Consider the following 57671-nt stretch of genomic DNA (forward strand, 5'->3'; position numbering starts at 1 on the left):
CGTTCATGTCCTGCGCGAGGTGCCGGTAGTAGACGTGCGCGGCGGGCAGCGAGAACATGAACGAGAGCACGCGGGTCCGCTCGCAGGCGAGCGCGAGCGCCGAGAGCTCGACCATGGCGGCGTTCACCGCAGGGGGCGCCTCGCTCTGCGAGTCCTTGCCGGCGGTGGGCGCCGTCGGGCTCTTGCACGCCGCCGTCGCGCCGCCGCCGGACGGCATGGTCTCGAGGCGCTGCTCGATGGCGCGGATCGACTCGAGGTGCTCCTCGATACGATGCCTGTCGGCCGCCCCGAGCCGCTGCTTCAGGCTCGCGCCGTCCTGCAGGACGGAGTCGAGCACGCTCTTCCGGACGTTCGCGAGCTTCGCGGCCTGCTCCGCGCCGTCGTCGCTGGGCTCGGGCAAGCCGTTCATGAACAATCGATTGAACACGGCCTTCGGATCGAACTCCGGGTTGTTGCGCGCGTTCGGCCCCCTGTGCGAGACCGTATGCAGCGAGTCCTGAGGGCCGCCCGGCGTCGCCGGCGTCAATCCCACCTCGAGAGAGCGGTACGGCGCCCCCTCCGAGATGGCGTTCGCGACGACCTGGTCGATGGAAGCGGCCCGCACGGCGTTCCCGCTGAGCGGCGCGCCGGTCGTGGCCCCCGCCGACCCCGTGGGGTGCTCGACGCCGGATACGACGAGCTTGTTTTCGAGGCCGCTGATCACCGTGAGGTACGACTTGAGGTCCGCGAGCGGCTGGAGCTCGGGGCTGAGCTCCCAGGCCTGACCGGAGCCCGTGCGCGTCGGCTTCCAGCGACCGGGAAGCGTGCCGTTCCCGAAGAACCACGTGACGTAGAGCGGCGACACCGGCGTCTTCGTCTGCGCGTGCGCCGTGCCGCTCTCGTTCAGCATGATCTCCAGCAAGGGGAGCGGGATGGTGACGGCGGCGCCCGTCGCCAGCATGCCCCGGAGAACAGTTCGTCGGTTCAAAGCTTTGTTCGTCATTGGGGGTACCTGCGATCAGGGTTGGGGGGCGACGGACGAGAAAGCGTCGTTGGTCACGACGTCGAGGACCAGCTCGCGCAGCTTGTACCCCGACCCTTCGAACGAGGCGGTCAGCGCGTCCAGCACGCGCTCATCCACGTCTCTCTCCTCGTGACCCGCTGCATACGTGTAGTACTTGCGGACGAGGCACTCCGCGACCGAGGCGTCCGAGCTGAGGGTCACGCCGAGCGCGCGCGCGTCGGCGACCGGCACCCCGTCGAACTCGCCGCTCGGGTCGATCGGCAGGCCGTGGTCGGTCGTGCGGAAGCGGCCGATCGCGTCGAAGGTCTCGAGCGGCAGGCCCAGCGGGTCCATGTACGAATGGCAGCCGGCGCAGGCCGGCTCGGTCCGGTGGATCTCCAGGCGCTGACGCTTCGTGAGGGGCTTGTCCGCAGGCGGCTCCGGGAGCTCGAGGGCGACGTCGCCGGGGGGCGGCGGGATGGGCGTGCACATGAGGGCGTCGCGCATGAACTTGCCGCGCAAGGTGGGAGAGCCCTCCTTCTGGTTCGCGAACTGCGAGAGGAAGCCCGCTTTGCTGAGGATCCCGACGCGCGGGCCGTCCGCGGGCAACGAGCGGACCTCGAAGGCGTCCGAGCCGAGGCCGGCCGTTTCGAGACCGTAGAGCTGGGCGAGCTCGGTGTTGACGACGACCTTCGTGGTCGAGAACAGGTCGAGCGCGCTCGTTCGATCGTCGAACGCGAGGACCTCCCAGGTGCCTCGCATGTCGCGGACCATCGCCGCTCGCAGCGCGGGGCTATACTCAGGAAAGAGCGCCGTGTCTTTTGCCTGCGTGCTGATCCGATCGAGCCGCATGTACTCCTCGGCGAAGGCGCCGACCGCCTCGCGCCCGGCGGGCGCCTCGAGCAGCCGCGTCGCCGCCGCGCGGATCCCCTCCACCGTTCCGAGCGCCCCGCTCGCGGCCTGGTCGAGCAGCTCCTGGTCTGGCAGGCTGTTCCACACAAGGAACGCGAGCCGGGACGCCATCTCGTAGCCCGTCAAGCGCAGCGACCCGTCGGCGCTCGGAGCGCCGAGCTCCGGGCGATACAGGAAGTTCGGAGACGTGAAGAGGGCCACCGTCGCCCAGCGGGCCCCCTCGACGGCGCTCTCGAGCTCGGCCGCGGCCTTCGTGGCGACGGCCGCGAGCCGGTCGACCTCGGCGGCCTCGAGCGGGCGGCGCCACGCGCGAAGCCCCAGCGCCTCGATGAAGCCACGCACGCAAGCGTCGTTCTCCGCGCCGCTGGGCGCGCAGCCGATGAACCGGTCTCGCCTCGCGGGATCCGAGAACACCGCGTCGACGGCGCCCTCGATGGCCGCGTGGTACTGCTCGACGCCTCGCTCCGAGGTCACGACGGTCGCGGCGCCGACGACAGCAAAGTTCCCGTTCCAGCTGTCGGCGTCGAGCTGATGGATATCGACCTCGACGCCCAACATGTCGCGCACGGCGTTGCGGAACTGCGTTCTCGTCAAACGGCGCAGCATCCCGGCCGCGGGCTGGAACGGCGGCGGGTCCGAGCCCGTCGACGCTCCATCTCCCCCGGTAGAGGAAGAGGACTCTCCAGGGCCCTCCGTCGTGTCACCCAGCGCGCCCGTGCACGCGGCAGCGAACGCGAGCGCGCAAACTGCGGCCACTTCTCTCGAGAAACGGAGCTCGTGCCATGACGGCTTCTTCATCTTGCTCTCCGATAATGCAAGGGGGGTGACGACGCGCGGGGACCCACATCTCGCGACCATGCCTCAGAGCAGGCGCTCGCATCACGGAGCCCATCTCGCCCGGCGTGATGGAGCCTGGAGCACCAGAACCAGGACGGGGCCTGTGTGATGGCACTGCTGCGTCCGAGGAGGGGCTGAGCATAGCCCGCCGCAACATAGGTCACGCCGCCCCCGAAGTTGCCATCCGGCCGTTTCGCCGGACTCCCAAGAAAATTCCAGCGAACAGCACCTAGGGGTTCACGACAGCCATCGAATCAACAAGGCTTGTCGTGGCCTCTGGTGATCACCTCTGGCGAGACACCAAGCACCATCGATCGGCAATCGCTTCAGCGACGGCCGAGCGAACGGAATCGGCACCGGGACCGATCAAGAAGACGAAGATCTCGGCGCGCAGGATGCCCCACCGAGGGCGAAGCAAAAGGACGCCCCTGAGCGCAATGTGAACGATCACATCCGAGGAGTCAACGCCAATCGACGGGCGCGCTGGCCCCCTCGAGCCCGAGGGAGGACGACGCTGGCGGGGAGCTCCAGAGCCGCGCGCATCCGGCTCGAGGCCGAGCCGGTGCAGCGCAAGAGCCCCCTCCGGGCTCCCCGGAACCCACGATCTCGCACAAGCCAAGCTCGTGTGACAGCTCACGCGGGCGCCGCGGCCGGCCGCCGCCACGTATCGCCGGCCGCCGCCACGTATCGCCGGCCGCCGCCACGTATCGATCGAGGCCGAGGATGGCTGCGCACCGGTCAATTTTGATTGACCCCCATCATGTGAACGATCACAATCCGTCTCCGAGCTGCGATCATGCGGCTGAGCTTGCCCCTTCCCTGATCAGGAGACATCGGATGTGGATGAGCGTGAAGCTGATGGGTGCCGTGATGATGAGCGTCGGCATTGGCTTTGCCTTCGGGTTTGCAGGCGGCTTTGCGGGCGCAGCATGGGCCGCGGGCGGGACGGCAAACGTCCGCGCATCGGTTGCCGAAGGGAAGGATTTCAGCTGCGGCGACAAAGGACAGAGTGCCTGTCCGATACAGGGGCTGGATCAAGACGGCTCTGTACAGGGTGGAGCACGAGGCGAAGCACCGTGACGACGCCTTCTGAGGCGCCGCGCCCTGCTCTCGCCCTCTCCGCTCCTCGCGCAGGGCGGGCGCTCTCCTTCCGGCCCCTGGCCTGACCCGCCGGGTCGATTCACGTCGAGCGTTCTCAGACGCGCCGTCGGCCGCCAGCGTCGCGCGCTGCAAGGTATCCATGTCCACATCCGCGCAAGATCCGAAGTCGAGCGAATCCATCACCCCCGTGCGCTGGGGCGTCCTCGGGGCGAGCAACTTCGCGTTGAAGGTCAGCCTGCCCAGCATGAGGCTGGGGCCCCTGACCCAGGTCGCCGCGCTGGCGTCGCGCGACATCGACAAGGCGCGCGCCGCCGCGGAGCCGCTCGGGATCCCGAAGGCGTACGGAAGCTATGATGAGCTGCTCGACGACCCGGAGATCGAGGCCGTCTACATCCCGCTGCCCAACCACCTGCACGTGAAGTGGTCGGCGCGCGCGGCCCGCGCCGGCAAGCACGTCCTGTGCGAGAAGCCGATCGCGCTCAGCGCCAAGGACGCCGCGGCGCTGGTCGACGTCGAGCACGAGACGGGCAAGCGGATCGCCGAAGCGTTCATGGTCCGCTATCACCCGCAGTGGCAGCAGGCCAGGGACTGGGTGCGAAGCGGCCGGATCGGCGAGCTGGTCAGCGTCCAGGCGGCGTTCTCGTATTTCAACCGGGACGCGACCAACATCCGCAACAGGGAGCAGGTCGGGGGCGGCGCGCTCTACGACATCGGGTGTTACGCGGTGAACACGTCGCGCTTGCTGTTCGGACGCGAGCCCGTGCGGGCGATGGTGCTCGTCGAGCGCGATCCCGAGTTCGGCACCGATCGCTTGACCTCGGGCCTGCTCGATTACGGCGGCGCGCACCTGACGTTCACGTGCAGCACGCAGGCGGTGGCCTACCAGCGCGTGAACGCGCTCGGCACCAAGGGCCGCATCGAGATCGAGATCCCGTTCAACGCGCCCGCCGACCGGCCGTGCAAGATCTTCCTCGATGACGGCTCGACGCTGAACTGCAGCTCGGCCAAGGTCACCTCGTTCCCCGTCGTCGACCAGTACCACCTGCAGAGCGAGGCGTTCTCGCGCGCCATCCGCACGGGCGGCCCGGTCGAGAATTCGATCGAGGTCGCGGTCGGCAACATGCGGGTCATCGACGCGCTGTTCCGGTCCGCCGAGAGCAGGCGCTGGGAGAAGATCTAGCGGCGCCCCGCGGCGCCGCCCTCGTCACGGCCGCGGCGGCGAGGGCGCCCTCCCCGCCCGCGGCGCCTTCGAGCCTCCTGATGGGGTCAGCCGCGGGGCCGGCGCCGCCGCATCGCCAGGGCGGAGAGCCCCACGGCGAGCGCCGCGGCCCACGAGCTCGTCGTGGAGCTGGCTCCGGCGACGACGCACCCGCAACCGCCGTCGGAGGCCTCCTCGTCCGGCAGGGGTCCGCCGGCCCCACCTCCCTCGCCCGACGCGTCGCCGCTGCCTGAGGAGCTGGCAGCCGTCCCTGCCGCGCCCACGCCGTTGCCGGAGGAGCTGGCCGCCGTCGCCGCCCCGCCCTCGCCGCTGCCGGAGGAGCTGGCCGCCGTCGCCGCCCCGCCCTCACCGCTGCCAGAGGAGGTCGCCGTCTCCGCCCCGCCCGCGCCGCTGGCGGAGGAGCTGGCCGCCGTCGCCGCCCCACCCGCGCCGGCGCCGGACCCGGTGTCCTCATCGCGGGGCACATTTCCGGTGAACCCGGTCTGCCCCTCCCGTGTCAACGACAGCACCAGCGTGCCGTCCTTCACCGTCACGTTCTGCGGGTCGAAGTCCACGCGGTTCCCGTCGAACGTCCAGTCCGCTTTGCTCCATCGCGCGCTGTCCAGGGAGTTGAAGTCGTCCTGCCACGCGAGCTCGAAGCCCCCGTTGTTGTAGCGATAATACTTGATCCAGTTGACGAACTGGTGCTGCGGGAGGACGGAATCGTCGAACGGCCCGACCCACTCGGTGGCATCCGAGGACCACGTGTTGAAGCGGAAAGACTGGGGATTCTTCAGGGCGGTCACCTGCGCCCCCGTCGACCTCTTGATCTCTCGCCCGTCGATGCTCCAGGCCACGTAGTCCGGCGTCCACTCCAGCGCGTAGGTGTGATAGCCGTCCGCGAGGGAGACGCCCGCGTCGTGCACCCCCTCCGACGTCACCCTCGTGCCCATCCCGGTGATGATGTTGGACTGCCAGCTCCGGGCGTTGTCCTTCCCGAAGACCTCGATGTCGATCTCCTCCCAGAACGCGCCGGACATCTCTGAGCCGTTCTTGTAGGTGAAGAAGGTCGACAGGATGCCGCTCCCGCGCACCATGCGCATGCGCATCTCGATGCGACCGTGAAGATAGCTCTGGGCCGAGTAAAGCTCTGCGCCCTTGTACGGCTTCGCTGCCGCGGTCGAGCTGACCGCGAGCGCCAGCGAGGCAGCGGCGAGCATCAGACCTGCGCGGACTCTCGTGAACATGATCAAACCTCCAATGATTGCACCAACCGTCAATTCGCGGCGGATCCGCTCCGCCCGGCTCCTCGGGCACGACGCCGCCGCGCGGCGACCGCGCCCAGCGCGATCAAGGCGGCGAGCGCGCCCGCGGGGGAGCTGGGCCCCGAGTGGACCCGGAAGGCGCACCCGCCCTCGTCGCCGCTGGCGCCGTCAGCGGGGGTACCGCCAGCGCCGCCCGTGCCGCTCCCCGCCGTCGCTCCGCTGCCCGCCGTCGCTCCGCTGCCGGTCGTCGCTGCGCTGCTGCTGCTCGCCCCCTCGCCCGACCCGCCGCTGCCCGCCGCTCCCCCTTCACCCACGTCCGGAGCGCCCCCCGCGCCAGCGCCCCCCGCGCCGGTCGGATCCGGGGCGTCGAGCGGAGTGAACTTCCACCAGTTGACATTGAACAGGAAACCGCTCCCACCGGTGAACTTCAGGTACAGATCGTGGTTCCCTGTCGCGCCGTCGACAGCACAGGACGTGGTGGCCCAGGTCTGCCAGCCGCCGGTCCCCTGAACCATGCAGGTCCCCACCAGCGTGCCCGTCGCGCCGTCGAGGCGCAGCTCGATGCTGCCGCCGCTGGTCGCCGAGGCCACTCTCGCGTCGAAGGACACCGCGCCGGTGCCAAAATCGACGCCCTTCACCTTGATGTAGTCCCCGTTCTCGATCGACCCGACGTTCATTCCCCCCTCGCCGCATACCTCGGTCTCGACCCCGGATCCCCAGGCGATGGTCTCGGCCTCCGTCATGACATACGGATTCAGGCTGCCGACGCCAGGCGGGCCCTCCTTGGTCATCTTGATCGTCGGGAATGTACCGTCGGCGTTGAACGTGAACCGCTCGACGGCCGCCGACCGGTGATAACCGCCGCCGCCCGGCAAGGCGCCGTTGTGATAGAAGAAGTAGGAGTTCCCCTTGAAGTCGATGACGCCCGCGTGATTGGTGAAGCTGCTGCCCTCCGTGGGCATGATCACCCCCCGGTAAGTCCACGGGCCGGTGGGTTTGCTGCTCGTCGAGTAGGCGATGTATTCGGAGATAGGGCCACCCGCGTACACCAGGTAGTACAGCCCATCGCGCTTGTAGAGCCACGGGCCTTCTTCGTACTTGGTCTTATGGCGACCATCGTCATTCCCGGTGCGCTGTCCGAAGCTCTCCGCCGTCATGGGCACGCGCACGACGTCTCCCTGGTAGGAGATCATGTCCTGGTTCAGCTTCACGTAGCACACGCTCGGGTTTCCCCAGTACAGATAAGCCTGGCCGTCGTCGTCGATGAACGGCGTCGGGTCGATGTCGCCGCAATCGGCCGTGATCAACGGCTTTCCCAGGGCGTCCTTGAAGGGACCGGTGGGGCTGTCCGACACGGCCACGCCGATGGTCATCCTGTTCAGCGAGCGGCTCGTGACAGGAACGTAATAGTAGAATTTCCCGTTCCTGGGGATGGCCTGGCCTGCCCACGCGTCTCCCTTTGCCCAGCTGAAATCGCTGAATTTCAGCGGTGACCCGTGATCCGTCCAGTTCACCATATCCTTGGAGGAGTACACCCTCCATTCGTTCATCGTGAACCAGTCCGTGGCGCTGTCCTCGTCATGCCCGGTATAGAGGTATACCGTGTCATCGTGGACCATGGGGGCAGGGTCAGGTGTGTAAATGGTCTGTACGACGGGATTGTCTGCCAGGGAGACCGACGGGAACGCGGTCACGCCACAGAGCAACAACGCCGCCCCGAGGAGCTCACGTTGGAGGGAGTTCGTGCTCGTCGACATTCTTAAATCCTTGCTGCTCTCCTGAAGCTCGGTCAGGCATTGTCCATGTCGCGGGTCGCTCGGCTCATGGCGCTCCGGCGCCTCTCGCCGGGGTGCTTCGCCGTGAAGGCAGCCCGCTGGGCGAGCTCGCGGACATCGCCTAGCGCGGAAGGTGGGCATCGGCGGCAGACGACGTTCGAGCTCCCCGGCCCGGCGACTCTCCGGCGAAGCGCGCCGAGCGCCGCCGCTCAACCCTCATCTCAGAGCTGCGTGAAGAAACCCCAGACCTCGCGAGGATCCCGGGTCGTCGGCTGGCCGTTGTCCTTCGGCGAGGGGGTGTGATCCCCGTCGAACGCACGCCAGCGCGTGGGGTGCCCGCTCGAGCAGCCCGTGTACGAAACGCAGCTGTGCGCGCCGCTGCCCTTGCCCGGCTCGGGCGGACCTTGCGCCGCCCAGCCGCTGTCCTTCAGCGCGACATCGATCACTGGCGATCCAGGAACTCCATCAGCCACTGCATGGCCGGCCGCATCCTGTTGTCATCATACTGGATGCCGGTGTTGTCCCGCCAGGTGGTGCCGACGATGTAGCCCCACAAGGTGATGCCCTGGACCGAGGGGTGGTTCCAGTACATCGTGAACTGCTCCTCCATGATCTGCTTCTGCCTGTTGTCGTTCGCCTCGCCGATGTCGTACTCGGTGATGTACACAGGCTTGCCCAGCGAGGCGAGCCCGTCGACGAAGCCCTTCACGGTGTTGGTGTTGATCTTGTACGCGTCGTGGGCCTGCGCGCCGATGGCGTCGACCGGGGCGCCCGCTGCGATCACCGCCCGCGCGATCTTCATGAAGTTGTTGTGGTCGTTCTGGTACTCGATGTTGTTGTAGTCATTGAGGATCAGGACCGCGTTCGGGCAGAACTCGCGGGCCCACTTGAAGGAGTTGACGATCCAGTCCCAGCCGCTGGCGCCGTCGCCGCCGATGCCGTTCTTGTACGAGGGCGTGGTGTGGGGCGGCGGCTCGTTGACCACGTCGATGTACTTCGTCTTGGGGTAGCGCTCGCAGAACGACTTCATCCAGTCCCGCACGGCCGCCTGCTGCTCGTTGCCGGGGAGGCTCCCGACCCAGCTGGGCTGCTGGGAGCCCCACACGAAGACGTGGTGCTTGAAGATGATGTTGTTGTCCTGCGCGTACTTGTAGATCCTGTCGAGCTTGCTCCAGTCCTTGTTCCCGCGGCTCTTCTCGACCTCGCCCCACTTCCCCTCGTTCTCGGGCGTGATCTGGTTCCAGTAGTTCGCGAAGCCGTCGCGCACGGCGCCGCGCGTCGTGATGTTGCCGACGAACTTCCCCGTGGGCTCCGAGCCGCCGGCTCCGGTGGACGTGCTGCTCGAGGCGTCCGAACCGCCGCCGCCCTCGTTCGATCCGCCGCTGCTGGCGCTCGTCGTGCCGGCGCTCGTCGTGCCAGGGCCCGTCGTGCCGGCGCTCGTCGTGCCGGCGCTCGTCGTGCCAGGGCCCGTCGTGCCGGCGCTCGTCGTGCCGGCGCCCGTCGTGCCGGCGCCCGTCGTGGCGCTGCCGGCTCCCCCCGAGCCGCCCTCGCCACCGCTGTCGCCCCCGTCGCCGCATGCAGCGAGAGTCGCGACCCCGAGCGCGATCCACGTCGTACCGCGCAGCCATCGAGAAGAACGGTTCTTGTTCATGTTGAATTTCCGCAAGTTGAGCGATTGAAGATCGAGGTGCTTTGAGCGGCGAGCCGACAGGCGGCGGCTCGACCTCCGGAACGTCTGGACTCTTTGCTTCTTCAGGCGATGATCGGGTCGACGAGCCCGCCTTCGAGGCTCTCGTCGCCGAAGTCGTCGAGCGGGCCTCCCTGGCTGTTGGTGCATCCGACCGCCGCGCCGATCGTGTTGAGCAGCTTGTTGTTGGTGATCTTGACGTCGACGAACTGGCCGGTCTTCAGGTAGTCCGCGGCGCCGCCGGCGAGGATGTAGGGGACCTTCCGGAACCCGTGGTACTTGTCGGCGTTGTCATTGAGCCACACCGCCACGCCCTGATCGAGGAGCGTCCCCGAGCCGAGCTCGTAAGACGAGAGCCTGTCGAGCAGGTGCTTGAAGAGCCGCGCGTGGATCCGGTCGATCTGGTGGTGCAGCTCCTGCGCGCCCTCGATCGGCGGGCCCGAGGTGCCGTCGCTGTCGATGCGGTGGGAGATCTTGTGGTAGCTCTTCTGCCGCACGCCGTTGATCGTGTACTCGGTCCCGTCGTTGCCGTCGCCCACCTGGAGCGTCGCCACGCGCGTGACGCCGCACGCCATGGCGAGCGCGATGATATCCATCTGCATCCGCGTGACGGCCTCCACGTTCTCGGATCTGCCGACGTTCGGCGAGATCGCCTCCATCTCGGCGACCTGCACCTCCGGGAGCTTGCACGCGAGCGCGACCTCGATATCGCGGATGCTGTCGAAGTGGAGCTGTAGCCGCTCGCGATCGCTCTTGCTGATGTCCTTCCGGCTCATGAGCGCCTTCATCTCCCCGCGCACCAGGTCGTTGATGCTGGTGCGGCGCTCGGCCAGCGACTGCTGGACCTCGGTGTCCACGTCGGCGAGCCCGAAGAGCTTCTTGTACGCGTTGGCCGGGTTGCGCTCGGCTGCGCGCAGCTGCTTCGGCCCGCGGTACGAGAGCACCTCGTTGATGTAGCCGGACATCCTGCCCGCGTAGAGCGTCAGCGGCTCGACGCCCGCCGGGTTGAGCTCGGTCGCGATGCGGTTGTCGATCGACTCGCCCATCGCGAGCGACTCGTTGCCCGCCGGCTGGTCCGACACGCGCGCGGCCGTGAGGCACTGGTTGCCGCCGCCGGAGTGGCCGCATCCGTTGGCCTTGAACGCGAAATCCACGCCGCGCAGCAGGATGAGCTTGCTCGCGTAGTCCTTGAGCTCGCTGACCGCGCGGTCGCTGTCCCGCTCCATCGACGCGGCGGTCAGCGCGCCTGTCTCGCTGGGCCAGAACATCTCGGGCTCGTCGCCGGCCGCCTGCGCCACGCCGTTCGCCTGGCGCATGAAGATCGCGAAGGGCGGCACGTCCCCCGTGCCGGCCGAGGCGCGCCGCGGCGCGAAGGTCTCCAGGAACGGGAGCGCGACCGTGACGCCGAACAGGCCTCGAAGCACACGTCGTCGGGTGATCATGGCGCCTCCGCGGGAACGCGAGCGAGGAACGGAGTGGAGGAGACGATCTCGAGGAGGAGCTCCTTGGTCGAGGAGCCGCCGCGCGACGCCTCGCCGAGCTGCTTGACGAACGCCTTGTCCTTCACGTCCGCGTCGCGGCCGTGGGCGAACTCGAGCCAGCGCTCCGCGTAGCACGCGTGCGCCTCGCTGCTCTCGGCGAGCAGCTGGCTGAACTCGATGGCATCCGCGTACTTCCGCGGCTGGCCGCCGAGCGTGTAGACGTCGGCGGAGTTGACCGGCACCCCGTTGTCGGTCGTGCGGTATTTGCCGATCGCGTCGTAGTGCTCGAAGGCGAACCCGGCGGGGTTGATGAGCAGCCCATGGCACGACGAGCCGCACGTCCCCTTGCCCGTGTGCGCCTCGACGCGCTCGCGGTTGGTCGCCTGCTCGCCCGGCGGCAGCGAGGTCGCGTCGTCGGGCGGCGGCGGCAGCGCGGCGCAGAGGATCCTGAGGTTCACGAAGACGCCGCGGTGGATCGAGTCCGGCTGCCGCGCCGTCGCCTTCGCCGCGAGGAAGCCGAGGCGCGTGAGCAGCCCCGATCGCTCGACCTCGTCGAGCTCCACCTGCTCGAGCTCGTCCGAGAAGTCGCCCTCGACGCCGTAGACCGCCGCGAGGTGGTCGTTCACGAACGCCGTGCGCGAGGTGAGCAGCTCGGTGAGGCCCCCCTCCCTTTCGAAGACGACATGATCCACGAAGCGCTCCGCCTCGCGCTGCATGTCGTCGCCCATCTCGGGGACGAACTCGGGGTAGAGCGCCTTGTCCTTGTTGAGGTCGTGGTACTGCTCGTAATCGTAGAGCTGCCGGTGGAACGCGCGGACGACCTCGCGGGCGCGCGGATCCTCGAGCATCCTGTCCGTGAAGGCGCGGACGGCCTCGGGGCTCGAGAGCTCGCCCGCCTTCGCCGCCTCGAGGAGCTCGTCGGAGGGCATCGAGTTCCAGAAGAGGTACGAGAGCTTGGCCGCGATCTCGTGGCCGCTCAGCGGGATGAGCCCGCCCTTCGCCGGCCCGGCGCCGCGCTCGACCCGGTAGACGAAATGGGGTGACTGCAGGAACGCCTCGAGCGCCGCGCGCACGCCGGCCGCGAACGGCTCCTCGCCCTCGAAGAGCTCCTCGCCGCGACGGAACAGCGCGACATACGTGTCCCGCTCCTCGGCCGTGAGCGGGCGCCGGAACGCCCGCTCGCCGAACCGCTCGATGAACGCCTGCGCCCGCGCCTCCGGCTCGACCGGCAGGTCGGCGGGCACGATCCGGCCGAGCTTGTCCTCGTCGGCGGTCACCATCGCCGCGAGCTCCTCCGCGGCGCGCTGGTAATCGCTCCAGAGGCCCGGCGTCACCAGGAGCGCAGCTTCGTTGTTGTCGAACACGCCGCCGAGCGGATCGCTCGTGAAGGACGCCGAGAGGCCAGGGCGGTCGTCGAGGCGCAGGAGGTCGCGCACGGTGTTCTCCCACTGCGCGTGGCTCAGCCGCGGGAACATGCTGCGCTCGGCGACCTGCGGCGCCGCCGCGCCGCCCGGCAAGGGGCCGTCGCCCTCCTCGTGGGCGCCCAGAGAGCCCGTACACCCCGCGAGCAGGAGCGCCGCGGCGCAGAGCGGCGCGCCCAGCGCGCGTCTCCAGCGTGGCAGGAGGATCATCGAAATAGACGGTGGGGTCATCGTCTCTCTCTCCTGGTGAAGCGCTGGCGACCGGGCGGCCAGTTCAGCGTGGCTCTCAACGCGACTACCATCCACAGAAGCCGTGGTGTTCACTCCGTCATCGAGCGCGGCGTCGATCTTGCCTGTCGCATGGGACCCGCAGCCGTTCAACACTGGACGATTCAAACACGATCGAAACTCGTGAGCTCGCGAACGAACGCGATCACGAGAGATCGCGCGGTCTCGAGAGGGCGACCCAACGGCCTGCGGGGCGCCGATCCGCTGCCCGCGGCGCGCACCGCCGAGCGAACGGGGCCGGTGCCGACATCCATCGAAGGACGGAGGTCTCGGTCCGCGTGACGACCCACCCAAGACGAAGCAAAAGGATACCGCTCCGAAGCAATGTGAACGATCACAAGATCGATGTCAAACCCAATCGACCCACCCGCATGGTCGCTCCGGCCCGAGCGAGGACGCTGGCATGGCCGTGGGACCGTGAGGACTGGAACTTTCCGCCAGCGACACGCATGCTGAGAGCGCCGTTGCGTACGCCGAGCGACGCCAAGACGCGCGACGAGCGCGGAGGCTGCTAGCGGTCGAAGAAGTCGAAAACGTCGGGCAGCACGAGCGGAACCATGCCTGCATGGTCCGCATCGACTTCCTTGTATGTGATCGTGTAGCCGCCAGCCATCATCCAGTCGCGCAGCGCCCGGCTGCCGGTCAGGGAAGGGGTGCCGCGGGTCCCTTCCGTCACGAAGATGGGCACGTCGAGCAGCCGGTCCCACGGATAGCCCGACTCCTGGACGAAGGGGCCGGACATGGGCGCCAGAGCCGTCCAGTAGTCCGCGTATTTGCCGCCGATGTACCAGGTGCCGCCGCTCCCCATCGAGTGTCCGGTGAGGAACATCGCGCTCCGATCGATGGGGTACTCGTGCAGCACCAGCTCCAGGACGTTGATGACGTCCTTCTCGCTGAGCTCCTGGTCGCGTTCTCGCTCGGGCGTACGCATGGCCAGGAGCTTCTCCGCCTCCGCGGGTTGCCCGAACACGGCCGGCAACCGCAGGAAGTTGCCGTAGGCGCCCTGGTAGCCGAGCGGCGAGACCAGGAGAACGCCATGCTGGTCGGCCAGATTCACCATCTGCTTGCTGTTCTGATCCAGGTACGAGCTCTCGTCGTTCCCTGCGCCGTGCAAGAACATCACGAGGGGCAGCTTCGACGTCCCGTCCCAGCCATTCGGGACGCAGACGCGGTAAGGAACGTCGGCGCCCGCTTCTGGAAAGCGATACGTCCTGCGCTGGTCCCCTTTGGTCCGCCACTGCGAAGAGCCGGGATCGGCGACGGACTCGGCGAGCGCCCGCGCCTCGAGCACCTGGGTGCGCGGATCGAGCGTGGTCCCGAACGAGATGGTCACCGGCTCGAATTCGTCTGAACCGCCCTCCCCGCCCGCCCCTGCGGCGCCGCCTTCGCCGCCGGCCGCCGTCGTCCCGCCGCTGGGCGCTTCGCCGCCCGTGCCGGCGCCCGCTTGAACTCCCGCGCTGGCCGAGGCGCCTCCAGGAGCCCCCCCGCTCGGGCCGCTGGAGGCGGCGCCCGGCCCGCTGGCGCCGCCCCCGCCTTGGCCGGTGGAGGCGGCGCCGCTGCCGGCATCATCGCTCCCGCAAGCGGCGAGCGACAGCGCGCAACCGATGCAGGCCAGTGACGAAAGGAATCGACGTGTCGTCATGCTCACTCCGGGGACGAGATCAGCCCGTTCTGGACGCGCTGCCGAGCGATCGTGGCTCTCCGAGGCCTCGTGGCGCGCGACTCGATGGCTTGTTCACGGATCGCAGAAAAATGCACTGACACCAACTAAGCTCACGTCACGAGCGAGCTGCTGGCGCCCGCAGGATCCGGCGGCACCCAGCGCGATGCCTCGAGCCGTTCCACTGGACCACCGATTCGCGCATCGCGGCTCGTGTGCCTGCGCAAATACGATGTCAGCAGCAGGCCCCCGAGGGCGCACCGTGAACGATCACATTCAGGGCGTCAAACAAAATTGACCAGCCCACGGCTCTCCTCGATCCCGAGTGTTCTGGTCGGCTTCGAGCCAGTTGCGCGACGTAGTGAGGTGCCCCACCGTCCGATGGCCCAGATCGGGGAGATGGCGGCTCGCGGCCGCCTCACCGCCGTGCGGGTCGACGGCGACCACCGCGTTCGAATCGACCGGCCTTCTCTCGACACAGCGCCCACAGGCTGATCGGAGAAGACGTGGCGGAGCACGTCCGCCGCCGACGCCTCTGTTGCGCTGCGGGGCGACTGTTACGATGCCATTGGCACCCTCGTCGCACAGGCCCTCTACTGACGCGCGGCCCGGTGCCCCGCTTGACGCGCCGCTTCGTCGGAGGAGCCACGCCGGTCCTGTCGACAGGAGTTGACATCGATGATGTGAACGATCACAATGAGCAACTTGCCGCGAGCGCGGCGAGCGAAAATCCAGCGAGACGGCTTGTTTACATCAAAGTCGCGCAAGCTCGCTGAATCCCAGCTCAGCCGTCGGACTCGGATCCTTCAATCAACTGGAAACGGCCTCACGCTGCGGGCGCACCTCCTCGTGGAACGCCGCCGGTGAGGGAAAAATCGCGCCTGGGTATTCGAATGACGAACCAATCTACACTCGTTCGAGCCACATTGTTCGCGGCGTTGGCCGGCTCTTGCGCTCTCTCGGCTTGCGGAGGTGGCGCCGATGACGGCGCGAGCTCGTCAGGCGACGACCCTCACGCCGGGACGGGCGGGGCCGCCGTCTCAGGCAGCAGCAGCAGCACCACGACGGGCGGCGCCACGACCAGCGGCGGCACCACGACCGGCGAGAGCAGCGCGTCCGCGGGTGGAACGGGCGGTGAGGGAGGCACGAGCGGAACCGGCGGTTCGCCGGGAGCGGGCGGCTCGGGCGGATCGATGGGAGGCAAGGTCCCCGCGCAGCCGAGCGCGGGTTGCGACAAGGCCAATCCGCAGACGGGCAGCGCGCAGAGCCCGCTCACCGTATCGGGTCACCAGTACTACGTGAAGCTGCCGACCAACTACGACGCCGGCAAGCCGTATCCGGTGATGATCATGTTCAACCCGACGGGCAACCCGATCAGCTGGGCAGAGCAGAACGCGGGCTTCGAGGTGACCGGCCCCAAGGAAGCCTGGATCCGCGTCTACCCTCACCCGGCCAACTCCAGCTCGGGCTGGGGGGCGAACGACGTCTCCTTCTTTCAGCCGTTCTACGATCAGATCACGGACAACTTCTGCATCGACAAAGCTCGCGTGTTCGCGGCGGGCGAGAGCTCGGGCGGCGACTTCTCGAGCATCCTCGGTTGCGAGCACGCGGACAAGCTGCGCGCGGTGGGCCCGTGCGCCACCAAGAACGTACAGCAGTACCCGCTCAACGCCGACACCCGAAAGTGTACCGGGCAGGTCACGGCGGTCGTCATCCACGGAAAGCGCGACTCTGTGGTCGGGACGGACAACGGCCCGAAGACGCGCGACTTCTATACCGAGCTGAACCACTGCCAGGCGAGCACGACGCCGGTCGACGGGTACACGGACGATCTCTCGAACTGCGTCCTGGCTCAGGGCTGCGACGAGGACTATCCGGTCTACTGGTGCCAGCACGGGGACCCGAACTACCAAAACACCAATCATGGTTGGCCCGCGTTCGCGCCCAAGTTCCTCTGGAGCCTGTTCTCGACCTATTGAGAATCGTGATTGGCCCGGCGGCGCCCGGTGCATGACGCCTGCGTCAACCAGCCGGGGGGGGCGTGACGGACGACCCGCGATCACCCGAGCCCCCGGCGAGCAGAAGCTAGCGAGATGGTGTCCTTATGAGTAGATCTGTGTTTCGACTGAACGTTCTCTTCACCGTGGGCGTGGCGGCGGGGCTGGCCGCATGCGGCTCGGAGGCGGATCCCGTCGACCCCGGCGCTGGCGGCTCCTCTGGCGCATCCACGAGCGGCGCTTCCACCTCGGGAGCGACGTCGGGCGGAACGTCCAGCAGCAGCGCGAGCACGGTCGCGAGCACGAGCAGCTCTACCGGCACGGGCGGCGACTCGTCCGGCACCGGCGGTTCGACGGGCGCCGGCGACGGCGGCTCGACGGGCGCCGGTGACGGCGGCTCGACGGGCGCCGGCGACGGCGGAACGATGAACCCGGGCGACGGCGGCTCGACGGGCGCCGGCGACGGCGGAACGATGAACCCGGGCGACGGCGGCTCGGTGGGCTGCGGCAAGGCCGTGACGCGCCCCAACCCCCGTACGCAGCAGACGCTGATGGTCGGTGGGGTGACGCGCTACTACCTGATTCACGTGCCGGAGAACTACGACCCGAGCAAGCCGCTGCCGCTGGTCTTCGGTATCCACGGCCTGAACATGAACAACGTGTGGGCCGCTCACGACAACAGCGGATTCCAGCTCATCCAGGAGACAAACAACCAGGCGCTGCTCATCTACCCGCAGGGCTTGCCGGCGAACGGGCAATCCACGCCTCCGAGCACCGAATCGCAGTGGGGCACCGCTGACTCCAACTGGGGCGGTCCGCCGCCCAACGCCAATCAGGCGCGCATGACGGCCGATCTGGCGTTCTTCGATGCCATGCTGGAGCACGCCAAGACGAACTACTGCGTGGACACGAAGCGCGTCTTCGCGGTCGGGTTCAGCCAAGGTGGTTTCATGACGAACACGCTCGGCTGCCAGCGCGCCTCCGTGTTCCGCGGCCTCGCCCCGGTCGCTGGGTGGGGCCCCAACGGATCCCAGCCCACGTGCAGCGACGCCAGCGCCGCGCACGCGCTGATTCAAACGCAAGGCGACACCGACGGGACCGTGACCCCCCAGCTGGGACAGGCGACCCGAGACTTCTGGCGCGGCCGGAACGGCTGCCAGGCGACCACGATGCGGTCGAGCTTCGGCGACTCGTGCGTCGAGTACCAGGGCTGCAAGGAGGGCCAGCCGGTCGTGTACTGCACGCACCCCGGCGGTCACAACGTACCGTCCGGCGCGGGCGGGCGAGCCTGGCGCTTCTTCCAGTCGCTCAAGTGAGCTCCGCGAACCGTGGAGTGGACGCGGCCTCCCGCAGGCCGTGGAGTGAACGCGCTCTGTTCGATGCATGGATTCTCGATTTCAGGTGAACAAGACAGTCACTGGATGATGGCTGCATCGTAGCTGCGCTGAATAGCTGATTCGTCACCCGAGCTTGGTCAGGAGGCAATCATGACCCCACCGTCTTTTTTAATGACCGGCTTGCCACGCGGCAGGCGGGCGCTGGGCGCGGGGCTCTGCGTCACCGCGCTCCTGCTCGCGGGATGCACGGGCGCCTTGGGCGATCCGGATCCGGAGGGGAGCGGCGGCCCTCCTCCGGACGGCGGCGGCCCACCCACCGGCGGGGTGGCGCGCGGCATCGACATGCCGGGTGGGCCGCAGTACCACCGGTTCGTGCGCCTCACGAACTCGCAGTGGGCGCGCAGCGTGCAGGTGGTCCTGAACCTCGCCGCTCCTCCGTCGCTGTCCGACGGGTTCGAGAAGCCCGTCGCCGGCACGACGGACTTCACGAACAACGAGCACCTGCTGAGCGTGAACCAGCGCTCGTGGAGCGACTACCAATCGGCGGCGGAGGCGCTCGCCGACGAGGTGACGGATTCGGAGGAGGCGCTCGCCGATGTTTACCCGGGCACGGACGCGGCCGGCTTCATCGAAGCCGTGGGGCGCCGCGCGTACCGCCGTCCGCTGACGGACGACGAGATCGCCAGGTACGAGGAGCTCTTCGAGACCGGAGCGGCGATGTCCGGCACGAAGAGCGCGTTCGCCAAGGGCGCGCAGCTCGTGATCCGGACGATGCTCCAGTCGCCGCACTTCCTCTACCGCACGGAGCTCGGCGAGGATCGCAAGCCGCTCGACGGTTACGAGATCGCGGCGAAGCTCTCGCTCTGGCTGCGCGACGCCGCGCCGAGCGACGAGCTGCTCGACAAGGCGCCCACGCTCACGACGCCGGAGGCGATCGCCGCGGTCGCCGAGACCATGCTGGAGGAGCCCACCGCGGCCGAGGGCATGCGGTACTTCCATCGCGAGCTGCTCCACTTCGATCGCTACGCCACGATCAGCAAGCTCGGCGTGCCGAGCTACGACGAATCGTTGAACGTGGAGTACGAGGAGAGCGCGTACCTGTTCTTCGACAAGATCTTCACCGAGGGTCTCGGCGTGAAGGAGATCCTCACGTCCACCAAGGGCTTCGTGGGGCCGGGGATGGCGAGCCTCTACGGCCTTTCGCCGAGCGGGAGCGGCGTCGTGGAGCGAGACCTCGGTCCCGATCGCGTCGGCTTCTTCTCGCAGCTCCCTTACCTGACGCTGAACGCCCTGAACGACGAGTCGGACTCGATCCACCGCGGCGCCAACATCAACTTCGACGTGCTGTGCGCGCCGCTCGGCGCGCCGGCCCCCGACATTCCGCCCGTCCCGCCCCTCGAGCCCGGGCAGACGAACCGTCAACGCATCACGCGGCTCACCTCCGCCTGCGGCGGCGCGTGCCACAACCAGCTCATCAACCCCGTCGGCTTCGCCTTCGAGCACTTCGACGGCATGGGGCAATATCGGGACGAGGAGAACGGAGGCTTGCCGATCGACAGCAGCGGTGTCTACACGTTCTCCGAAGGGGCCAAGTCGTTCGCGGACGCCGGCGAGCTGATGCGCCACATGGCGGAGGGCGAGCAGGCTCACCTCTGCTACGCCAAGAAGCTCGCGAGCTTCGCGCTCCAGCGCGACGTCGTCCCGTCGGACTTGCCGCTCGTCGAGACGCTCGCCGAGGTGAGCCGCGGCGCCAGCGGCTCGGTGAAAGAGATGATGCTCGAGCTCGTGAAGAAGGAAGCATTCCGGACTCGCATGGGAGGTACGCTGTGAACCCCAAGATCGCAATGAACCTCGCTCCTCCGAACGCGGCCCACCGGCGCGGCATGAATCGGCGCGCGTTCCTGCGCGCGGGCGGCGTCGCCATCGCCCTTCCGTTCCTCGAGGGTCTGCCGTCGCGCTCCGCCTGGGCCGCGGACAGCACGCCCGTGTTCAGCCTCTACATCGTGGCGGCGTGCGGCGTGGTGGGCAAGAAGTTCTTCCCGGACGAGACGGGTCAGCTCACGACCGACGGGCTCGCCGCCATGACGGACAAGGCGACGCACGTGCTCGCGCCTCACGCCCCGAACCTGCTGTTCATCCGCGGCATCAACTTCCCGATGGGAGGGCCCACCAACTGCGGCCACGCGCAGGGCCTGTGTCAGGCGCTCACCGCGCGCCCGGCGCAGGGCGGCGGCAGGACCGCAGCCTCGACCGGCGTGTCCGCGGACGTGGTCGTCGCCCAGCTGGTCAACGAGGGCGGCGCCGAGCCGCTCACGCTTTACGCCGGCAACCGCAAGAACGGGTACATCGCCGAGCGCATCTCGTTCAAGGGCAGCGGCTCCGGACAGGTGCGTTCCGCGGACGACAACCCGTACACGCTCTATTCCAAGCTCGTCGGCCTGACGAGCAGCGGCGGCGGTAGCAGCAGCGGCGGGCAGGTCGCCGAGGAGCTCATCCGCAGCCGCAAGAGCGCGAACGACTTCGTGCGCGAGGAGCTGAACAGCCTGATGCGCATGTCGGCGCTGAGCTCCGCCGACAAGCAGCGCCTCGAGCAACATTTCGCCGCCATCCGCGACGCCGAGGTCACGATGGGCGAGATGGCCGGAGCCTGCAGCCAGGCCGGCCTCTCGACGTCGGAGCTCGAGGCGCTCGAGGGCGGCTTCGCGTTCAAGACGAACGGCATGATAGAAGACGTCGCGAAGCTCCATCTCGAGCTCGTGGCGCTGGCGTTCGCCTGCAACTTCAACCGCGTGGCGACGCTGCAGCACGGCGACGGCACGGATCAGACGAAGTATGCGGTGCCGGCGAACGAGAAGCTCGGGTGGCCCTTCCACCACATCAGCCACCGTGTGCAGTCGGACGCCTCTTCGGGCAGCAACCCGACGGCCGAGCAAGCGCACGCCGAGATCGACGTGCTCCGCATGCAGACGCTGCTCCACGGCCTCGATCAGTTCAAGGCGCGCGGCCTGTTCGACAAGTCCATCATCCTGTGGACGAACCACGTGTCGGACGGCCCGTCGCACAGCTTCCGCGACGTTCCGACGATCATCGCCGGGAGCGGCGGCGGCTACCTGAAGCAGGGTGCTTTCATCGACGCCGAAGACGCCACGAACAACCGGCTCTTCAACGGCCTCATCGCCGCCGCCGTTCGGGACAAGACCGAGTGGACGGAGAACTTCGGCGAGGGCAAGGGCTCCGGGCCCATCGACGGCATGCTCGCCTGAGCGGCATCGCCGGCGGTGCGCCTCCCTGGATTCGGCACCAGAACTGCGAACGCTCAACTCGACTCCGGGAGACACCCGTGAGCAGACGAAGAAGCACGTCGTGAGCGTGGCGATCGCACGAGAGGAGATCTTGATGCAAGCAGTGACGCGAGTAACGGCAGCGGCCATCGCCGTCATCCTGTTCGGCTGCGGTGCTCACGACGCGCTGCCCTCGGGGACCGGTGGCACCCCGGCGGGCTCGAGCGGAGCTGCCGGCTCTGCCGGCTCTGCCGGCGCTGCGACCACAGGCGCTGCGTCCGCGGGCAGCGGCGGCGGCGGCGTGAGCGCGACCAGTGGCACGGCGGGTGGGGGTGCCTCCGACGGAGCGGCGGGCGGCTCCAGCGGAGCGACGGGCAACGGTGGCGCGGGTGGCGCGGGGGCGGGCGCGGGTGGCGCGGGGGCGGGCGCGGGTGGCGCGGCGACGTGTGACCCCGCGGACGAGACCCCCGATCCGACGCCGGTCAACGTGAGAGCCATGGGGGCCGCGTTTAGCGGCTCACACGAGGTCGTGGTCGAGAAGGACCCGGGTCTGTCTGGCCGCACGATTTACAGGCCGAAGGACCTGGGCGGCGCCGAGAGGTACCCGATCGTTGCCTGGGGAGAGGGCGCCTGTTCCTTGAACGGCACCACCAACCCAGATTTTCTGGGCGAGCTCGCGTCGCACGGGTACCTGGTGATCTCCGATGGCGAACCGAACGGCTCCGGCTCGAGGCCCATGGTCGAAGACTACAAGGCCATGGGAAAGCCCCTGATCGACTCCGTGGATTGGGCCATCAAGGAGAACGGGCGAGCGTGCAGCCAGTACTACCAGCGCCTGGCTGCCGACAAGATCGCGGTCATGGGTTGGTCCTGCGGCGGACTGATGGCCGAGGGTGCTGCCGGCGACCCGCGCGTGACGACCGCAGTGATCTGGAGCAGCGGGATGATCAATCCCGATCAGAAGATCCTCGACGCGCTCCACGCGCCGATCGCGTTCATCCTCGGCGGCCCCGATGACGTCGCTTACCCGAACGGGACCCGGGACTACCGGAACACCCGCGACGTGCCCGCCGTCCTTGCGAGCACCAACGTGGGCCACGGCGGCACCTACGGCCAGGACAACGGCGGAGTCTTCGGCAGGGTCGGCGTCGCCTGGCTGGGCTGGCAGCTGAAGGGTGACATGGGCGCGACCGGCAAGGGCATGTTCGTCGGCGCGAATTGCGGCCTGTGCACCGACCGGGCATGGACCATCGAGTCGAAGAACATGGACTGACGTGCGGCGCGCGACCGGCGCTCCCCGCATGACGAGCCCAGTCCTGGGCCAAGCCGAAGCGGCGGCCCAGGAGAACGTGAGCGTTCACACACTTGAGTTCAAGCCCGATCGGCTGCACGCGTCTTGACGCGATCCGGCGGCTCGACGATAGGGCCGGCGCGGTGGCGCAGGCGCTCGTCACTGGGCCATCGCCGCCGCGGGGGACGACAGGCGCGCCTCGCGGCGGGCCTTGTCGACTTTCCGGCGAGATCGACTTGCGGAACCGTTAGACTACGGGCGGCGCGCTCGCGGATCGGCGCGCGGAGGAGCGAGCATGGGTCGCGACAGGGGCGAGCGGACATCCGGACCGTTCGGAGGCGCGGACGCGGAGGAGGTGTCCGGAGGGGACCACGACTCGGCAGCAGGGAGCACGGCGGGCGGGCCCTGCCAGCTCGACGGGGGCCCCGCGCCGGGCGGGGTTTCCGCGCGCATCGATGGCGAGATTGACTACAAGGCAGAGTGCTGGGCGCTGCGCGCGCGGGTCGAGGAGCTGGAGAATGAGCTGGCCAGTCGGCGCGGCGAGCTCGGGCGCGAGAGAGGGTTGGTCAGCGCGGCGGCGGCGTACCTCGACGCTCCGTTCGCTCTGGGCGCCACGCAAGTGCCGGCGCTGATCCACTGGCGCCTGGATGGCACCGTGACGCGCTGGAACGACGCCGCGGGGCACCTCTTCGGCTGGAGCGAGGGCGAGGCCGTGGGCCGCCGGATCGAAGAGCTCGTTGCCGCGGATCCGGTGTCGCCCCAGGAGGCGGAGGCGTTCAACCACGATCCTGGCGAGAGCCTCTTCGCGACGACCACGAGCGCGGGCAGGACGAGAGAGGGAAACGAGATCACCTGCCGGTGGACCTACGCCGTGCTGCGCGACGAGCGAGGCGACGTCCGAGAGATCGCGGCCATCGTGGATGAAGGCGACGATCCGCGGCAGAGGGAGCGCCTGCTGCACGAGCGCTATCAGATGCTCCTGCAGCTCGTGGACAACTCGCCGAACGTCATGTTCATCAAGGACGCGGACGGACGCTACGTGTTCGTCAACCGCCATTATGCGCGGGCCCTCGGGCGGCACGCCGTCGAGTTCCTCGGCAAGGACGAGCATGAGTTCGGCGCCACGCCGCCCGGCGTCGCCGACCGGATCGTGGAGAAGGAACGGGAGGTGTTCGCGAGCGGCCAGGCCATGCGGTACCAGGAGGTCCTCGACTACGGCAGCCAGAACTTCTATTTCTTCACGGTCAAGTTCCCGGTTCGCAACGAGCGCGGCGAGCTGGTCGGCGTCGGCGGCGTCGTGAGAGAGGACACCGACCTGAGGCGCGCGGAGGCGGAGCGGGCCGCGCTGCAGGAGCAGATCATCGCCGCGCAGCAGGACGCGCTCCGGGAGCTGTCGACGCCGCTCATCCCGCTCGCCGACGGCGTCCTGGCCATGCCGCTCGTCGGGACGGTGGACGCCGCGCGCGCGGGGCAGATCATGGAGACGCTGCTCACCGGGATCGGCAGCCAGCGCGCCCACACCGCGATCCTGGACATCACCGGCGTTCGCGCCGTCGACACGCTCATCGCCGATGCGCTGACGCGGACCGCGCGCGCCGCCCAGATGCTCGGCGCGCGCGTGGTGCTCACGGGCATCCGCCCCGAGGTGGCGCGCGCCCTGATCGAGCTCGGCGCGGACCTCACCGGCATCGTCACGATGGGCACCTTGCAGAGCGGCATCGCGTACGCGCTCCGGCCCACGGAGCGCCCGCGCGTCGCCCGGTGAAGCGCGCCACGGCTGCATCCTAAAGAGACCGAGACCCCTCCCCCGCGCGGCGACTGGAGCGCGCGACCCGGCTACGAGCTCGCCCCGACGCTCGCGAACGCGCCGGGCGTGACCGCCGTGCTCGAAGGTCGCGCGCCGGTCCATTTTCTTTGACACCAGTAGTGTGAACGCTCACAGTGCGCCTTGGGGTTTCCTTTCGCGTTGCCCTGAACAGGCCGTCGTTCGCGCCGGCCCTTCGTCCCTGGGCTCGGGCTCGCCCTCTGCGCCGATTCCATTCGCCTGGTCGTCGCGGACGCGAGCAACGGCGAGGTCGCGAGGGCGTCGCGTGTCGTTTCGGCGGCTCTCGGTCGATCATCCCGACGGCGCAGCGGAGCTCGCATCCTGCGGCTCTCCGCTTCGGCGTGCGTGGGACGGAGGAATGCGATGCGTATGGTTCAAGAGAATGGTTCGCTGTATGGGTCGCGCGAGCGGAACGATGCGGAGATCCGGAGACCGCGCCGCTCGACGTGGGCCACGCTGGTGGGGACTGCCGCGCTGGTGGCGATGTTCAGCGGGTGTTCCGATGATCCGGAAGGAGCGACGTCGACCAGCTCCGGAGCCGGCGCAAGCGCTACGACGGGCGCGACCAGCGAGGGGGTGACGAGCGGCGGCGTGACCAGCGGGAGCGCTGGAGGGGGAGTCGCCACGAGCGGCTCGACAGGCTCGGGCGGCGGTGACGGCGGCGGCACCGGGGGCGCCGGCGAAGCGGGCTCGGGTGGCATGGGCGGCGCATCCGACGGTGTCGGAGGTACCACGGGCGACGGAGGTGCCGCAGGGGGCAGCGCTGGCGCGGGCGGCGGCCCGTCATTCCAGCCCTGCCCGGCGAGCGGCTCCTGTAAGATCATGCCCTTCGGCGATTCAATCACGCAGGGTTTCAACGTCGCCGGCGGCTACCGCGCCCCGCTGTTCCACCTCGCGCTCGAAGCGAACCGCGACATCACCTTCGTCGGTTCCGCCAGTGATTACAGCGTGCCCATGGTGGACGGAGTGACGTTCCCGAGGAACCACGAGGGTCACGGCGGCTGGACGATCGAGGGCAACAACGGCATCGCGCAGCTCGTGGGCACCAGCATTCCGAATTACAAGCCCAACATCATTACGTTGATGATCGGAACGAACGACATCAACGGTAACATCAACCTTGCGGACGCACCGAATCGCCTGGGCAAGCTGCTCGACTCGATTTTCATGCGTGACCCGAACATCCTCGTGGTGCTCGCGCAGATCGTGCCGACGAGAACGGACGGCACGAACAACGCCATCAAGGCCTACAACGCGGCCATGCCCGACCTGGTTTCGACGCGCGTCAGCAAGGGGCAGCACATCGTGCTGGTGGACATGTACACAGCGTTCACCAACGACACGAACTACAGGCAGTCCCTCCTCGGCGACAATCTCCACCCGAACCAGGCAGGGTATAACCGCATGGCCGAGGTTTGGTTCCAGGCGTTGAGTCCGTACCTCCGCTGAAATCGAAAGGCGAACGCACACCGGATTTCCGACAGCGGAGCTCCCGGACAGGATACACCCGAACGAGGCCGGCTACGTGCGCATGGCGAACGTCTGGTACGGGGCGATCGGCGACCTCTTGCGGTGAAGCGGCGTCTCGGTCGCGCCTTCTCCGTGCGACCCGCCTGCTCGCGCCGTGTGACGGCGCCAGCCCGTACATCAAGGAGCGCCGACCGGCGTCGTTGATACCGCTCCGGCCGGCGTTCCGCCCCTGCGACGGCTACGTCAGGTTCGTGAGCGGCCCGGTGCAGAACTTCGGGTCGCCGAACGTGTTCCGGCTGTCGCCGAACAGGTTCAAGATCGAGACGAGCAGGTTGTTGTGCGGGAGGTTGGGGTACCGGACCCAGCGTCCAGTGCGCAGGCCCCCGCCGCCGCCGGCCAGCAAGAACGGCATGTTCGACTTGTTGTGGCTCGGCGGATCCGAGAGCTCGGACCCGAAGAAGACGACGCTCTCGTCGAGCAGCGAGTGTCCCCCCATGTCGACCTTCGCCATCTCCTGAAGGAGGTAGAGGTGCTGCTGCGAATACCAGTTGCAGATGCGCTCGCACTCGGCCGGCCTGAAGCCGCCGTCGTGCTGGTAGAAATGGTGGTGCTCGCTCAGGTTGAGCCAGGGGAAGGTGTGCTTCGCCTCGGTGTCGCTCCACTGCAGCGTGCCGACCGCGGTGATGTCGCAGGCGAGCGACATCACCAGCATGTCCATCATCAGCTTGCCGACCTTCGGGATCGCCGCGTCGGTCGAGGTGTCCTTGACCTTGCCGTCGTTGTCCGCGCTGAGCCCCGTGCGCGGGTTGTAGTCGGACGTGTCGACCTTCGTCGGCGCCTTGCACGCGCTCGTCTCGACCGGCGGCGCGCTGTCGAGGCTCTTCTCGATCTCGCGGATCTTCGTCAGGTGCTGATCGATCTTCTGCTTGTCGGCGGCGCCGAGCCGATTGGACAGGGCGGAGTAGCGCCCGTCGAGGAAATCGAGGATCGATTTCTTTCGCGCGAGTCGGCGGGCGGCGTCGTTGCCGGCGCTGGGATCCAGCGTGCCGAAGAGGTCGGTGAAGATCTCCGTCGGATCGAGGCGCGGCGAGATCGGCCTGAACGGCGCGGTGCTCTCGAAATTCGCGGCGTTCATCGGTGACAGCAGGCCGTGGGACTTGCCCGTCGCCCAGCGCACCGCGATCTCGATGCTCGCCTTCGCCTTCTGACCGGCGGAGATCCGGGAGGCGATCACCTGATCGACGGACGGTCCGCCCCCGTAGCCGCCGTTCGGGGCTTGAGTCGTGCCCGAGAGCCAGGCGATGATCCCGGCCTGGTGCTGCTCACCGACCGCGCTCTTCATGTCGAGGCCGTCGACGACGAGCAGCCGATCCTGCACCGGCGCGAGCGGCGACAGGATGGGCCCCAAGGTGAAGTTCGTCTCGGTGCCGGTCGGCCGCCAGCGATTGATCACGGTCCCGCCCGGCGTGTAGACGCCGAGGAAACGCTTGGCGGGGGTGGCTTGCGCGCTCGCCGTGCGTTCGGGGCCCATGATCTCCAGCCAGGGGAGCGCGATGGCGATGGCGCCAGCGCCGCGCAGCACGGCACGTCGGCTCAAACGAAAGTTCGACATAACCATCACTCCTCCTGGGCAGCCATGTAGTGGAAGGCATCCGTCTGCGTGAGCTCGATCAGGAGCTGCTTTACATTGTACCCGGACGCCTTGAAGGCGTCCGTGACAGCCTTCTTGGTGCAAGCGTCCCCGGCGCGAAGCGTGAGACCATAGCCGTACTCGGCCCAGTGCGTCGCGAAGCAGTTCTGCACCGCCTCGGTCTGGGCGAGCCCCTGCACCAGCTCGATCGGCCCGTTCACCTTGATGTCCGTGCCCGGGACCCCGCCGCTCGCGTCGATCGGGACGTCGTTCTCCGTCGTGCGGAACAGCCCGACCGCGTCGTAGTTCTCGAGCGCGAACCCGACCGGATCCATGAACTGGTGGCAGCCCGCGCAGACCGGATCCTTGCTGTGCTGGCTGAAGCGATCCCGCGCCGTCGCGCCGGTGTACGGATCCGGCGGCTTCACCCTCTCCAGGATGTCGCCGGTGGGGAGCGGGATCTTCTGGCACATCAGCTTGTCGAGCACGAACGCGCCGCGGACCACGGGGTTCGTGTTGTTCGAGTGCGTCGTCCCGGCCATCATACCGGCCTGGGTGAGGAGCCCGAGGCGCTGGGTCGTGTCGAGCTGCACCTTCTGGAAGTCGTCGCCCGTCACGCCGGAGACGCCGTAGAACGCCGCGAGAGGTCCGTTCATGAACGTGTACGGGGCCGTCAAGACGGACGCCCAGGTGCCGTTCTGCTCGAAGATCTCGTGCTCGAGCAATCGCTGCGTCTCTTCGTGCATGAGCGAGCCGATCGTCCGCGAGAAGGTCGGGAACGACTCCGCGTTTCGCTCGAGATCCGCGAGGCTGCTGATGGGGAGCAGGTTGTCGAAGAAGTACCGGACGGTGACCCGGGACCGAGGATCCTCGAGCATGCGCTCGGCATGAGCGCGCACGCCCTCCTTGGTCGAGAGCTCGCCCGCCTGCGCCGCCATGCGCAGATCCTCGTCGGGCATCGTGCCCCAGAGCAGGTACGATAGGCGCGTCGCCATCTCGTCGCCCGTGGGCCGGCGGAGCTCGGGGCGCTCCGGGTCGGGTGTGCCATACTCGATGCGGTAGAGAAAATCCGGCGATTGAAGCAGCCCCTCGATCACCGTCGCGATGCCGGCGTCGAACGTGGCGTCCGTCCGGCCGGCGCTGTACAGCGCGAGGAGCTCGTCCGCCTCGCCGTCGGCGAGCGGCCTTCGATACGCGAGCGGCGCGAGTCGCTCGATGATCGTGCGGGCGCACGCCTGCTCGCCCTCCGCCGTCACGCTGCGCGCGCAAGGGTCGAGCTTCGCGAGCGCCTCCGGGGTGGCGGTCGCGCGCTTGGCGATGCCCTCCGCGACGGTGCCCAGCTGCTCGGCGAGCAGGCTCGAGACCGACAGCGTGTCCGCGTCATTGCCGAAGCCGTTCCCGACATCCTCGCTCGGAAGTGAAACGGCCGGCTCTGTCGTGTCGCCCAGGAGGTCGCGGACGGTCTTGTTGTATTCGAAGCGCGTCAACCGCCGCAGCGGCGCTCGCCCGGGGTACACCGCGCCGTCCTCGCAAGCGGCCGGGTCCGTCGGGCCCGTGCCCGTCGAGGTGGGCGGCGGGTCGTTCGGTGTGGAATCGGAATCGTCGGAGCGAAACCCGCCCAGGTCTCCCGTGCAGCCGCTGGCCACGATCAACGCGATCGAGACAGCTGACCGAGAGCCCAGGAGAGGACGCGCCTTCTCATGATCTGAGGGCCTAACCATGTTCTCTCTCCTCGCCCGCTGTGGGCACGCTAAAGTGGAGCGCAGGCGGGATCTGGTGTTTACCCTCGCCCGTGTCGCGACAGCTCGTGGCCAGTTCGGCCTGAAGATATTTCTATTACCTGCCGAGAAAATCCATCCACCACTCCATGGCGGGGCGCGGCTGGCCGTCCCTGATGAGGCCCGACTCCCTCACCCACGCCGTGCCATGGGCGTAGCCCCGGAGCGTGATGCCTTTGACGTTCTCGGGGTTCCAGAACATCGGGAACTGCTCCTCCATCACCCGCCTCTGCCTCTCGTCATCAAAGCCATGTGGCCTCCTGTCGGAATGGTAAGGAAACGACTCACAAGGCAGACATCATCGACGGCGATGACACGATGTATGTGGCCTGCGGTGACACGACCATCGAGGTAGCTACGCTCGCGCGGACCGCACCCTGCGCACCGACGCTACCGGTGAACAGCATTCATGATTTTTCACGACAATCGTGGAACAACCGAGGTCTGTCGCGTTTTCCGGTGATTCACTCCTGGCGAAACGCTGATCACCATCGTTCGACGATCATCTGCGCAACGACCGAACGTAACCGGCGCCTGGAACGACCCGAGGCCCGACCACGAAGCCCGCAATGCGCATGGCGACCCACCCAGAGCAAAGCGAAAGGATACCTCTGCAATGTGAACGCTCACATGCCGGATGTCAACGCCTATCGACCGTCCCGCGCGCGTCCGCCAACCCGAGGGAGGACAAGGTCGACGGCGCTCCTCCGGAGCGCCGCGTCAACAGGAGCAGCCTCCGTACCACGGTCGTGCAGCTGAACGAGATCATGGTGTTGAGCGCATACCCAGGTTCCGGGCTCCCCCGCGGACGCCGGAACCGCAGCAGCGGGCTCAGCCGCGCGAGGGCTGCCGCTGCTCCAGGAGCCCGCCCGACTCCCCCTCGCCCACCGGCCCCGCCGCGCGCATCGACTGCAAGGCAGCGATGATCTCCTCCGTGACGCACGGCCCGCCCGAGACGTAGGACGGCGCAAGCGGCTTCAGCGGCGGCGGGAGCACCTCGGCGACCCGCGCGCCGATGGCGTCGCGCGACGCCGCGTGCCCCTCCTCCCCGGCCGCGGCCCGGAGCGCCTGCGCGAAATCGGCCGCCGTGGGCCAGCGCGCGTCGCGATCGCGCTCGATCGCCCGCGCGACAGCGGCCGTGACGGCCTGGCCCACGCCCTCGCGCTCGCTCGAGAGCGGCGGCACCTCGCGCTCCAGGACGGCGTGGAGGGTCGAGACCATGTTGCCGCCGGCGAACAGCCGCCTGCCCGCCAGCACCTCCCACGCCACGACCCCGAGAGAGAACACGTCCGAGCGCCGATCCAGCGGCCTCGCGTTCGCCTGCTCCGGCGAGAAATAGCTCAGCTTCCCCTTCACCATCCCGGTCTTCGTCCGCGTCGTGCGGCGCAGGGCATACGCGAGCCCGAGATCGCAGATGGACGCCCGGCCGTCGACGCCGACAAGGATGTTGGATGGCGAGATGTCCCGGTGGATCACCTGGAGCAGCTCCCCCGAGCTGTCGCGCGCCTCGTGCGCCGCGTGCAGCCCCTCGGCGGCCTGCGCGATGAGCTCGATCGCGTCGCCGACCCCGAGCGCCTCGGGAGCCCGGGTGAGGAGCTTGAGGGTGACCCCCACGACGAGCTCCATGACGATGTACGGCGCGCCCTCGTCGAGACCGTAACCGAGGACAGGAACGAAATGGGGGCTCGCGACGCGCGACGCGATGCCCGCCTCGTCGAAGAGCATGCACGCATAGCTCGACTCGTAGCGCAGATCGGCCCGGATCCGCTTCACCGCCACGAGCGACCCGCGCTCCGGACCCGCGCCGCCCGCCCCCGCCGCGCCGCCCGCGTCCCCTCCGCCTGCAGCGCAGGCGCGACGCGCGATGAAGACCTCGGCCGAGCCGCCCCTGGCCAGCTGCACCAGCAGCTCGTAAGGACCGACGGCGCCCAGGTCAGAAGAATCCATGCTCACTGCTCCGGGCGGCGGGTTATCACGTCAATGGTTGTTCATCAACCTTGGCCCCCTTGCGCTTCGTTCCGTTCACGCTCTGATTTGCGCTCCGGGGGGCGCCCCTGTCCTCCCCCTCCTCCGCCGCCGCGATCCTGCGCAGGGCCGCGGGCGACGAGGCCCTCGCCGTCCGTGGGGGCGTCGCCGCCGCGCTCGGCGTGCTCGGCCAGCACCCGCTCGTCGGTCTCGCCCACCGAGCGCAGCCAGCGCGCCGCAGCCCGGTGGCCGGCGGTGCGATCGCCGTCCGTGAGCATCCCGTAGGCGGCGTCGCGCACGAGGGCGTGACGGAACGTGAGCTCGTCGTGCCCCGGGTAGCGCGACACGCCGCGCCGGGCGACGAGCTCCTCCGAGAGCAGGCTCTTGAGCCAGCGGTCGAGCGACTCGGCCGAGGTGCCGGCGCCGAGCAGCTGCCGCACGCCGTCCGGCCAGAAGCTGCCGCCGAACAGGCTCGCCGCCCGCAGCGTGCGCCGCGCCTCGGCGGGCAGCGCCTCGATGCGCGCGTGCATCAGCGCCACGACCGTGGGCGGCATGTCGCTCCGGCCCTCCGCGCGCGCGCGCATGAGCTCCTCGAGGAAGAAGGGGTGGCCGTCGGCGTGCTCGACGAGCCGCGCCACCTCGGGCAGCGCGAGCTCCTCGCCGAACACGCTGCGGACGAGCCGCTCGGCCGCGCGCTGGCTGAGCGCGCCGAGCTTGATGTGCTGCACGCCGCGCGAGCCCCAGAGGCCGGGGAACGTCTCCATCACGCTGTGGCGCGCGAAGCCGAGCACGAGGAGCGGGCGATCCGAGAGCGCCTGGAGCGCCTCGTCCAGCACCGAGACCGATGCGTGATCGCTCCAGTGCATGTCCTCGAGCACCACGACGACAGGCCCCTCGCCGCACCGCGCGGCGAGCCACTCGAGCACGGCGCGGCGGGCCTGATCGCCCATGGCGACCGCGTCCCCGCGGGCGGCGCGCAGCTCGGCTTCGGGGTCGTCGAACGGCGTGCCCGCGATCTCGCCGAGGTACCAGGCGACGCGCGGGGCGTCGTCGACCGGCGCGGGCAGGGCCCGCGCGACGTGCTCGCGGATCTTGGCGCGGCGCGCCTCGAGCGCCTCGCCGGGCAGGCAGCCGGCGGCCGCGAGGACGATCTCGCCCAGCATGCCGAACGGCGCGCCCGCGCCGAGGGGATCGCCCCGCGCCACGTAGACCGACGCGCGCGCGTCGCGCTCGCGCACGGCGCGGATGAGCTCGCAGCGGAGGCGCGTCTTGCCGATGCCGGCCTCGCCGAGGACGAGCGCGGCGCGCGCGACGGGCTCGTCGGCGCTCTGCTCGAAGAGGCCGCGCAGCGTCGCGAGCTCGCGGTCGCGCCCGACGAACGAGGTGACGCGGCCGAAGAGCGTGCGCTCGGGCTCGGTGCCGTCGCGCTCGCCCTTCAGCAGGAACGAGGGGCCGTCGCCGATCACCTCGAAGCGCGGCGCCGCGAGGCCCGCGGTGACCTCGTCGATGCGCACGTCGCCCTCGGCCTCGCGGAGGCGGGCGACCGCGCGGTCGATCACGTCGCCCGCGGGCAGGCGCTCGCCCACCTGCGCGCGGCCCGTGGCGAGCGCGACCGGGCGCCCGGGCAGGCGCGCCTTCAGCGCGAGCGCGCACTGCGCGGCGCGCGCCGCGAGGTCGAAGACGGCCATCGTGCCCGCGCCGCCGCGGCCGGAGAACACCTCGTCGGTCTGCGAGGACAGGAGCACCATGCGCGTGCCGCCCGGGAGCCGCACGCGCTCGCCGCCGAACGCCTCGGCGAGGTCCGCGACGATCCGCTCGACGCCGCGATCGCTCGCCGGCTCCGGGTCGGCGGCGCCCAGATCGACGAGGACGACGCTGACGAGCCGCCGCTCGTCGTCCGTGACCGACGCCGGCGCGCCGTCCGCGCCCGCGCTGGACGCGCGCGCGAGCAGGGCGCGCGCGTCCGCGAGCGCGGCCGCCGCCGCGCGGCCGTCCGCGGGGCGCGCCGCCGGGTCCTTCGCCAGGAGGCGCGCGGCGAGCTCGTCGAGGAAGGGCGGCACGTCCGGGCGCCGCTCGACGAGGCGCGGCGCCTCCTCGAGGAGGATGCGGCACACCTCGGCGAGCGGGTCGTCGGCCGCGAAGGGGCGCTGCCCGGCGAGGCACTCGAAGAGCAGGACGCCGAGCCCGAAGACGTCCGCGCGCGCGTCGACCTCGACGTCGCCGCGCGCCTGCTCGGGCGCGACGTAGCCGAGCGAGCCGACCAGCGAGCTGGCCTCCGTGACGAGCGAGGTCGACGCCGCCGCGCGGGCGACGCCGAAGTCGAGCAGGACCACGCCGTCGACCCTGCCGTCGCGCAGGAGCACGTTGCTCGGCTTGAGATCGCGGTGCGTGATCCCGATCGCGTGGATGGCGGCGAGCGCCTCCGCGATCTGGTGCGCGACGAGCAGCGCGTCGGCCACGGGGAGCGCCCCCTCCTGGAGGCGCGCGTCGAGCGTGACGCCCTCGAGCCACTCCATCGCGAGCCACAGGGCGCCGTCGTCGCCCGTGCCGTGCGCGATGTGGTGCACGATGAGCGGGTGCTGCACGGCCTCGAGCATGCGCGCCTCGCGCCGGAAGCGGGCGGCGAGCTCCGGGGGCGCGACCTTGAGCGCGACGGGGCTCCCGGTCAGCTGATCGATCGCCCGGTAGACTGTGCCCATCCCGCCGGCGCCGGCAAGGCGGTGCACCTCGAACCGGCCTGCGACCAGCGTGCCCTCGCGCATGGTGCCAGCTTATCCGAGAGCTCCCGTCAGGTGCGCGGCGCGAGCGCTCGGTGGTGACGGTCCAGGGTGTTTGTTGTACGCTGTGCGCGCCGACACGCGCCGACACGCGCCAACACCCAGAGCGCCGCGCCGCCCGCACAGGACCGTCGGCTTGGCCGATCGAAGAGGGACCCCCGATGAACCCCGGACAGCAGGTGACGAGCACGCTCAGGCTGGCGCGCGAGCTCGGGAAGGGGGCGATGGGGAGCGTGTGGGTGGCCGACCACCTCGCGCTCGGGACGCAGGTGGCGGTGAAGTTCATGGCGCCGGCCTACGCGGACCAGACCGGCTTCGTGGAGCGCTTCCGGCGGGAGGCGATGGCGGCCGCGCAGATCAAGAGCCCGCACGTCGCGCAGGTCTTCGACCACGGCGTCACGCCGGACGGGGTGCCGTTCATCGTGATGGAGCTGCTCGAGGGCGAGGACCTCAAGAGCCGCATGCAGCGGCTGGGCGCGCTGCCGCCCGTCGAGGTCACGACGATCGTGTCGCAGACCGCCAAGGCGCTCGGCCGGGCGCACCAGGTCGGGATCGTCCACCGCGACATCAAGCCGGACAACATCTTCCTGCTCGACGTCGAGGGCGAGCTGTTCGTGAAGGTGCTCGATTTCGGGGTGGCCAAGCGGGTCCAGGGCGAGCTCGGCATGACGTCGACCGGGAGCGTGCTGGGCACGCCGCTCTACATGAGCCCCGAGCAGCTGCTCAGCGCGAAGCACGTCGACTTCCGCGCGGATCTCTGGGGGCTCGCGGTGGTCGCCTACCACGCGCTCACCGAGCAGGTCCCGTTCCGGGGCGAGACGCTGGGCGCGCTGTCGGTGGTGCTGCACACCGGGATCTTCACGCCGCCGAGCGAGGTGAGGCCGGAGCTCTCTCCGGCGATCGACGCCTGGATGAAGAAGGCGCTGGCGCACGATCCGGCGGCGCGCTTCTCGTCGGCGCGGCAGATGGCGGAGGCGCTGGAGCGCGCGGTCCTCGGGATCGCGCGCACGGCGTTCACGACCGAGCCCTCGTCCGCGGGGGAGCGAGCCCTCCACGGGAGCGCGTCGCAGCCGGTGCTGTTCGGGGAGCCGACGCCGCTGCCGCCGGCGCCGGGCGCGCGGCTCTCGACGACCGGCACGCCGCCGTCGTCGGCGCCGGGCGCGCGGCTCTCGACGACCGGCGCGCCGGGGCGGACGCTCGCCGGCATGGCGACCTCGGGCACGGACGGGGCCCGGAGGTGGGCGCCGGCCATCCTGGCGGCCGCGCTCGCGTTCGGAGCGCTGGTGGCGGCGGTCGTCTTCCTGGCAACGAAGCATTCGCCCACGGCCGAGGTGACCCCCTCGTCGGAGGCGCCGGCCCGACAGGCCGCGTCCGTCCCGGCGCCGCCGGTGGTGCCGGCGCCAGCGAGCGCCGCCGCGCCGGTGCCGGCAGAGCCGGCGAGCGCGACGCCCGCGGCCGAGACCGCGCAGCCAGCGGCCACGGCGGCGACCGCGCAGCCGGCGGGCGCTGTCCGCACCGGCGCGGCAGGGAGGCCGGGTCCGACGGCGGCGCCGCGCGGCACCTCGGAGGGGCGCGGCCGCGCCACGCCGCGGGAGGCGTCGACGGGCCGCCCGACGGGGACGAAGCCGCCCGCGCCGGTCGAGGACACGATCGGCTTCTGACGCGGCCTCCGGCCTCGTCGCGCACCGGCCGCCCCGGGCGCCCATGTACGCGGCCTTCGGACGACCTGGTCAGACGGAGCCCGTTGAACTGGGGCGCTCGCGCCGCTCGACGGCAAAATATGGAATCAACCGCGCTGGCACGGGCGATGTCGACATCGGAAGGTGAGGCCCACGGGGCGCACTGCGACATCCCGCCTCGCTCCTCCAGCGGAAGGGGCACAGAAATCGGCGCGAACGCACCGAGGCGTGAGAATTTCAGATTGGCACAGAGCGTGCGGTATCCGTCGCCGGGGCCCAGAGCGAGGACGCGCTCAACGCGAAGGAGGTCTCTTCCATGGAGAAGCTCGTAATTGGCCTGGTGCAGACGCACGACGAGGCGGAAGCCGCGGCGGAGCGGATCATCGACTGCGGCTACACACGACAGGAGGTCAGCCTGCTGATGACCGAGGCGACACGCGACAGGTGCTTTCCGAGCCCGGACATAGCGCCGCCGTCGAGCACGTTCGGCGCCGCGGTCTCGATGAGCGTCGTGGTCCCCGACCTCGGGTTCGTGGTCGCCGGGCCGCTGGCCGCGGTCGTGGCCAGCGCGGTCGGCGCCGGGATCACGGGCGGCCTGCGCGAGATCCTCATCACCGCGGGCGTCCCGAGGCACTGGGCGGAACGCTACCAGGCCGGCGTCCGGCAGGGCGGGATCCTCGTGAGCGTATTCGCCCGCAGCGAGCGAGACGTCGGCCTGCTCCACCTGGTCCTGGACGACCCGCACATGACGTCCTTCCACACGGAAGCCCACCGGCACCACGCGTACGACACCTCGTTTTGAGCCGAGGCGCGCGCGTCGCGAGGCAAAGCGCCTCACCCCCGCAGGCGGATCCCACGCCGGGGCGCGGGCTCAACCCCCGAGCGACCTGAGCCGCGCGCGCAGCATCAGCGCCCCGATGAGGTCTTCCTCCGCGTCGCTCCGGCGCGACCAGCCCAGCGAGAGGTAGCGCAGCAGCTCGCCGAACGTCGGTCCGGCCAGCGCCGCGCTCGTGCCGCCGCGGACGACCCAGAGCTGCTCGCCGTCGGCCCCGAGCGCGACGACCGACCGCTGGGCCGCGCCGCCGCCGAGCGCCGAGCCCGAGAGCCGCGCGATCGGGTAGAGCTGTCGCGCCGCCGCCGCCTCCCAGCCCGGCTCGCGGTCGTGGGCGAGGAGCTCGCCCTCGCGGAGGAAGCGCAGCGTGCCCTCGACGGCGCCGATCGCGAGCTCGCGGTAGAGGTCCTCCGGATCCGCCGGATCGGCCCAGTCGTACGCGCGCATGAACGCCGCGTACGTCGCCGGCGGGGCGACGCCGCGGACGGGCGGCGGGGACGCGGGCGCGCCGCGGCCGTCTTCGCGGCGGAGCACCCGGTTGAGCCGCGCGACCTCGTCGGCGATCGACCCCGGCCCCGGCGCGACGAGGTGCACCTGGACGCGGCGCTCGGGCGCGAAGAGGCCGCCCATGAGCGCGCCCAGCACCGGGGCGCCCAGCTCGGCCGCGAGGAACGTCGAGCCGCGGTGCGGCCGGATCGCCCGGTCCATGGCCTCGCGCTCCTCCGCCGCGGTCGCGCCCTCCGGCAGGTCGACGTCGACCTCGACGATGTCGCTCCGGTCGGGCGCCTCCACGCCGGCCTCGACGCCCTCGTCCCCTTCCCTCACGAAATGGCGGACGAACCCGCTCGCCTCGAAGCGCCAGCCGTCGTCGTGGAGGACGTCCTCCGAGAACACGAGCGCGAAGACCGTCGCGCCGGGGTGGCCGAGCTCGGCGGCCGCGTCGAGCACGGCGACGGGCGGAGAGAGCTCGTCCTCGAAGAGCTCGGCGAGGTGGTCGAGCTCGTCGTCCCCGCCGCCGGCGGGATCGCCGCTCGAGTAGAACGCGGCCGCGTGCCCGGGCACGCCGGGGAGCGGCGCGACGAACAGGCGCGGCGAGGCGACGTCCCAGCCACCGAGCGCCACGGCAAAGCCCTGGGACAGCGCGCGGTCCGGGATGTCGGCGGGTCGAAAGATCAACGCAGCGAACGTGGTGGCCATGGGGCGCTCAGGGTAACCCGATCTCCGGCCCGCGCTGGCGTCCGTCGCGCCCAGCGCGCCTTCATGACCGCTTCCTCAAGTTCTTCCTTATCCGGGGGCGCAGGCGGCCGCCACCGCAGGCGGCCGCGTTTTACTCGAGCGGCGAGCCGCCGCGCTCCGCTGGGGCCTTGGACGCGGCGCGGCGCATCGGGTAGAGGAGACGCCATGCTCGGAAAATCCACCCTGTCCGTCGGTGAGACAGCCCCTGATTTCAGCCTGCAATCGCAGAAGCGGGAGACGGTCAAGCTCTCCGACTTCCGGGGCAAGAAGACCGTTGTCCTGTTCTTCTATCCCAAGGACGACACCCCTGGATGCACGGCGGAGTCGTGCGCGTTCCGCGACCATTACGATGCGTTCGCGGAGGCGGGCGCCGAGGTCCTCGGCGTGAGCGCCGACTCGGCGGGGTCTCACCAGCAATTCGCCGACAAATACCGCCTGCCCATGACGCTGCTCAGCGACCCTGGCGGGGAGACCGCCGCGCGCTACGGCGTCAAGTCGCTCTTTGGCCTCCTCCCGGGCCGCGTGACGTTCGTCATCGATCGCGACGGCATCGTTCGACATGCCTTCTCCTCCCAGCTCCGCGCGACCCGCCACGTCGACGAGGCGCTCGCGGTCGTGAAGCAGCTCGAGGCCTCGCGGCGCGGCTGACGCGCGGCGCCGCGCCCGATCTCCCGGCCAGCCACCGTCGTTGACGCCCCCCGGAGGGGCGTTATGGACACCCCCAGGGCGGGGCCATCGCACGCCTCCGCCGGGGGAGGCGACGATGAACCATGGATTGAGGACCACAGCGACGCTGCGGGCCGCCGCGATGGATCCTGCCCGCTCGGGGGCCGCGTCGGACACGCTGCTGCTAAGGCGGGTGGTGCTCTCGACGGGCGGAGTCGGATATTTCGAGCACGAGGCGCGCGTGCGCGGCGACGCCGAGCTCCGGCTCGAGGTGCGGCTCGATCAGGTCGACGATGTATTGAAGAGCATCGTTGTCTATGACGATCGCGGCGTGACGGGGAATATCACGCTTCCCGGGAGGGAGCCGCTGCGCGATCTGTTCCGCGAGCTCCCGTTCGACGAGGGCGCGCTCGAGTCCGAGGCCGCCCTGCTGAACGCGCTCCGCGGCGCCGAGGTGCGGACGCGAGGGGTGCAAGGGGCCATCGCCGGGCGGATCGTCGCGGTCACCACGGCGCAGGCGGCGCTGCCGCACGGCGGCTCGGAGGACCGGCACCGGCTCTCGCTGATGTCGGAGGGCGCGCTGAAGCAGGTCGTCCTGGAGGAGCTCGAGAGCGTGGAGCTCGTCGAGGAGCGGCTGCGGCAGCAGGTCGGCGCGGCGCTGGTCGGGCTCTCCAGCCGGCGGGAGCGCAACCGCCGCGAGCTCGTCGTGCGCACGGCCGGCGAGGGCGAGCGGGTGGTCCGCGTGGCCTACGTCATCGAGGTGCCGCTCTGGAAGACGACGTATCGGCTCACGGTGCCGGAGGACGCGCAGACGAAGACCGGGGCGCTCGCCGGGTGGGCCGTCGTCGAGAACCAGAGCGGCAGCGACTGGCAGAACGTGGATTTCACCCTGGTGTCGGGAGACCCGGTGACGTTCCGCCAGGCGCTCTACGAGATCTATTACGTGGCCCGGCCGGAGGTGCCCGTCGACGTCGCCGAGCGCGTGCTACCGCGGCTCGACGAGGGCGCCGCGGGGCTCGCGGCCAGGGCGGCGCGGCGCATGGGCTACCGCGCCGGCGGGGGCGCCGACGAGGCCCGCGCGCCCGCCGCGGCGGTCACCGTGCCCTCCGAGAAGGTCGAGCCGGAGCCCGCGGAGGCGGCGACGCAGGTCGTGTTCCACTTCCCGGCGCCGCTCACGATCGCGAGCGGGCAGACGGCGCTCCTCCCGATCGTCCAGCGCGAGATCCCGGCAGAGCGGCTGTGGCTCTATCAACCGGAGGCGAGCGCGCGCAGCCCGCTCGCCTCGGTCCGCCTGAGGAACGACGGCGACACGACGCTCCCGGCCGGCGCGATCACGGTCTACGAGCGCTCGAGCCGGGGGGTCGTCACCTACGTCGGCGACGCGCGCCTCTCGCCGCTGCCGCCGGGCGAATCGCGGATCGTGAGCTTTGCCGTGGACCGGAAGGTGAGAATCGACCGCGAGGAGCGGGGCGAGGAGGTGTTCTCGCGCGCCAAGATCCAGGGCGGCATGCTCGAGATCGTCAGGACCGCCCGCAAGGTGACGGTCTACACGATCGTGGGCGCGGCGCGCGAGCCGCGCGTCCTGCTCATCGAGCACCCGCGCATCGCCGGCTGGGAGCTCGCCGAGCCCAGGGAGGGCGTCGAGGCGACGCGCGACCGCTACCGCGTCCGGCGCGAGGTCGCTGCGGGGGAGACGGCGCGCGTGACCGTGGCGCTGGAGCAGCCCATCTCGCACGCCGTGGCGCTCACGGGCCTCTCCGGCGAGCAGATCGAGGTGGTCCTGTCGTCGCGCGAGATCCCCGAGGCGCTGCGCGCGGCGCTCGCGCGGCTCGCGGAGCTCAAGGCCGCGGTCGCCGAGAGGCAGCGCGCGCTCTCGGCCCTCGAGTCCGAGATCGAGGCGCTGCGCGCCGAGCAGGCGCGCGTGCGCGACAACCTCAAGGTCGTGCCTTCGGGGAGCGCGCTCCACGAGCGCTACCTCAAGACGCTGGGCGAGCAGGAAGACCGGATCGCGGCGGTGTCGGCGAAGCTCCCGGGCGCGCGGGAGGCCGTGGCCAGCGCGGAGCGGGCGCTCGCCGAGTACGTGCGCGGCCTGTCGCTCACGACGTAGCGAAAAGCGGAGGCCGCGCGCGCCCGGCGCTCTCCTGCGCGGCCTCCGCCGCCCTCCTGCGCGGTTGAATGCCACCCACCTCGAGCAAGCGCGGCAAGTCGAGCGTTCCGGCAAACGCTGCGACATTCCGTCGCGAACCTCTGAATTTTTGCGATGCGAGCTGCACCCCACGGAGGGCCGGGCGCGCTGCGCGACAGGCCGATGTGTTCGCCGGAGGCTCGCTCGCGAGAATCGAGGAGGGTATGGGTTCAAGCACGGTTCCCTGGGCTGGGTGGCGCTTCGCGCGATGCGTGGCGCTGCTCTGGATTGTCTATCTGACATGCGCGCTCGGCTGCGCGGCGCCATCGAGCGAGGCGCTCGACGTCGAGGCGTTGGAGGCGCAGTTCGAGGAGCGCGCCCGCGCGGCGCTCCGCGGCGACGACGCGCTCGTGCCCACCCCAGCGGGCTTCGAGCTCGCGGCGAGCCCGTCGCGCGGCGGCCTGACGCTCGCGTTCCCCGCGGACGGGAGCGGCGCCGTGCGGTTCGACCTGCCGGGTGGCCTCGGCATCGAGGTGCGCGAGCGCGGCGCGCTCGGTGAGGTCCAGAAGATCGGCGCTGCCCTCGCGTACCCGCGCGCGGGCGGCTTCGCGCTCTGGACGGCGCAGCGGCACGGCGCGGAAGAGTGGCTCTGGTTCCCCGACGGGGCGCCCGCCGCGGGACCTGTTGCGTCATGGCAGGTCGAGGGGGCGCGCCTCCGCCGCCGTGGCGCGAACGTGGAGGTGCTCGACGCGGCAGGGGAGCCGCGGATCATCGTGGCGGCTCCCGAGGCCTATGCGTCGCCGCGCCAGCGCGTCCCGACGCGCCTGGAGGTAGAAGGCGATGAGATCTCGCTCTGGGTCGAGGAGACGGGCTCGCCGCTCCTCGTGGACCCGTCATGGACCGTCACGGCCGCCTCCGAGGCGACGCTCCGCCACGAGCACACCGCGACCTCGCTTCCCGACGGCAGGGTGCTCATCGCGGGCGGGCGGCGATGGCTCGGCTCGTCAGACCAGTACCACCTCGCCAGCGCGGCCATCTATGATCCCGCGCTCGAAGCGTGGTTGCCCGCCGCTCCGATGAGCCAGCCGCGGTCGGCTCACACGGCGACCTTGCTCGCCGACGGCAGGGTGCTGGTCACGGGCGGCGCCATGAGCGGCGCCGCGTGGGTCGCCACCGCGGAGCTCTACGATCCGACGACCGACTCGTGGATTCCCGCCGCGACCATGACCTCGGAGCGCTCGGGACACACCGCGACCGAGCTCGCCGACGGGCGGGTGCTCGTCGCCGGGGGCGCGCCGGCTGGCGCCGCTCCTGCTGCCGCCGCCGAGCTCTACGATCCCGTGTCGGACGCCTGGACGCCGACGCCCGCGGCGCTTGTCGTGCGCAGGGAGCACGCGGCGACGCGCTTGCAGGACGGCCGCGTGCTGGTCGCCGGAGGCAGGATCATAGGAGCCAGCGTGGTGTCGAGCGTCGAGATCTACGATCCCGCGACGGGCGCGTGGACCCCGGGGCCGGACATGCTCCGCGCCAGGTGGATGCTCACGGCGACCTTGCTGGGGGACGGTGACGTGCTGGTGACCGGCTATGACTGGGATTCCGAGGCCGAGACCTACGATCCGGAAGCCAACGCATGGACGCTCGCGAAGAACAAGATGAGCTTTCGGCGCGGCTGGCACACGGCGACGCGGCTGTGCGACGGGCGGGTCTTCGTCTCTGGCAACCAGCCGCCCGACCTTTACGATCCGAGCACGCGGACCTTCTCGACAGCGCCCAGGAGCGAAGTGAGCCGCGGCAGCGCCACGGCGACGCTGCTCCCGGATGGACGGGTCCTCGTGGTCGGCGGGACTTCGAGCGCGCCGGGCGCCGAGATCTATGACCCGTCGGTCACGCCCTCGGGGACGCAGCTCGGCCCCCTGAACGCCTTGCGGAATTACGCGAAGACCGTGGAGCTGGAGGACGGGAAGATCCTTGTCGCGGGCGGCAACGCCGGTACGAAGACAACCGAGATCTACGATCCATCGAGCACGACGTTTTCCCTGGCGGCGCCTTTGAACTTCGAGCGGGCTCTCCCCGACCTGACACGCCTCGCCGACGGCAGGGTGTTGATCAGCGGGGGCCGCTTCGATGACTCCGAGGCGGATCTGTACAACGAAATCTACGATCCGGCGGCGGATGCCTGGACGCTGGCCGCCCCCGACGAGGAGCGTCGATACAACCACACGGCGACCTTGCTCGGAAGCGGCGACGTGCTCATCGCGGGAGGCGCGGTGATGGACTACCCGATGGAGCCGTTCCGCGTCCGCAGGACCGGATCGGCCGCGCTGTATCGTCCAGCCGACGACACCTGGGTCACCGTCGAGCCGATGAAAGCAAGCCGGGCGGAGCACGCGGCGACGCTGCTGAACGACGGCAGGGTGCTGGTCGTCGGCGGGATACAGGGTTTCGACGATTTCGACATCTCGACCGCGGAGCCGCTCGCCAGCGCCGAGATCTACGATCCCGCGACCCGGCGCTGGTCTCTGGTGGCGCCCATGACGGTGCCTCGGGGCAAGCCCACGGCGACGCGGCTCCTGGACGGTCGCGTGCTCGTCGTCGGGGGAGCCGCAGAGACCTACGACCCGGTGACGAACGTCTGGACTCCCACAGGGTCCATGAGCCAGCTGTCGGGTGTCAGTCATGTTGCCACGCTGCTGACGACAGGCGAGGTGCTCGTCATCGCAGGGACGACGGCGCAGATTTACAGCCCCGCGACGAACTCCTGGACACCTGCCCCGTCGACCTTGCTCTCGCATGGCTTTTCCACGTCCGCGCTCCTGCCGAGCGGCCATGTCCTCATCGTCGGCCCCAACAGGGACGCGGAGCTGTACGATCCTCGATGGCACGGCCCCGGGGACAACGGCTGCAGCACGGGCGCTGGCGGAGAGGGCGGCGCCGGCGGCGGTGTTCCCGGTGCAGGAGGCGCGGGCGGCGCTGGCGGGAGTGAGCCCGGAACTGGCGGCGTCGGCGGCGGTGAGTCCGGTGTGGGCGGCGCTGGCGGCGCTGGCAGCGGTGAGCCAGGAACTGGCGGCGCTGGCGGCGCTGGCGGGGGTGCGCCTGGAACTGGCGGCGCTGGCGGCGCTGGCGGGGGTGCGCCTGGAACTGGCGGCGCTGGCGGCGGTGAGTCCGGTGCTGGCGGCGCTGGCAGCGCGGGCGGGGGCGAGCCTGGAACTGGCGGCGCTGGCGGCGGAACGTCCGCAACGGGCGGCGCTGGCAGCGGTGGATCCGAGACTGGCGGCGTCGGCGGCGCCGGTGGCGGCGAGTCCGGTGCTGGCGGCATTGGCGGCGCCGGCGGTGATGTCGCTGGTGCAGGCGGCAGGGGCGGCGATGCTGGCGCCGGAGGCGAGGGCGGCGGCTCGGCGAGCGGAAGCTCGACGAGCACCACCGCCGGCGCTGGCGGCGATGGCGGCCCCGGGACGGCGACCGCATCCAGCAGCGCTGCCGCCGCTGGCGGCGATGGAAACCCGGGTCCGACGAGCACTTCGAGCGGCTCCGGAGCGGACGAGCCGGCGGACACTGGCTGCACCATGGGGCAAGGGGCGCCCGGCCGCGGGGCCAGCGCCTTCTACCTCGCTGTGATCGGGGCCGCTCTCCGGCGGAGGCTCCGCCGCTCCAGGGCGGCAATCCCGCGGTGAACTCCGATCGCCGGCTGCTCCCGCTGAGCTGAATACCGCCTGCCCATGACGCTGCTCAGCGACCCTGGCGGGGAGACCGCCGCGCGCTACGGCGTCAAGTCGCCCTTTGGACTCCTCCCGGTCAGAAGTGTTACCAGGGCTCCGCTCGTACACCTGCGCAGCCTCGGCACTGCTCCTGCGCGGGCCCGGCGCCCTCCTGCGCGGCCTCCGCTCCCCTCCTGAGCACCCCCATCATGGTGTCTGCAAGAGAGCTGGGGTTGCTACGCTGAGGTCACCGCAGTTGACGCGTGATGGCTCGGGCTGCACGGGCACCCTCGGTGTGCGGCAGAGATCGTTCCGTCACAGCGGCGGCGCGATTCCCAGGATCTTCGTTCCGCTCGCGTCCAGGATCGCGTGATGTATGTCGCTCTCGCCAAGCGCGTGGGTGGCCGTGAAATCGAAATAGTAGTTCGATCCGTAATACGGATAGAAACTCCCGCTGTGCGCTCCGCGTACGACCTTGATAGCGTAGCCCACCGGCCCCTGCACGAGACCCTGGAATTCGTTGTCGTCGTAATCTTCAATGAGCTGCTTGAGGCTGTCCCACGAAAGGTCGCCCTGATAATGGTTCGGTCGCTCGTCGATGAGCATCTTCGTCACCCCTCCGTGAATTCGCCGCGATTGCAACCCGGCGCGCGTGGCGCGTCGATACTGAACATGCGCCCGTCGTCCTCGTGAAGGCGGCCATGCGGCGGCATCGGGGGAGGCGCGGTTTTCCGCGGGGGGCGTCGGCGAAGCTCCCGGGCGCGCGGGAGGTGGTGGGCAGCGCGGAGCGGGCGCTCGCCGAGCACGTGCGCGGCCTGTCGCTCACGTCGTAGCGCCGCGGGCCGAACGGGCCAGGGAGATCCCATGGCCCTCGCGCCGCCGAGCAGGCCTATCGATGGCCCTCGCGGGCATCCTCGGCGCAGCGGGCGCCGCGCCGGTAGTCGGCCAGGGCCTCCAGGTACAGCGCGCTGAACCGATCGGTGGAGAAGGGATTCTGGCTGGTCACGAGGTTGCAATCCCGCTGCGCGTACGCGCTCCCGGGGAACGCGGCCTCGTGCTCGTAACCGTGATCCTCGAGCTGCTCGCCGATGCCCCGGACCTGGGCGTCGGCCCCCATCACGAAGGTCTCGATATAGAACTCCTCGAACGACGAGACCGACGTCACCGTCCGACCGCTGAGCGGATGCGGCTGCCGCATGCGGGTGAGCACCGCCGGTGCGTGGCAGATGAGCCCCACGGGCTGGTGTTTCGCGCCAAAGTGAGCGAGCAGCGCGTGCAGGTCCGCGTTGTCGAGCAGGTCGACCATCACGCCCTGTCCGCCGGGAACGACGATGCCGTCGAACGAGTCGGCCGCGGCGCGCGCCGCCTTCAGGCTGAGCGGCGCGCGGACCTCCGGGGCGCGCTCGACGAAGCGCTGCGCTTGCGCGCGCCGCGCTCCGCCTCCCCAGTACCGCTCGTCGAGGCTCTCGGGGTCGATCGCCGGGGCGGCGCCCCCGTCGGTCGCGAACACGACCTCGTGCCCCGCGCCGGTGAGGGCCAGGTACGGTTCGTAGAACTCGCCGAGGAAGGTGCCGGTCGCGCGCTTCGAGCTGTCCGCAAGCGTCTGCTCTCGAGCGGCGCTGAGGACGAACAGGATCTTCCCTCTGGGTTTCTCTGCCACCGGGCGCTCGGGGAACACGGGGTGGAGCCTCGGCGCCGCCGCGCCGCACGCGACCAGCGCCGGGCCGGCGAGCACGACCGCGAGGCCCGCGATCAGCGCCGTCCTTCGGGCCGCGCCCCGCGGCGCTCCGCGGCGCCCCGGGCCGCGCGTGGGTTCCGTTGCTGGGCGTTCGCCGTCTCGCTTCGTTCGTTCCGTCGTCATGCGGGAGACCATGACCAGCGGAGCGAGATCGCACCTTGACCTAGGTCAAGAAGCAGCGGTCCTGGTCGCGGCGCGCTTCAGGCGGCTCAGGGCCTCGGGTGTGATGCCGAGATATGCGGCGATGTGGTAGTCGGGCACGCGGCGCGCCACGGCCCCGTGCTCTGCGAGGAACGCGCGATAGCGCTCGGCGGCCGGATCCATCAGCAGCGACGCCTCGCGGCGCACCTTCTTCAGGTACACCCGCTCGACGATCCGCCGGCTCACCCGCTCCCAGTAGATGTCGCGCTCACAGAGCTCGCTCAGCCGCGAGTAGGGCGCGACGAAGAGCTGCATCGGGGTCAGCGCCTGGATCGTCAGCCGGGCGGGTTCCCTGGTGATCAGCGCCTCCAGCACCGACATGAAGTCCGGCGCGGAGATGAACCCTTTGTTGAACTCCTTCCCGTCGCTCCGCGTGTAAAACATCCTCGCGATGCCGGAGTTGACGAGCGCCACCGAGTCGCTCGCCTCGCCCGCCCGCACGAACGCCTCGCCCTTCCGCAGGCTCTTGCCGTGAAACAGGGCCGCGAAGGCGTCGAAATGCGGCGCCGGCCGGGCGTCGAGCGCGGCGACCATGCGCGCGAGCGCCGCGACCTGCTCCGCGCGCGAGAGCTGCCCCATGGCAGGGGAGCCTAGCACGGCGCTCCCGGAGCGCGTCTGCCGCTCGCCCGCGCCTGCATCGTGACGGGCCGAGTCGCATGGGCTAGATCACAGATGCATGAACCATTCGGCGGTCACAGCGGTCCTTGTCGGCGCTTGCCTTCTCCCTGGCTCTGCATCGGCGCAGGCGGAAGGCGTGTCCCCGGCGGGGAGCCCTCCCCCCGTGGTGTATCCCGGGGAAGGCTGGCCCAACGTGGGGCGCCCTGGCGACCCGGTCGTGAGCGTGGGTGGCCTCTTCAGCTATACTGGCCGCGAGAACGCCGATGACGCCGTCGGCGCCGGCGTCGAGGGCAGCCTCGCGTGGTACGGACAGCGCACGTTCGCCTGGATAGGCGCCGTTGCGCAGGCGCAGCTCGTCGCCGACCGACCGGTCCACGAGAGGTTGGCGCTCGGTTTCCAGGGTGGGTTCGGCCCGGTCGGCGCCGAGCTCTCGGCGTACACCGAGGGCGCGGGCCGGTCGAACGCCCGAACGTATGGAGCGCAGATCGTGCCCTTCATCGCGATCCCCATCGCCTACGCGGGCTTTCGACTCGCCCTTCCGTTCGACGGGGGGGCTGGCGCGACGATACCTTCTTACGGCACGGAGTACGGGTTGGTCATTGGCTTGAAATTTCCGATCAACCCGAGAGCCTTTGGACATAGTCTTCATTGAGCCGGTTCACGGCCCTGTACGCCGGCCACGCCGTTCTCCGCCCATGCCGCTGGCCCGCGTCCGCTTTCCGCTCCTCGAGCGTCACCTCGGCGGCGACGAAGATCGCCTCGGCCAGCTCCTTGGCTGGACACGCCTGCCTGGCGCGCTCGCTTGCTCCCGTGCCCTTGCACGTCGGCCGCTCGATCGCCGCCGCACGCCGCGATCGACCCCGCCGTCCGTTGCTCCTTCGCTACAACGAGGTATCCGCTCCGCGGCCGCCTGATGTCCGCAGGCCGCAGCGCTGAGGCTCGAAAATCTCGGTCACGCCCCTCGCGGAGCGGCCCGCCGGTATGATAAGGCTGGCCGCCGGGGGCAGATCCAGCAAGGCGCGTCGCGCATGCGCCTTGCACGGGGCCCCCGCGAGCGGCGCATACGTCGCCAGGAGGCTTGAGATGGACGAGAGGGTTCAGCGGTACGTGGATATGGCGGTAGCGCTCGGGGTGAGCGTCGGCGGGAAGATCGTGGGCGCGATCCTCGTCTGGGTCATCGGCCGCATGATCGTCCGGGGGCTCCTGTCGATGCTGCAGCGCAGCTCCGCGCTGAAGAAGCTCGACACCACGCTGGCTCATTACCTGGAGTCGGCGGCGTCCGTGCTGCTGAACATCCTGCTCGTCATCGCCGTGCTCAGCGTCTTCGGCGTCGAGACGACCACCTTCGCCAGCCTGCTCGCCGCGATCGGCATCGCCGTCGGCATGGCGTGGTCCGGCCTCCTGTCGAACCTCGCGGCCGGCATCTTCATGATCCTCCTGCGCCCCTTCAAGACCGGGGATTACGTGACGGCCGGCGGCGTGACGGGCACCGTCCACTCGATCGGCCTCTTCGCGACCACCCTCGATACGCCCGACAACGTCCGCACCATCGTGGGCAACAACAAGATCTTCAGCGACACGATCCAGAACTTCAGCACGAACCCGGTCCGCCGCGTCGACTGCACCGCGCAGCTCGCCCACGGCGCGGATCACGAGGCGGCGATCACGCGGCTCAAGACGCACCTCGCGCTCATCCCCAACGTCGCGAAAACCCCTGCGCCCAGCGTCGAGATCCTGGATTTCACCCTCGCCGGGCCCGTGCTGGCCGTCCGGCCCTTCTGCCACACCGATCACTACTGGGACGTCTACTTCGCCACGACCAAGATCATCCGCGAGGAGCTCGGCAAGATGGGGCTCCCGGTCCCGAGCCAGCACGTGCACATCAACCAGCTCGCGGCAGCGCCTGCTCACCGCGCCGCAGGCTCGGAGATTCACCCGACGGCCTGACGCTCCGCCGGTCGGCCCTGCGCGACCTGCCCACGCGGGGCCCACGCGGGGCCCACGCGATGCCCACGCGATGCCCACGCGATGCCCACGCGATGCCCACGCGATGCCCACGCGATGATCGACCGGCCTTGAGGGTGGCGAGCCGATCCTCTACTCCGGGGTGGGAGGCCCGGGCTCTCCTCCGCGGCCTCGGCCCCCTCCCGGCGCGCTCCTGCGCAACCCGGGCGTCCCGCCTGCGCGCCCCCCGTTTGGTACCGTCTACCGTGCTCACGCCGATCGCGCGATCGTAGCTGCGGCGAGCTCAGCGCCGCCCTTTGCGGCGAAGCCCTAGCGCTACCAGGAGCGTGACCGCTCCGCACCACGGGCGGTGGCCGTCCCCGGCGCCGCCCATGCTGCAGCCATTGCCGGCAAACGTGTCTGCGACGATATCCCCCGCAGAGCATCCAAGTCCGCCTGTGCTGTCTCCGCCGTTGCTGGCGCCGGAGCCCGGGTCGCCGCCCGACCCATGAGAGGCACTGCCGCCCTCGCCACCGGCCCCGTTCTCGGGGGCGCCGCCCTCCCCATCAGGTCCCCCAGCGGCGCCCGCGGAGCCATCGGCGCCGCCCCCGAAGCCGCCGGCCCCGCCGCCCTGTCTGCCGTCGCCGCCTTGCTCACCGCAGGCGCCGTCGCAACAGCGGCCGTCGGCGCAGGATCCGCTTGCGCACGCGTCGTTGGTGTCGCAGGGGGCGCCGGGCGGCAGCCCTCGAAGACCCTGGGGAACGTAGAGCTCGACGGCATCCGTCGTTAGGTGAACGATGGTGGAGTCATCGGGAACATCGCCGCCCGCGATCAGCACTGTGCCGCTGGGAAGCAGCGTGGCAGTGTGCCCTGCTCGGGGGAGCGCCATCGGCAGCGCCGCAGCCCAGCTCTGGGTGATCGGATCGAAGAGCCACACGGCGTCCGTGAAACCGTAGAAGTCCAAGCAGTCGATGGGCCCACCGCAGGTCGGCCATCCGTCCTCATCGATACCGTCATTGGAGTCGTGCCACATGCCTCCCGTCAGCAACGCCCGGCCGCCCGGCAACGGCGTGAGCACCTCGCTGGCGTATTTCCCGGACGTATCGAGCCCCCCGGCGCTCGTCCAGGCATTCGTCGCTGGATCATAGACCTCGGACTGTCCTTCGCGACCGACCACGAGCACCTTGCCGCTCGACAGCAGCGTCATGCGCGTTCCTCCGGAGCTCCGGGGGAGCGATTGCGCCCAGGTCTCCGAGGCGGGGTCGTACAGCTCGGCGTGGCCGAACGTGCCCACCACGAGCACCCTGCCGTCCAGCAGCGATACGGCGCCGAGTGGGCCCTCGTTCGCCACGCTCATCGACGTGGTGTCCACCCATGTATCGGCGACGGGATCGTAGATCTCCGCGGCTGGCGTCGGCGGCCAGGAAGGGGATGTCGTGAGCCGCCCGCCGGCGACGAGCACCCGTCCGTCGGGCAGCGGGGCGACGCCGTAATTGGTGCGGTGCGTCGGCATCGGGGCGGGAGCAGTCCAGGCATCGAGCGCCGGATCGTACAGCGCAGCTTCCCAGCCCCCGGTCATGGCCAGCACGCGGCCGTCCTGGAGGACGACATGCGGCGCGCTCTGCGCGAGAGATCGCGGCGCGGGCGCGGCTCGTGTCCAGGTCTCCGTCGCGGGATCGAACAACGCGGCGCTGGTGAGGGACGAGTACTCGTTCCACCAATCGAACGGGGGCCCGCCTTCGACGGTGGCGGCTCGCCCTCCGAAGACAAGGACCTTCCCTGTGGGGAGCAGCGCGGCGGCGTGCTGGCCTCGGGGCTCCGGTAACGGCGACGTCGCGACCACGCTCGCACCCGCGCCGCTCGCCGCATCGGAAGCGCCGAGCGGCGCCGCCCCTCTCATTTCCAGGTGGGCGCCGTCCATCGCGCACCCGATCAGCGGTGCACTCACGAGGTGAGCTGCTGCGAGCACCAGGACAGGGAGCCGTCTCCCGGCCCGCTGCCCTGCCCCCGACGGGCGCTCCTCTTCTTCCGTGCCCACATTTTCCCCCGCCACATCGCCTCTTGCCATCCCGCACCTCGGGCAACGCTGCGCTGCCACCTGCGCAGTCTGGCGATCCTGATGCGCCGATCCCCCGCCACATTCATCTCCCGGCCCCGGCCGCTCTCTCCCCGTGCCGCGAGCCCGCAGATGCCCCCGAGGACTTGACGCTCCGCCAGTCGACCGCGCTCGGGCCGCGCGACAACCTCCGCGTCGCGGCGCTCGAGGAGCTCGACGCGGCCGGCGTCAAGCTGATGAACCGGACACAGCTCGTCCTCCACCAGCGGAGCAAGGGCCCGTCCTAGTCAGCCCGGGCGTGGGGTCGAGCGGGCGAGGCGCCGAGACGACGCCATCGAGGCCCTTGCGCCCGCGCTGGCCGGAGCGCATGGTCGCTGCATGAGCGTCGAGGAGCGCGTCGCGGCGGAACGGCTTGTCCTGGCCGCAAACGAGGCCTTTTACGAGGCGTTCCGCGCCGGGGATTACCAGGCGATGTGCCGGGTGTGGGCCGAGCGGGCGCCCGTGGCCTGCGCCCATCCCGGCATGGAGGCGCTCTCGGGGCGCGCCAGCGTGCTCGAGAGCTGGAGCCAGCTCTTGCGCCAGACCTCGCCCCTGCGCATGCGCTGCCAGGGCGCCTCGGCGCACCTCTTCGGGGACTTCGCCTTCGTCACGTGCTACGAGGCGAACGGCGACGAGCCTGCACACCTGTGCGCGACCAACGTGTTCGTCCTCGAAGACGGGCAGTGGAAGATGGTCCACCACCACGCGGGTCCGCTCTCCGCGCCGCGGCCCGAGCGGTGGGCGCCCGCTCGCTCCCGGCTCATGAACTGAGAGGCTGGCCGGGGCCGGGGAGACCCGCCATGAGGGCACGGATCTCCTCCGCTGAGTCGAACCGTGGTGAGCACAGGATCGAAACCTGAACGGAGTCCGTCCGTTTTGGCCGATAGTCATGGTCGTTCGCCGAGGAGCGGTCGCCACGCGCATTCGTCCGGCAAGAGCGCCCAGATGACGTCGGCGTTCGGGCGAAACGCGATCTCCCGCAGGACGCGGGGTGTCGAGATGCGATCCATCCTGAACATTCGCGGCTCGTTCTTTCCCGTGTCCAGGGCGAGCACGTACCAGACAGGGCTCTGGATCAGGAGGCCGTGCGGCTCCACGCGTCGCCTCGACGCCCTCCCCTCGCGGTCTTGGTAGTCGAACCCGAGGCCGACGCCGGCGGAGAACGACTCCTCGAAGAGCCTCACCAGCTCTGCGGGGGGCGCCCCGGCTCCGGCGCGCACTGGCCCGCTCGCCGGATCGCCGACGATGACCCTGCGGCAGAGGGCGCGCAGCTCTCGCGCTCGTTCAGGAGGAAGGCTGCTGAGCAGCTTGGCCAGCGCGGAGCTGGCGGCGTCGCTCCACGGAAGGTCGCTCGCGGCCTGAGAGAGGCGCGCGGAGAGCCAGAGCGTCACGATCTCTGCGACCGAGAGGTGCACGGCGGTGACGCCCCGGCCGGCATCGAGCCGGATCCCCCCGCCGGGGCCGGCCTCGCCCTCGATGTTGAGTCCGCGCTCCCTCAGCGTCGCGAGGTCCCTGCGCACGGTGCGGGCGCTGACCCCGAGCGTCGCGGCCAGCTCGCCGACCGTCGTCGCTCCCCGCGCGCGAAGCAGGTCGGAGAGCTCCATGACCCGGACGGCGCGCGACATATGGTGACAGAATCTGTCAGGGTCTCGCGCTAGTCAACGCCCATGTCCAACGTGGCGAACACCTGGCCAATCGGCCTCGGCGTCCTCACCGGCAGGTACCCATGGCCGACCGGCTGAAGGACCTCTTCGACGAGCGGTGCGTCCGCTCGATCGCCCGCGACCTCCGCTCGGCGCACCCTGGCCTCGACGAGCGCGGCTTCGCCCGCGACTGCCTGGCGAGCCTCTCCGATCTGGAGCTCACGGGCCGCGCCTCCCACATCGCGGACGTCATGCACCACCACCTGCCGCAGCCCTTTCCGGAGGCCGCTCGCGTGATCGTCGCCTCGCTCGGGCCCGAGCTCGATCGGAGCGACGCGTTCGGCCTCGCGCCGCTCCAGTACATGCCGCACGTGTTCTATGTGGCGAAGCGCGGTCTCGATCACTTCGAGGACGCGATGACCGCGCAAGTCGAGCTGACGAAGCGGTTCTCCGCCGAGTTCAGCATCCGCGCGTTCCTGACGAGGCACCCCGACGCGACGCTCCGCCGGCTCCGCACGTGGGCCGCCGACCCGAACGTCCATGTCCGGCGGCTCGTCTCCGAGGGGACGCGCCCACGGCTGCCGTGGGCCCCGCGGCTCCGTGCTTTCCAGCAGGATCCAGGCCCGGTCATCGATTTGCTCGAGCTCCTGAAGGACGATCCGGAGCGCTACGTGCAGCGCTCCGTCGCCAACAACATCAATGACATCGGCAAGGACCACCCGGACATCGCGGCGAGCCTCTGCCGGCGTTGGCTCGAGGGCGCGCCGCCCGGGCGGCAATGGATCGTGCGCCACGCGCTGCGCTCGCTCGTCAAGAAGGGTGATCGCGGCGCGCTCGACGCGCTCGGCTTCGGCGCGGCGCCGAGCGTCGCGATCGCTTCGGCGTCGCTGTCCCCGCGATCGGTGAAGCTCGGCGGAGAGCTCCGCTTCTCGTTCGAGCTCGCGTCGACGGCCCCGCGCGACCAGGAGCTGATCGTCGACTGCGCCGTGCACTTCGTGAAGGCGAACGGCTCGACGCGGCCAAAGGTCTTCAAGCTGCGGAAGCTCGTCCTGCCGCCGTCGGGTCGGGCCGAGATAGCCGGCAAGGTCTCCTTCGAGGAGATGACGACCCGCCGTCACTATCCCGGTCGCCACAGCATCGATGTGATGGTCAACGGCGTGGCGCACCCGCTGGGGCAATTCGAGGTGCGCCGGTGACGGCGTCCTGACGCGCCCTCCCCGACGATCGACGGGCCTCATCCTGCGCTGGACGCGCAGGGGACGGCCGCGCGCGCTTGACCGGCTCGCATCGCTCGGCTTCCATCGTCTATCCGATGCTCCGGATCCGCGCCGCGCAAGTCGACGTCCTGACGGAGGCCACGTTCGAGCGCAGCGTCGCCGAGCACCTCCGCCGGTTCTTCCCCGATCGCTGCGCCGCCCTCGGCGACAGCGGTTTGCTCGGGTTCGTCCGCGAGGGCCTCGCCAAGGCCCGGCGGATCGGGTTCTCGCAGCCGGCGCACGCAGGCCAGTTCGTGACCTTGATGCTCGTGCTCGGCCGCGACTTCGACGTCGATCCGCTCCACCCGTGGGCGGGGGCGATCCTGCGTGATCCCGCGCTCGCGCACCCGGGCACGCGGATCAGCGCCCTCTGCAACGAGGCGTCCCGGCGCTTCGACGGAGGCGCTGCGTGAGCCAGCTGATCGGCGGCGCGCGCGATCAACTCTGGCAGGCGGTCGAGAACGGCTGGTGGCTCGCGCAGGTGGCGTACCGCCGCTGCACTCAGCACGCGACGCCGCAAATTCAGGTCCAGCACCCCCAGCTCGTCTACTGGGATGCGGGCTCGACGCCGGCGCGCGCGCAGGTCGACCTCTCGGTCGATCCGGCGGGCTTCGACGGGCAGGCGACGCTCACGTGGAACACAGCCCTCGCGCAGGTGTACGACGCGCTGGCCGGCGGCAACCAGCTCGTGTCCGGCGCGGCCGTGCACCCCAGGCACTGGAACGGCAACGTGCCCCTCTACGTGGAGCCGCTCGGCGTCGGGAAGGTCACGCTGACGTTCTCGCTCGCGGCGACCGGCACCTACTACGTCAACGCGCCCGGCACCGTCAGCGGCGATGTGGACGTGGTCCCGCTCGAGATCGAGATCAAGGCCCAGGACGGCTCGGATCCGGTTCCCTGGGTGCTCGCGCAGAACAAGCGCACCTACAAGGCCGTGCTGACGCCGGCGATCGGCGGCGGCCAGTTTGTCTGGACTGCAGACGATCCGGCGGCGCTCGCCGACATCCGCAGCGCCGGAGACACCGCCACCGTCAAGGCCGCGGGGGACGGCGCCGGCGTCATGAAGCTCCGCGTGCGCTTCACGGACGGCGGCCGCAGCGTCGACACGAAGCTCAAGGTGACCATCGTCCAGCTCCGCATCAAGGACGACGACAAGCACGGTGATGCGAAGAAGCACGCCCTCCTCGGCGAGGTGGACGCGCCGCGGCGGTTCGCTGCCGTCTTCGAGCCGGCCGCGCCGGGGACGAAGTTCCACTGGAAATCGGCAGGGGTGCAGAGGTGCGGGCTCGACCACCTCACGGTGCGCACGGACGTGGCGACGATCGATCCCCGCGACACGGGCCTCGCGAAGATCCAGGTGACAGCCATGCTCGATCTCGAGCCCCGGGATCAGATGGCCACCGTCCACCACGATTTCACGATCGTGGACGTGGCCATCAAGGGCGGCGACGGTCGCGCCGCGCCGCCGGCCTCGGTGCTGCGGTACATGAGGCACACATGCAAGGCCGTCCCGAAGCCGGCGGTCGCGCTGGAGGGATACGCCTGGACTTCGGGCGGCCCGCTCGTCGTCGTGGGAGCGGGCGGCGAGGCCAGCGTCGAGCTCGCGGGGACGGCGAAGACCACCAAGGAGGCGCCGGCGTCGCTCACGCTCGCCGCCACGCTCGACGGGCAGACCACGACCAGGCAGATCCAGATGGCCGTAACCGACATCTGGGTGGACCCCGAGATGACGCATGCCGCCGTCGACACGGAGCGAGGCACGACGGCCTCTCTCACGGTGCGGGGCGCGCCGGACGGGAGCCGGTTCACGTGGGAGACCGAGAGCAACGGCGCCACCATCTTCGACCTGGACGACCAGAAGAAGGTCACGATCCTCGCGACCCAGCACGGCGAGGTCGACGTCGAGATCACCTGCGCGCACGAGAACGCCATCCAGCCGCTCACGGCCACGGGGAAGATCGTCTTCGTCGGCGTCGCCATCAAGCACGAGGACGGAGCGGCGGCGGCGAAGGACTTCGTGCTCGCCGGCGCGAAGCGGAAGTACAAGGCGGTGCCGACGCTCGACGTCAAAGGGGGGACGTTCGAGTGGAATTGCGTGACCCCGGAGAGCAAGCTCACCCTCCACTCGAGCAAAGAGACGGCAACAATCACCGCGGGGCGAGAGGCTGCCGATGTCGAGACGATCGAGGTCGCCTTCAAGCTCGGCGGCAGAACCGCGCGAGCCAGGCACGACGTCACCGTCGTCAACCTCGTCATCAAGGACGGCGACGGAGAGAGCCCGGCCAACGTCCATGTCCTCACCGGGCAGCAGCGCGCATTCCGGGCCGTGCTCACCCAGCCGCTGGAAGATGGGGAGTACGCCTGGGCGAAATCGGGAGACCCGTCCCTTTACGAGTTCGACGCCGATCGCGCGGACGCGACCGTCACGGCCGCTGCGCAGCGCAACGGGCCCGCCACGATCAGCGCGAAATACAGCGTCGACGGTCAGGAGATCCCTGCCACGCACACCTTCAACGTGGTCGCTCTCGACATCAAGGACGCCGACGGGCAAGCGCAGCCCAGGACCTCGACGCTCAAGCACTTCAAGCAGCAGTACAAGGCCGTCCCCCGATCGGCGACGGCCCAAGGCACCTTCGTCTGGACCGGGGTCGATGGGATCTCCCTCGTCGGCGGCCAGCAGACCGACGTCGTGGAGATCGCCGGCACGCAGAAGACCGGAGAGGGCGAGACGGCTCTTCTGTCCGTCGCGTACACGCTCGATGGCCAGACCATGACCCGGCAGGTGGGGATCGCGTTCACCGACATCTCGGCGCCGCCGGTCGTCGTCGCGCTGGACCCAGAGGACGGTGGGACCGCCGAGATCGAGACTGTGGACACGCTCGGCGAGCCCGGTCACGCGTGGGACTTCTCCTCCAACCCCATCGAGGCCAGCTTCGATGGGGGGAGCAAGCAGAAGAAGATCAAGGTCAAGGCCAAGAAACCGGGCGTGGTCGAGCTCGGCCTCACGTACACACACGCGCTCGCCATCGGCGCCCTGACGGCCAAGGGCGTGGCGGTGTTCGTGCGCGAGCGCATCAAGAGCTTCACCGCCGAGATCGACGCCGAGACGGCTGTGGCAGAGGACGCCGGCGCGGACGAGAAGAAGGCCAAGGTGCTGCTCGGGTTGGACAGCGATCCGGACGTGTGGAAGGTCGGCTGGGTGGTCGCCGAGGCCGAGGGCGCGCCCGCGCGGCTCGACGTCGCCGGCCTGCCCGCGGGCGAGGGCGAGCACACGTGGAAGCCAAAGGGCGGCGGCTACATGAAGATCGCCGACGTGCAGCCTGACGGGGATCACGGCGAGAAGAAGAGCAAGGTGCTCCTCAAGGCCCGTCCCAAGGCCGGCGACGCGGGTCCTCCAGCCGACCCAGGTCACGAGGACGACGAGGTCGTCGCGAAATACACGCTTGCCAGCAAGGGCGCGAAGGACAAGCTCGCGGTGGAGGTCCACCGTCATGGGTGCTCGGCGATCAAGTGGCACCGCAAGGGGAAGGACAACGTCGAGGAGAGCGACCGGATCGCCATTTGCGAGCACAAGGCCACACCGCAGTGGGACGGGGAGGATCGATGGACGGCGCCGCCGGGCGGTGAGGGCATCGGTATTCTCTCGTCCGGAGGACATCAGCACGGAGGCCGCTGCCCCGTCTGCTCCGGCGCCGCCAGCGAGAGCGCCAGCACCTCGCCACGCCATGTCTGGCACCACGTCCCCGGCAGCGCGCGCGCGCTCGCCAAGGCCCGCGCGCTCGCGGACGCCGTGCGCCGCTTCGCCCGCGACACGGACGACAAGGACGCGGATTACGTCGGGTTCCTCACGGACGCGCTGCTCGACTACGTCCGGCCCCTGAAGAGGGGTAGTACGACGAAGCGGCTCAACAAGGGCAAGATGCTCGGGGTCCTTGTCGGCAAGGACGGGACGGGTGGCGACGTCTGGCTCTACGCGCTCTCCGGG

43 protein-coding genes (2 of these 43 running past the window's edge) are annotated in these 57671 nt (G+C 70.1%); 22 read left to right on the forward strand and 21 right to left on the reverse strand.

The window, feature by feature from the left end; genetic code table 11:
- Together WME82_RS25160 and WME82_RS25165 are read right to left on the reverse strand one after the other, a co-directional pair.
- Nucleotides 1-967 carry the 5' portion of a DUF1552 domain-containing protein gene (locus WME82_RS25160; RefSeq protein WP_438037370.1) on the reverse strand. Its footprint begins 395 nt before the window's first position, so 967 of the gene's 1362 nt are visible here — the first part of the coding sequence; its start codon is at nt 965-967; the stop codon falls past the left edge of the window.
- Nucleotides 968-997: 30 nt separating this feature from the next.
- Nucleotides 998-2692 (reverse strand): DUF1592 domain-containing protein, encoded by a 1695-nt coding sequence (locus WME82_RS25165; RefSeq protein WP_438037371.1) that lies wholly within the window; start codon nt 2690-2692, stop codon nt 998-1000.
- An 882-nt stretch (nt 2693-3574) separates the two neighbouring features.
- Here WME82_RS25165 and WME82_RS25170 point away from each other — a divergent pair.
- Nucleotides 3575-3811 (forward strand): hypothetical protein, encoded by a 237-nt coding sequence (locus WME82_RS25170; RefSeq protein ID WP_438037372.1) that lies wholly within the window; start codon nt 3575-3577, stop codon nt 3809-3811.
- Nucleotides 3812-3971: 160 nt separating this feature from the next.
- On the forward strand, nt 3972-5012 hold the full coding sequence (locus WME82_RS25175; RefSeq protein WP_437911228.1) for a Gfo/Idh/MocA family protein: 1041 nt from the start codon (nt 3972-3974) through the stop codon (nt 5010-5012).
- An 86-nt stretch (nt 5013-5098) separates the two neighbouring features.
- Here WME82_RS25175 and WME82_RS25180 read toward each other — a convergent pair whose 3' ends face one another.
- The 8 genes from WME82_RS25180 to WME82_RS25215 form a co-directional block, all read right to left on the reverse strand.
- Nucleotides 5099-6277, reverse strand: a complete 1179-nt coding sequence (locus tag WME82_RS25180; protein WP_438037373.1) for a family 16 glycosylhydrolase — start codon at nt 6275-6277, stop codon at nt 5099-5101.
- A 29-nt stretch (nt 6278-6306) separates the two neighbouring features.
- A complete protein-coding gene (locus tag WME82_RS25185) occupies nt 6307-8052 on the reverse strand; it encodes a glycoside hydrolase family 43 protein (protein ID WP_438037374.1) in 1746 nt (581 codons plus the stop codon).
- Nucleotides 8053-8291: 239 nt separating this feature from the next.
- Nucleotides 8292-8516 carry a hypothetical protein gene (locus WME82_RS25190; RefSeq protein ID WP_437849323.1) on the reverse strand — a complete coding sequence of 75 codons (225 nt, stop codon included), beginning with the start codon at nt 8514-8516 and terminating at the stop codon, nt 8292-8294.
- Nucleotides 8513-9721: an endo-1,4-beta-xylanase gene (locus tag WME82_RS25195; protein ID WP_437849325.1), complete on the reverse strand. Its 1209-nt coding sequence runs from the start codon at nt 9719-9721 to the stop codon at nt 8513-8515. The genes WME82_RS25190 and WME82_RS25195 overlap by 4 nt, the downstream gene beginning before the upstream one ends.
- Before the next feature lie 101 nt (nt 9722-9822).
- Nucleotides 9823-11199 carry a DUF1552 domain-containing protein gene (locus tag WME82_RS25200; RefSeq protein ID WP_437849327.1) on the reverse strand — a complete coding sequence of 459 codons (1377 nt, stop codon included), beginning with the start codon at nt 11197-11199 and terminating at the stop codon, nt 9823-9825.
- On the reverse strand, nt 11196-12890 hold the full coding sequence (locus tag WME82_RS25205; protein ID WP_437849329.1) for a DUF1592 domain-containing protein: 1695 nt from the start codon (nt 12888-12890) through the stop codon (nt 11196-11198). The genes WME82_RS25200 and WME82_RS25205 overlap by 4 nt, the downstream gene beginning before the upstream one ends.
- A gap of 568 nt (nt 12891-13458) precedes the next feature.
- Nucleotides 13459-14589: a hypothetical protein gene (locus WME82_RS25210; protein WP_438037375.1), complete on the reverse strand. Its 1131-nt coding sequence runs from the start codon at nt 14587-14589 to the stop codon at nt 13459-13461.
- A 1030-nt stretch (nt 14590-15619) separates the two neighbouring features.
- Nucleotides 15620-15754, reverse strand: a complete 135-nt coding sequence (locus WME82_RS25215; RefSeq protein WP_438037376.1) for a hypothetical protein — start codon at nt 15752-15754, stop codon at nt 15620-15622.
- A gap of 46 nt (nt 15755-15800) precedes the next feature.
- On the opposite strand from WME82_RS25215, the gene WME82_RS25220 reads away from it, so the two are divergent.
- The 7 genes from WME82_RS25220 to WME82_RS25250 all read left to right on the forward strand — a co-directional run bounded on the left by WME82_RS25220 (nt 15801) and on the right by WME82_RS25250 (nt 25787).
- Nucleotides 15801-16586: an alpha/beta hydrolase family esterase gene (locus WME82_RS25220; RefSeq protein ID WP_437849335.1), complete on the forward strand. Its 786-nt coding sequence runs from the start codon at nt 15801-15803 to the stop codon at nt 16584-16586.
- Nucleotides 16587-16723: 137 nt separating this feature from the next.
- On the forward strand, nt 16724-17920 hold the full coding sequence (locus tag WME82_RS25225; RefSeq protein WP_438037377.1) for an alpha/beta hydrolase family esterase: 1197 nt from the start codon (nt 16724-16726) through the stop codon (nt 17918-17920).
- A 192-nt stretch (nt 17921-18112) separates the two neighbouring features.
- Complete coding sequence (locus tag WME82_RS25230) at nt 18113-19771, forward strand: DUF1592 domain-containing protein (protein WP_438037378.1); 1659 nt, start codon at nt 18113-18115, stop codon at nt 19769-19771.
- Nucleotides 19768-21204 carry a DUF1552 domain-containing protein gene (locus WME82_RS25235; protein ID WP_438037379.1) on the forward strand — a complete coding sequence of 479 codons (1437 nt, stop codon included), beginning with the start codon at nt 19768-19770 and terminating at the stop codon, nt 21202-21204. The genes WME82_RS25230 and WME82_RS25235 overlap by 4 nt, the downstream gene beginning before the upstream one ends.
- 133 nt (nt 21205-21337) lie before the next feature.
- The gene (locus WME82_RS25240; protein ID WP_438037380.1) at nt 21338-22495 is read left to right on the forward strand and encodes an alpha/beta hydrolase family protein; all 1158 of its coding nucleotides are present in this window, start codon (nt 21338-21340) and stop codon (nt 22493-22495) included.
- 313 nt (nt 22496-22808) lie between these two features.
- Nucleotides 22809-24278, forward strand: a complete 1470-nt coding sequence (locus WME82_RS25245) for a PAS domain-containing protein (protein ID WP_438037381.1) — start codon at nt 22809-22811, stop codon at nt 24276-24278.
- A 429-nt stretch (nt 24279-24707) separates the two neighbouring features.
- On the forward strand, nt 24708-25787 hold the full coding sequence (locus WME82_RS25250; protein ID WP_438037382.1) for an SGNH/GDSL hydrolase family protein: 1080 nt from the start codon (nt 24708-24710) through the stop codon (nt 25785-25787).
- A gap of 259 nt (nt 25788-26046) precedes the next feature.
- On the opposite strand, the gene WME82_RS25255 is transcribed toward WME82_RS25250, so the two are convergent.
- The 5 genes from WME82_RS25255 to WME82_RS25275 form a co-directional block, all read right to left on the reverse strand.
- A complete protein-coding gene (locus WME82_RS25255) occupies nt 26047-27390 on the reverse strand; it encodes a DUF1552 domain-containing protein (RefSeq protein WP_438044931.1) in 1344 nt (447 codons plus the stop codon).
- 35 nt (nt 27391-27425) lie between these two features.
- Nucleotides 27426-28955 (reverse strand): DUF1592 domain-containing protein, encoded by a 1530-nt coding sequence (locus WME82_RS25260; protein WP_438037383.1) that lies wholly within the window; start codon nt 28953-28955, stop codon nt 27426-27428.
- Nucleotides 28956-29274: 319 nt separating this feature from the next.
- Nucleotides 29275-29436, reverse strand: a complete 162-nt coding sequence (locus tag WME82_RS25265; protein WP_438037384.1) for a hypothetical protein — start codon at nt 29434-29436, stop codon at nt 29275-29277.
- A gap of 611 nt (nt 29437-30047) precedes the next feature.
- A complete protein-coding gene (locus tag WME82_RS25270) occupies nt 30048-31163 on the reverse strand; it encodes a serine/threonine-protein kinase (RefSeq protein WP_438037385.1) in 1116 nt (371 codons plus the stop codon).
- Between the two features lie 44 nt (nt 31164-31207).
- Nucleotides 31208-33943, reverse strand: coding sequence for a protein kinase domain-containing protein (locus WME82_RS25275; protein WP_438037386.1), 2736 nt, complete (start codon nt 33941-33943; stop codon nt 31208-31210).
- A gap of 176 nt (nt 33944-34119) precedes the next feature.
- Here WME82_RS25275 and WME82_RS25280 point away from each other — a divergent pair, with 176 nt between their 5' ends.
- Both WME82_RS25280 and WME82_RS25285 read left to right on the forward strand, forming a co-directional pair.
- Nucleotides 34120-35619 (forward strand): serine/threonine-protein kinase, encoded by a 1500-nt coding sequence (locus tag WME82_RS25280; RefSeq protein WP_438037387.1) that lies wholly within the window; start codon nt 34120-34122, stop codon nt 35617-35619.
- A 334-nt stretch (nt 35620-35953) separates the two neighbouring features.
- On the forward strand, nt 35954-36439 hold the full coding sequence (locus WME82_RS25285) for a hypothetical protein (RefSeq protein ID WP_437911243.1): 486 nt from the start codon (nt 35954-35956) through the stop codon (nt 36437-36439).
- Between the two features lie 69 nt (nt 36440-36508).
- Here the strand turns inward: WME82_RS25285 and WME82_RS25290 are convergent, their stop codons facing one another.
- Nucleotides 36509-37666, reverse strand: a complete 1158-nt coding sequence (locus WME82_RS25290) for a hypothetical protein (protein ID WP_438037388.1) — start codon at nt 37664-37666, stop codon at nt 36509-36511.
- Nucleotides 37667-37870: 204 nt separating this feature from the next.
- Here WME82_RS25290 and WME82_RS25295 point away from each other — a divergent pair, with 204 nt between their 5' ends.
- The 3 genes from WME82_RS25295 to WME82_RS25305 all read left to right on the forward strand — a co-directional run bounded on the left by WME82_RS25295 (nt 37871) and on the right by WME82_RS25305 (nt 44167).
- Nucleotides 37871-38353, forward strand: a complete 483-nt coding sequence (locus WME82_RS25295; RefSeq protein ID WP_012237250.1) for a peroxiredoxin — start codon at nt 37871-37873, stop codon at nt 38351-38353.
- A 115-nt stretch (nt 38354-38468) separates the two neighbouring features.
- On the forward strand, nt 38469-40478 hold the full coding sequence (locus WME82_RS25300) for a DUF4139 domain-containing protein (RefSeq protein ID WP_438037389.1): 2010 nt from the start codon (nt 38469-38471) through the stop codon (nt 40476-40478).
- Nucleotides 40479-40720: 242 nt separating this feature from the next.
- Nucleotides 40721-44167 (forward strand): kelch repeat-containing protein, encoded by a 3447-nt coding sequence (locus WME82_RS25305; protein WP_438037390.1) that lies wholly within the window; start codon nt 40721-40723, stop codon nt 44165-44167.
- Between the two features lie 339 nt (nt 44168-44506).
- Here the strand turns inward: WME82_RS25305 and WME82_RS25310 are convergent, their stop codons facing one another.
- Nucleotides 44507-44806 carry a hypothetical protein gene (locus WME82_RS25310; protein WP_438037391.1) on the reverse strand — a complete coding sequence of 100 codons (300 nt, stop codon included), beginning with the start codon at nt 44804-44806 and terminating at the stop codon, nt 44507-44509.
- A gap of 86 nt (nt 44807-44892) precedes the next feature.
- On the opposite strand from WME82_RS25310, the gene WME82_RS25315 reads away from it, so the two are divergent.
- Entirely contained in the window at nt 44893-45024 is a 132-nt protein-coding gene (locus WME82_RS25315) for a hypothetical protein (RefSeq protein WP_438037392.1), read from the forward strand.
- 56 nt (nt 45025-45080) lie between these two features.
- Here WME82_RS25315 and WME82_RS25320 read toward each other — a convergent pair whose 3' ends face one another.
- Both WME82_RS25320 and WME82_RS25325 read right to left on the reverse strand, forming a co-directional pair.
- Nucleotides 45081-46052 (reverse strand): DJ-1/PfpI family protein, encoded by a 972-nt coding sequence (locus tag WME82_RS25320; RefSeq protein WP_438037393.1) that lies wholly within the window; start codon nt 46050-46052, stop codon nt 45081-45083.
- 45 nt (nt 46053-46097) lie between these two features.
- Nucleotides 46098-46709, reverse strand: a complete 612-nt coding sequence (locus WME82_RS25325; protein ID WP_438037394.1) for a Crp/Fnr family transcriptional regulator — start codon at nt 46707-46709, stop codon at nt 46098-46100.
- A 256-nt stretch (nt 46710-46965) separates the two neighbouring features.
- On the opposite strand from WME82_RS25325, the gene WME82_RS25330 reads away from it, so the two are divergent.
- Together WME82_RS25330 and WME82_RS25335 are read left to right on the forward strand one after the other, a co-directional pair.
- A complete protein-coding gene (locus tag WME82_RS25330; protein ID WP_438037395.1) occupies nt 46966-47400 on the forward strand; it encodes a hypothetical protein in 435 nt (144 codons plus the stop codon).
- Nucleotides 47401-47831: 431 nt separating this feature from the next.
- Entirely contained in the window at nt 47832-48695 is an 864-nt protein-coding gene (locus WME82_RS25335; protein ID WP_438037396.1) for a mechanosensitive ion channel family protein, read from the forward strand.
- Nucleotides 48696-48996: 301 nt separating this feature from the next.
- Here the strand turns inward: WME82_RS25335 and WME82_RS25340 are convergent, their stop codons facing one another.
- Complete coding sequence (locus WME82_RS25340) at nt 48997-50640, reverse strand: Kelch repeat-containing protein (protein WP_438037397.1); 1644 nt, start codon at nt 50638-50640, stop codon at nt 48997-48999.
- Between the two features lie 254 nt (nt 50641-50894).
- Between WME82_RS25340 and WME82_RS25345 the strand changes: the two genes are divergently transcribed.
- Both WME82_RS25345 and WME82_RS25350 read left to right on the forward strand, forming a co-directional pair.
- Nucleotides 50895-51035, forward strand: a complete 141-nt coding sequence (locus WME82_RS25345) for a hypothetical protein (RefSeq protein WP_438037398.1) — start codon at nt 50895-50897, stop codon at nt 51033-51035.
- A gap of 91 nt (nt 51036-51126) precedes the next feature.
- Nucleotides 51127-51558: a nuclear transport factor 2 family protein gene (locus WME82_RS25350; protein ID WP_012237257.1), complete on the forward strand. Its 432-nt coding sequence runs from the start codon at nt 51127-51129 to the stop codon at nt 51556-51558.
- A 116-nt stretch (nt 51559-51674) separates the two neighbouring features.
- Here the strand turns inward: WME82_RS25350 and WME82_RS25355 are convergent, their stop codons facing one another.
- Nucleotides 51675-52412: a helix-turn-helix transcriptional regulator gene (locus WME82_RS25355; protein ID WP_438037399.1), complete on the reverse strand. Its 738-nt coding sequence runs from the start codon at nt 52410-52412 to the stop codon at nt 51675-51677.
- A gap of 101 nt (nt 52413-52513) precedes the next feature.
- On the opposite strand from WME82_RS25355, the gene WME82_RS25360 reads away from it, so the two are divergent.
- From WME82_RS25360 to WME82_RS25370, 3 genes are all read left to right on the forward strand, one after another.
- On the forward strand, nt 52514-53626 hold the full coding sequence (locus WME82_RS25360; RefSeq protein WP_438037400.1) for a DNA alkylation repair protein: 1113 nt from the start codon (nt 52514-52516) through the stop codon (nt 53624-53626).
- A 77-nt stretch (nt 53627-53703) separates the two neighbouring features.
- Nucleotides 53704-54099 (forward strand): hypothetical protein, encoded by a 396-nt coding sequence (locus tag WME82_RS25365; protein WP_438037401.1) that lies wholly within the window; start codon nt 53704-53706, stop codon nt 54097-54099.
- A protein-coding gene (locus WME82_RS25370) for a hypothetical protein (RefSeq protein ID WP_438037402.1) crosses the window boundary here: on the forward strand, nt 54096-57671 show its 5' portion. It continues 351 nt past the right edge of the window; only the first 3576 of its 3927 coding nucleotides appear in the window; it begins with the start codon at nt 54096-54098; the stop codon falls past the right edge of the window. The genes WME82_RS25365 and WME82_RS25370 overlap by 4 nt, the downstream gene beginning before the upstream one ends.

Source organism: Sorangium sp. So ce128, from assembly GCF_051525245.1.
In the GTDB taxonomy this organism is placed as follows: Bacteria; Myxococcota_A; Polyangia; order Polyangiales; family Polyangiaceae; genus Sorangium; species Sorangium cellulosum_B.

Excerpts from the sequence above, each read along its gene's own strand:
- WME82_RS25165 (WP_438037371.1), bottom strand. The coding sequence starts at position 2,692 with ATGAAGAAGCCGTCATGGCACGAGCTCCGTTTCTCGAGAGAAGTGGCC.
- WME82_RS25170 (WP_438037372.1), top strand. The coding sequence starts at position 3,575 with ATGAGCGTGAAGCTGATGGGTGCCGTGATGATGAGCGTCGGCATTGGC.
- WME82_RS25175 (WP_437911228.1), top strand. The coding sequence starts at position 3,972 with ATGTCCACATCCGCGCAAGATCCGAAGTCGAGCGAATCCATCACCCCC.
- WME82_RS25180 (WP_438037373.1), bottom strand. The coding sequence starts at position 6,277 with ATGTTCACGAGAGTCCGCGCAGGTCTGATGCTCGCCGCTGCCTCGCTG.
- WME82_RS25185 (WP_438037374.1), bottom strand. The coding sequence starts at position 8,052 with ATGTCGACGAGCACGAACTCCCTCCAACGTGAGCTCCTCGGGGCGGCG.
- WME82_RS25195 (WP_437849325.1), bottom strand. The coding sequence starts at position 9,721 with ATGAACAAGAACCGTTCTTCTCGATGGCTGCGCGGTACGACGTGGATC.
- WME82_RS25200 (WP_437849327.1), bottom strand. The coding sequence starts at position 11,199 with ATGATCACCCGACGACGTGTGCTTCGAGGCCTGTTCGGCGTCACGGTC.
- WME82_RS25205 (WP_437849329.1), bottom strand. The coding sequence starts at position 12,890 with ATGACCCCACCGTCTATTTCGATGATCCTCCTGCCACGCTGGAGACGC.
- WME82_RS25210 (WP_438037375.1), bottom strand. The coding sequence starts at position 14,589 with ATGACGACACGTCGATTCCTTTCGTCACTGGCCTGCATCGGTTGCGCG.
- WME82_RS25220 (WP_437849335.1), top strand. The coding sequence starts at position 15,801 with ATGGGAGGCAAGGTCCCCGCGCAGCCGAGCGCGGGTTGCGACAAGGCC.
- WME82_RS25230 (WP_438037378.1), top strand. The coding sequence starts at position 18,113 with ATGACCGGCTTGCCACGCGGCAGGCGGGCGCTGGGCGCGGGGCTCTGC.
- WME82_RS25240 (WP_438037380.1), top strand. The coding sequence starts at position 21,338 with ATGCAAGCAGTGACGCGAGTAACGGCAGCGGCCATCGCCGTCATCCTG.
- WME82_RS25245 (WP_438037381.1), top strand. The coding sequence starts at position 22,809 with ATGGGTCGCGACAGGGGCGAGCGGACATCCGGACCGTTCGGAGGCGCG.
- WME82_RS25250 (WP_438037382.1), top strand. The coding sequence starts at position 24,708 with ATGGTTCAAGAGAATGGTTCGCTGTATGGGTCGCGCGAGCGGAACGAT.
- WME82_RS25265 (WP_438037384.1), bottom strand. The coding sequence starts at position 29,436 with ATGGAGGAGCAGTTCCCGATGTTCTGGAACCCCGAGAACGTCAAAGGC.
- WME82_RS25270 (WP_438037385.1), bottom strand. The coding sequence starts at position 31,163 with ATGGATTCTTCTGACCTGGGCGCCGTCGGTCCTTACGAGCTGCTGGTG.
- WME82_RS25275 (WP_438037386.1), bottom strand. The coding sequence starts at position 33,943 with ATGCGCGAGGGCACGCTGGTCGCAGGCCGGTTCGAGGTGCACCGCCTT.
- WME82_RS25280 (WP_438037387.1), top strand. The coding sequence starts at position 34,120 with ATGAACCCCGGACAGCAGGTGACGAGCACGCTCAGGCTGGCGCGCGAG.
- WME82_RS25285 (WP_437911243.1), top strand. The coding sequence starts at position 35,954 with ATGGAGAAGCTCGTAATTGGCCTGGTGCAGACGCACGACGAGGCGGAA.
- WME82_RS25290 (WP_438037388.1), bottom strand. The coding sequence starts at position 37,666 with ATGGCCACCACGTTCGCTGCGTTGATCTTTCGACCCGCCGACATCCCG.
- WME82_RS25295 (WP_012237250.1), top strand. The coding sequence starts at position 37,871 with ATGCTCGGAAAATCCACCCTGTCCGTCGGTGAGACAGCCCCTGATTTC.
- WME82_RS25300 (WP_438037389.1), top strand. The coding sequence starts at position 38,469 with ATGAACCATGGATTGAGGACCACAGCGACGCTGCGGGCCGCCGCGATG.
- WME82_RS25305 (WP_438037390.1), top strand. The coding sequence starts at position 40,721 with ATGGGTTCAAGCACGGTTCCCTGGGCTGGGTGGCGCTTCGCGCGATGC.
- WME82_RS25315 (WP_438037392.1), top strand. The coding sequence starts at position 44,893 with ATGCGGCGGCATCGGGGGAGGCGCGGTTTTCCGCGGGGGGCGTCGGCG.
- WME82_RS25320 (WP_438037393.1), bottom strand. The coding sequence starts at position 46,052 with ATGACGACGGAACGAACGAAGCGAGACGGCGAACGCCCAGCAACGGAA.
- WME82_RS25325 (WP_438037394.1), bottom strand. The coding sequence starts at position 46,709 with ATGGGGCAGCTCTCGCGCGCGGAGCAGGTCGCGGCGCTCGCGCGCATG.
- WME82_RS25335 (WP_438037396.1), top strand. The coding sequence starts at position 47,832 with ATGGACGAGAGGGTTCAGCGGTACGTGGATATGGCGGTAGCGCTCGGG.
- WME82_RS25350 (WP_012237257.1), top strand. The coding sequence starts at position 51,127 with ATGAGCGTCGAGGAGCGCGTCGCGGCGGAACGGCTTGTCCTGGCCGCA.
- WME82_RS25355 (WP_438037399.1), bottom strand. The coding sequence starts at position 52,412 with ATGTCGCGCGCCGTCCGGGTCATGGAGCTCTCCGACCTGCTTCGCGCG.
- WME82_RS25360 (WP_438037400.1), top strand. The coding sequence starts at position 52,514 with ATGGCCGACCGGCTGAAGGACCTCTTCGACGAGCGGTGCGTCCGCTCG.